Origin of the sequence: Lampropedia aestuarii (assembly GCF_004803635.1) — a bacterium.
GTDB classification, from domain to species: Bacteria; Pseudomonadota; Gammaproteobacteria; order Burkholderiales; family Burkholderiaceae_C; genus Lampropedia; species Lampropedia aestuarii.
In genome coordinates, this window is sequence record NZ_SSWX01000011.1 from 1 (window position 1) to 57,671 (window position 57,671).

Annotated in this window: 45 protein-coding genes and 1 pseudogene (1 of these 46 running past the window's edge); 11 read left to right on the plus strand and 35 right to left on the minus strand. The window is 56.3% G+C overall.

All coding sequences use genetic code 11. The features are described 5' to 3' along the window. A pseudogene (locus tag E8K88_RS09560) lies at window positions 1–829 on the plus strand (DDE-type integrase/transposase/recombinase); the annotation flags it as partial. A gap of 52 nt (window positions 830–881) precedes the next feature. Here E8K88_RS09560 and E8K88_RS09565 read toward each other — a convergent pair. The 4 genes from E8K88_RS09565 to E8K88_RS09580 form a co-directional block, all read right to left on the minus strand. Then, window positions 882–1,280, minus strand: a complete 399-nt coding sequence (locus E8K88_RS09565; RefSeq protein WP_136406447.1) for a PRC-barrel domain-containing protein — start codon at window positions 1,278–1,280, stop codon at window positions 882–884. A 49-nt stretch (window positions 1,281–1,329) separates the two neighbouring features. Next, window positions 1,330–1,512, minus strand: a complete 183-nt coding sequence (locus tag E8K88_RS09570; protein ID WP_136406448.1) for a CsbD family protein — start codon at window positions 1,510–1,512, stop codon at window positions 1,330–1,332. Window positions 1,513–1,964: 452 nt separating this feature from the next. Next, the gene (locus E8K88_RS09575; RefSeq protein ID WP_136406449.1) at window positions 1,965–2,366 is read right to left on the minus strand and encodes a PRC-barrel domain-containing protein; all 402 of its coding nucleotides are present in this window, start codon (window positions 2,364–2,366) and stop codon (window positions 1,965–1,967) included. A gap of 38 nt (window positions 2,367–2,404) precedes the next feature. Continuing rightward, window positions 2,405–2,575, minus strand: coding sequence for a CsbD family protein (locus tag E8K88_RS09580; protein WP_136406450.1), 171 nt, complete (start codon window positions 2,573–2,575; stop codon window positions 2,405–2,407). A 233-nt stretch (window positions 2,576–2,808) separates the two neighbouring features. Here E8K88_RS09580 and E8K88_RS09585 point away from each other — a divergent pair, with 233 nt between their 5' ends. Next, window positions 2,809–3,480 carry a fused MFS/spermidine synthase gene (locus tag E8K88_RS09585; protein WP_136406451.1) on the plus strand — a complete coding sequence of 224 codons (672 nt, stop codon included), beginning with the start codon at window positions 2,809–2,811 and terminating at the stop codon, window positions 3,478–3,480. 148 nt (window positions 3,481–3,628) lie between these two features. Continuing rightward, a complete protein-coding gene (locus tag E8K88_RS09590; protein WP_205880055.1) occupies window positions 3,629–4,453 on the plus strand; it encodes a spermidine synthase in 825 nt (274 codons plus the stop codon). A 176-nt stretch (window positions 4,454–4,629) separates the two neighbouring features. Here the strand turns inward: E8K88_RS09590 and E8K88_RS09595 are convergent, their stop codons facing one another. Next, window positions 4,630–5,889: an anhydro-N-acetylmuramic acid kinase gene (locus tag E8K88_RS09595; protein WP_136406453.1), complete on the minus strand. Its 1,260-nt coding sequence runs from the start codon at window positions 5,887–5,889 to the stop codon at window positions 4,630–4,632. 213 nt (window positions 5,890–6,102) lie between these two features. On the opposite strand from E8K88_RS09595, the gene E8K88_RS09600 reads away from it, so the two are divergent. Next, the gene (locus E8K88_RS09600; protein ID WP_136406454.1) at window positions 6,103–8,103 is read left to right on the plus strand and encodes an ABC-F family ATP-binding cassette domain-containing protein; all 2,001 of its coding nucleotides are present in this window, start codon (window positions 6,103–6,105) and stop codon (window positions 8,101–8,103) included. 535 nt (window positions 8,104–8,638) lie between these two features. On the opposite strand, the gene E8K88_RS09605 is transcribed toward E8K88_RS09600, so the two are convergent. Beyond that, window positions 8,639–10,888 carry a RelA/SpoT family protein gene (locus E8K88_RS09605; RefSeq protein WP_136406455.1) on the minus strand — a complete coding sequence of 750 codons (2,250 nt, stop codon included), beginning with the start codon at window positions 10,886–10,888 and terminating at the stop codon, window positions 8,639–8,641. A 477-nt stretch (window positions 10,889–11,365) separates the two neighbouring features. Then, window positions 11,366–12,331, minus strand: a complete 966-nt coding sequence (locus tag E8K88_RS09610; protein WP_136406456.1) for an alpha/beta fold hydrolase — start codon at window positions 12,329–12,331, stop codon at window positions 11,366–11,368. A 387-nt stretch (window positions 12,332–12,718) separates the two neighbouring features. Between E8K88_RS09610 and E8K88_RS09615 the strand changes: the two genes are divergently transcribed. Continuing rightward, window positions 12,719–13,504, plus strand: coding sequence for a 3-hydroxybutyrate dehydrogenase (locus E8K88_RS09615; protein WP_136406457.1), 786 nt, complete (start codon window positions 12,719–12,721; stop codon window positions 13,502–13,504). A 566-nt stretch (window positions 13,505–14,070) separates the two neighbouring features. Beyond that, window positions 14,071–15,243 carry a tRNA guanosine(34) transglycosylase Tgt gene (tgt, locus tag E8K88_RS09620; protein WP_136406458.1) on the plus strand — a complete coding sequence of 391 codons (1,173 nt, stop codon included), beginning with the start codon at window positions 14,071–14,073 and terminating at the stop codon, window positions 15,241–15,243. An 83-nt stretch (window positions 15,244–15,326) separates the two neighbouring features. Here tgt and E8K88_RS09625 read toward each other — a convergent pair whose 3' ends face one another. After that, window positions 15,327–16,313, minus strand: a complete 987-nt coding sequence (locus E8K88_RS09625) for a LysR family transcriptional regulator (RefSeq protein ID WP_240754436.1) — start codon at window positions 16,311–16,313, stop codon at window positions 15,327–15,329. 197 nt (window positions 16,314–16,510) lie between these two features. On the opposite strand from E8K88_RS09625, the gene E8K88_RS09630 reads away from it, so the two are divergent. After that, on the plus strand, window positions 16,511–17,494 hold the full coding sequence (locus tag E8K88_RS09630) for a Bug family tripartite tricarboxylate transporter substrate binding protein (RefSeq protein WP_136406459.1): 984 nt from the start codon (window positions 16,511–16,513) through the stop codon (window positions 17,492–17,494). After that, window positions 17,491–18,507: an alpha/beta fold hydrolase gene (locus tag E8K88_RS09635; RefSeq protein ID WP_136406460.1), complete on the plus strand. Its 1,017-nt coding sequence runs from the start codon at window positions 17,491–17,493 to the stop codon at window positions 18,505–18,507. Before E8K88_RS09630 ends, E8K88_RS09635 begins: the two co-directional genes overlap by 4 nt. Window positions 18,508–18,524: 17 nt before the next feature. Here E8K88_RS09635 and E8K88_RS09640 read toward each other — a convergent pair whose 3' ends face one another. The 20 genes from E8K88_RS09640 to rimP form a co-directional block, all read right to left on the minus strand. After that, the gene (locus E8K88_RS09640) at window positions 18,525–19,436 is read right to left on the minus strand and encodes an ABC transporter permease subunit (protein WP_136406461.1); all 912 of its coding nucleotides are present in this window, start codon (window positions 19,434–19,436) and stop codon (window positions 18,525–18,527) included. A 41-nt stretch (window positions 19,437–19,477) separates the two neighbouring features. After that, window positions 19,478–20,386 carry a taurine ABC transporter ATP-binding protein gene (locus tag E8K88_RS09645; protein WP_136406462.1) on the minus strand — a complete coding sequence of 303 codons (909 nt, stop codon included), beginning with the start codon at window positions 20,384–20,386 and terminating at the stop codon, window positions 19,478–19,480. 23 nt (window positions 20,387–20,409) lie between these two features. Then, complete coding sequence (tauA, locus tag E8K88_RS09650; protein ID WP_136406463.1) at window positions 20,410–21,438, minus strand: taurine ABC transporter substrate-binding protein; 1,029 nt, start codon at window positions 21,436–21,438, stop codon at window positions 20,410–20,412. 273 nt (window positions 21,439–21,711) lie between these two features. Next, complete coding sequence (recR, locus tag E8K88_RS09655) at window positions 21,712–22,305, minus strand: recombination mediator RecR (protein ID WP_136406464.1); 594 nt, start codon at window positions 22,303–22,305, stop codon at window positions 21,712–21,714. 23 nt (window positions 22,306–22,328) lie between these two features. Next, window positions 22,329–22,679: a YbaB/EbfC family nucleoid-associated protein gene (locus E8K88_RS09660; protein ID WP_136406465.1), complete on the minus strand. Its 351-nt coding sequence runs from the start codon at window positions 22,677–22,679 to the stop codon at window positions 22,329–22,331. A 98-nt stretch (window positions 22,680–22,777) separates the two neighbouring features. Beyond that, complete coding sequence (gene dnaX / locus E8K88_RS09665) at window positions 22,778–24,838, minus strand: DNA polymerase III subunit gamma/tau (protein ID WP_136406466.1); 2,061 nt, start codon at window positions 24,836–24,838, stop codon at window positions 22,778–22,780. A 168-nt stretch (window positions 24,839–25,006) separates the two neighbouring features. Continuing rightward, the gene (gene tolA, locus E8K88_RS09670) at window positions 25,007–26,254 is read right to left on the minus strand and encodes a cell envelope integrity protein TolA (RefSeq protein WP_136406467.1); all 1,248 of its coding nucleotides are present in this window, start codon (window positions 26,252–26,254) and stop codon (window positions 25,007–25,009) included. 70 nt (window positions 26,255–26,324) lie between these two features. Then, window positions 26,325–26,765 (minus strand): biopolymer transporter ExbD, encoded by a 441-nt coding sequence (locus E8K88_RS09675; RefSeq protein ID WP_136406468.1) that lies wholly within the window; start codon window positions 26,763–26,765, stop codon window positions 26,325–26,327. A gap of 39 nt (window positions 26,766–26,804) precedes the next feature. Beyond that, window positions 26,805–27,503 (minus strand): protein TolQ, encoded by a 699-nt coding sequence (gene tolQ / locus E8K88_RS09680; protein ID WP_136406469.1) that lies wholly within the window; start codon window positions 27,501–27,503, stop codon window positions 26,805–26,807. After that, entirely contained in the window at window positions 27,500–27,928 is a 429-nt protein-coding gene (gene ybgC / locus E8K88_RS09685; RefSeq protein ID WP_240754437.1) for a tol-pal system-associated acyl-CoA thioesterase, read from the minus strand. Before ybgC ends, tolQ begins: the two co-directional genes overlap by 4 nt. Before the next feature lie 243 nt (window positions 27,929–28,171). Then, on the minus strand, window positions 28,172–28,570 hold the full coding sequence (gene cyoD / locus E8K88_RS09690; RefSeq protein ID WP_136406470.1) for a cytochrome o ubiquinol oxidase subunit IV: 399 nt from the start codon (window positions 28,568–28,570) through the stop codon (window positions 28,172–28,174). Continuing rightward, on the minus strand, window positions 28,567–29,217 hold the full coding sequence (gene cyoC, locus E8K88_RS09695) for a cytochrome o ubiquinol oxidase subunit III (RefSeq protein WP_136406471.1): 651 nt from the start codon (window positions 29,215–29,217) through the stop codon (window positions 28,567–28,569). The genes cyoD and cyoC overlap by 4 nt, the downstream gene beginning before the upstream one ends. A gap of 21 nt (window positions 29,218–29,238) precedes the next feature. Next, complete coding sequence (gene cyoB, locus E8K88_RS09700) at window positions 29,239–31,266, minus strand: cytochrome o ubiquinol oxidase subunit I (protein WP_136406472.1); 2,028 nt, start codon at window positions 31,264–31,266, stop codon at window positions 29,239–29,241. Window positions 31,267–31,283: 17 nt separating this feature from the next. Continuing rightward, window positions 31,284–32,534 carry a ubiquinol oxidase subunit II gene (locus tag E8K88_RS09705; RefSeq protein WP_168797297.1) on the minus strand — a complete coding sequence of 417 codons (1,251 nt, stop codon included), beginning with the start codon at window positions 32,532–32,534 and terminating at the stop codon, window positions 31,284–31,286. Between the two features lie 432 nt (window positions 32,535–32,966). Further along, window positions 32,967–34,799, minus strand: a complete 1,833-nt coding sequence (typA, locus tag E8K88_RS09710) for a translational GTPase TypA (protein ID WP_136406474.1) — start codon at window positions 34,797–34,799, stop codon at window positions 32,967–32,969. 35 nt (window positions 34,800–34,834) lie between these two features. Continuing rightward, window positions 34,835–35,803, minus strand: a complete 969-nt coding sequence (truB, locus tag E8K88_RS09715; protein ID WP_136406475.1) for a tRNA pseudouridine(55) synthase TruB — start codon at window positions 35,801–35,803, stop codon at window positions 34,835–34,837. Window positions 35,804–35,807: 4 nt separating this feature from the next. Further along, on the minus strand, window positions 35,808–36,188 hold the full coding sequence (gene rbfA / locus E8K88_RS09720; RefSeq protein ID WP_136406476.1) for a 30S ribosome-binding factor RbfA: 381 nt from the start codon (window positions 36,186–36,188) through the stop codon (window positions 35,808–35,810). Between the two features lie 20 nt (window positions 36,189–36,208). Further along, entirely contained in the window at window positions 36,209–39,067 is a 2,859-nt protein-coding gene (gene infB, locus E8K88_RS09725; protein ID WP_136406477.1) for a translation initiation factor IF-2, read from the minus strand. 26 nt (window positions 39,068–39,093) lie between these two features. Further along, window positions 39,094–40,596: a transcription termination factor NusA gene (gene nusA, locus E8K88_RS09730; protein WP_136406478.1), complete on the minus strand. Its 1,503-nt coding sequence runs from the start codon at window positions 40,594–40,596 to the stop codon at window positions 39,094–39,096. 105 nt (window positions 40,597–40,701) lie between these two features. Then, window positions 40,702–41,316, minus strand: a complete 615-nt coding sequence (gene rimP / locus E8K88_RS09735; RefSeq protein WP_136406554.1) for a ribosome maturation factor RimP — start codon at window positions 41,314–41,316, stop codon at window positions 40,702–40,704. A gap of 640 nt (window positions 41,317–41,956) precedes the next feature. On the opposite strand from rimP, the gene E8K88_RS09740 reads away from it, so the two are divergent. Beyond that, window positions 41,957–42,532 carry a DUF2889 domain-containing protein gene (locus E8K88_RS09740; RefSeq protein ID WP_136406479.1) on the plus strand — a complete coding sequence of 192 codons (576 nt, stop codon included), beginning with the start codon at window positions 41,957–41,959 and terminating at the stop codon, window positions 42,530–42,532. A gap of 150 nt (window positions 42,533–42,682) precedes the next feature. On the opposite strand, the gene cphA is transcribed toward E8K88_RS09740, so the two are convergent. The 3 genes from cphA to E8K88_RS09755 all read right to left on the minus strand — a co-directional run bounded on the left by cphA (window position 42,683) and on the right by E8K88_RS09755 (window position 49,920). Then, the gene (gene cphA / locus E8K88_RS09745) at window positions 42,683–45,265 is read right to left on the minus strand and encodes a cyanophycin synthetase (RefSeq protein WP_136406480.1); all 2,583 of its coding nucleotides are present in this window, start codon (window positions 45,263–45,265) and stop codon (window positions 42,683–42,685) included. Window positions 45,266–45,390: 125 nt separating this feature from the next. After that, entirely contained in the window at window positions 45,391–47,703 is a 2,313-nt protein-coding gene (locus tag E8K88_RS09750; RefSeq protein WP_136406555.1) for a cyanophycin synthetase, read from the minus strand. Between the two features lie 1,215 nt (window positions 47,704–48,918). Next, the gene (locus E8K88_RS09755; protein WP_136406481.1) at window positions 48,919–49,920 is read right to left on the minus strand and encodes a porin; all 1,002 of its coding nucleotides are present in this window, start codon (window positions 49,918–49,920) and stop codon (window positions 48,919–48,921) included. A 546-nt stretch (window positions 49,921–50,466) separates the two neighbouring features. Here E8K88_RS09755 and E8K88_RS09760 point away from each other — a divergent pair. Continuing rightward, window positions 50,467–52,191: a hypothetical protein gene (locus E8K88_RS09760; protein WP_136406482.1), complete on the plus strand. Its 1,725-nt coding sequence runs from the start codon at window positions 50,467–50,469 to the stop codon at window positions 52,189–52,191. A gap of 344 nt (window positions 52,192–52,535) precedes the next feature. On the opposite strand, the gene ssuD is transcribed toward E8K88_RS09760, so the two are convergent. The 4 genes from ssuD to msuE form a co-directional block, all read right to left on the minus strand. Continuing rightward, entirely contained in the window at window positions 52,536–53,735 is a 1,200-nt protein-coding gene (gene ssuD, locus E8K88_RS09765; protein ID WP_136406483.1) for an FMNH2-dependent alkanesulfonate monooxygenase, read from the minus strand. 83 nt (window positions 53,736–53,818) lie between these two features. Beyond that, window positions 53,819–55,075, minus strand: coding sequence for a sigma 54-interacting transcriptional regulator (locus E8K88_RS09770; RefSeq protein WP_136406484.1), 1,257 nt, complete (start codon window positions 55,073–55,075; stop codon window positions 53,819–53,821). Between the two features lie 35 nt (window positions 55,076–55,110). Continuing rightward, window positions 55,111–56,400, minus strand: coding sequence for an acyl-CoA dehydrogenase family protein (locus E8K88_RS09775; RefSeq protein ID WP_136406485.1), 1,290 nt, complete (start codon window positions 56,398–56,400; stop codon window positions 55,111–55,113). Continuing rightward, on the minus strand, window positions 56,397–56,999 hold the full coding sequence (gene msuE, locus E8K88_RS09780) for an FMN reductase (RefSeq protein WP_136406486.1): 603 nt from the start codon (window positions 56,997–56,999) through the stop codon (window positions 56,397–56,399). The genes E8K88_RS09775 and msuE overlap by 4 nt, the downstream gene beginning before the upstream one ends. 654 nt (window positions 57,000–57,653) lie before the next feature. Here msuE and E8K88_RS09785 point away from each other — a divergent pair. Next, window positions 57,654–57,671, plus strand: partial view of a UDP-N-acetylglucosamine acyltransferase gene (locus E8K88_RS09785; protein ID WP_136406487.1) — the start only. The gene runs 534 nt beyond the window's last position; 18 of the gene's 552 nt are visible here — the first part of the coding sequence; the start codon lies at window positions 57,654–57,656; the stop codon falls past the right edge of the window.

The following is a 57,671-nucleotide window of genomic DNA, read 5'->3' on the forward strand; positions in this document are numbered from 1 at the left end:
GACCTGTGCAGAAAAGGCTGGGTCAATACAGATTGCAAACCCAGCTGAGCCCGGCCCAAGAAGTGGTGGTGGTGCATTTACGGCGCACTTTGCTGCTGCCTTTGGATGATTTGCTGGCCGTAACTCGTGAATTTATCTGCGACAAGGTCTCGCTTTCAGGGCTGGATCGGTTTTTACGCCGCCATGGCGTAGGCAACTTGAACGCGCTCAAACCCAAAGAGCCACAGCTAACACACAAAGCCTTTAAAGCCTATGAGCCTGGCTATGTGCATATGGATGTGAAGTATCTGCCTCAGATGCAAGACCAAGATCAGCGCAGCTACTTGTTTGTGGCCATTGACCGGGCTACGCGTTGGGTGTTCGTACAGATCAAAGTCAACAAGAGTGCAGCCAGCGCCAAAGCTTTTTTGAAGGCGCTGTACAAGGCATGCCCAATGCAAATTAGCAAGCTGCTGACCGACAATGGCAAAGAATTCACAGACCGGCTGTTTGCTACGCGTGAACGCCAAGCCACAGGCAATCATGAGTTTGACATGCTATGCAAAGATTTAGGTATTGAGCATCGGCTGACAAAGCCTCGTACGCCAAAGACCAACGGCATAGTTGAGCGCTTTAATGGCAGGATTGCAGACATTCTCAAAACACACCGCTTTAACAGCGCCGAGGATATGAACCAAACCTTGCTGCGCTACGTAACGCTGTAGAACCACCAATTGCTCCAGTCAGCCCTGCAGAGCAAAACTCCTATTCAGGCTGCTAAACAGTGGTTCGATACCATCCCCATTTATTCAGAAAGCGGCCTTATGATCGTCCGGGATGCGACAAATAGCAAAGCCCGCAGGTGCGAACCATGCGGGCTTAGTGGTATAGCAGTGCAGTGCTTATTTCTTCGCGTATTCAAACTTTGGCAGGTCTTTCAGCGCGTCTTTGGTTGCGCCTGGCAAGGTGATGTTGCCGTCAGTGACGCGGAAGTTTTTCACAGGGATGGCCACATCATGCGAGCCCATGCCCAGGAAACCACCCACGCTCAGAATGGCAAAAGAGACGGTGCCATCGGGTGCAAGAATCACATCTTCGACCTTACCCACCGACTCGTCGGCATCGTTTTTCACAGTTTTGCCCAATACCGAATCCTTCAGGCTCCAACCGGAGGCAATCGCTTGCACTTCAGTGGCCGTGCCACCCAGGACCGCTGTGCCTGCGACCGGCTGCGCGATAGCAGCGCCGCCCATCAAGCCCAATGTAATTGCGCTGGCAATAATGATTTTTTGTGTATTCATATCAACTCCTTTAATAAAACTATGGCTGCTTGATTCAATTTTTAAAAAATTACTTTTTGGTCGAATCCTCGAAAGCCTGCTTCACATCGCCTGCAGCTTTTTCAGCCTTGCCTTCTGCTTGCTTGGCGGCACCTTTAATTTGTTGCTCGGGGCTATTAATGGCTTCACCGACTTTTTGCTGGACTTTCCCGACCACTTCTTTCACAGATCCCTTGACTTGCTCTTTATTCATAAGACCTCCTTGTGATGAGTTGCTTAGCAACGATGAATAGACAACTCAATATTAAAGCCAGACAATCGATCTGGCTGTAGGATGCGGTAGCTTTGTGCTGTAGTCATATTCCTACAATACCAGGACACAAGCATCAATTCGTTCAAACAAAATCACCATCAATTATTTAGCTTGAATATATAAACGTTCATTTTCCATAATGACTGCGCAGCCCATGTGTTGCAGCATTGCATTTGCATGGCACAACATGCTGCGCCTTTGGTGCCAGGCAGCCATCAGGAGGTAAGTCGCCCACCCTACCGAGGCCTGCGGAATGGTATGTGTCGGCGATCGCGGGTTAGTGGTTGCCAACAAAGCCCATGGCGTGTGCCTCGGCACAGGAGTTGTTCCAATACCTACAACAAAAAAACCCGCAGGCGCTTGGCATGCGGGTTTTTTTGAAGGTTTGAGGCTTATTTCTTAGCATACTCAAACTTTGGCAGCTCTTTGAGCGCGTCTTTGGTCGCTCCAGGCAGAGTGATTTTGCCATCGCCAGCGGCGCGGAGGTTTTTCAATGGGATGGCCACATCATGTGAACCCATGCCCAGGAAGCCGCCAACACTCAGAATGGCGAAAGACACGGTGCCATCGGGTGCAATGATCACGTCTTCAATTTTGCCTACCGACTCATCGGCCTCGTTATGCACCGTTTTGCCCAGAATGGCGTCTTTCAGACTCCAGCCAGTGGCAATCGCTTGCACTTCCGTGGCAGAGGCGCCCAAAGTGGTAGTACCTGCGACAGGCTGCGCGTATGCAGCGCCACCCAACAGGCCAAAAGAAATAGCGCTGGCAATAATAAATTTTTGTGTATTCATAATACTCTCCTTGAATTAATAATCAACAACCAACAAGCTTATTTTTTAAGGGTTTCTTTGACGTCACCGGCTGCTTTTTCAGCCTTACCTTCCACTTGCTTGGCGACGCCTTTGATCTGCTGCTCTGGGCTATTAATCACTTCACCGATTTTTTGCTGCACTTTACCGGCGGCCTCTTTCACAGATCCTTTAACTTGTTCTTTATTCATAAGATCTCCTTGTGTAAGTTGCTGAGCAACGATTAGTAGACGGCTCAATATTAATGGTCGACATCATATTTGGCTGTAGGAACAGGTAGCTTTGTGTTGTAGGTCTTGTCCTACATTCAATACATTAATAACAAATACGGCATTCTCTTCACTACGCAGTGCAGCGCTGCAGCTCTGAACGACGGCTGGCGTGGGCAGCGAAGCTGCGCCACCCTACGGCACAATAGCGCTCCATGAGTGTGTTATCCCCTTTCCCCAAAACACTTGGCGCTTTGCCCGCCAGTGCGGCCCAACGCCGGTATTTGTTTTTAGCGGCGTCCTGGGCGTCGTTTGCGATGATGGCGGTGGAGATGCTGTTTGCGCGCATCGTAGCGTCGTTTTTTGGCAGCGGCATTGCGGTGTGGGGCAGCATCATCACGGTGTTGCTGGTGGCGATGGCGGCCGGTTATTTATGGGGTGGGCGGTTAACACAGCATCAACAGGCTTCAAGCACGCGGTTTTACCAATTGCTGCTGTGGTTTGCACTGGCGATGCTGCCTTTGGTGCTGATGGCTGATTTGGTGCTGGCTGAAATCAGTTACTGGATTGCTGATTCACGCTACGGCAGCTTGATTGCCAGTGCGTTGCTGCTGAGTGCGCCGGGCTTTTTGTCGGGCTGCTTGAATCCTTATGCCTTGCATCTGCTGGTGCAGCGCGTTGAAGAAGCAGGCACGCGGGCTGGCCAGTTGAGCGCATTGACTACGCTGGGAGCAGCGGCTGGCACGATTTTGCCCTCTTATTACTTGGTGCTGTGGTGGGAGCTCAATCACATTTTGCTAGGCCTGGTGCTGGTTACCGCAGCACTTGCGGCATTGGCTTTGCTGTTGTGGCCTGCTGCAGGCAAGAAAGTGCAGCATGTCCAGTAAGGATAAGCCGTTCTGTCTGCGTCACACCTGCTTGCGCCTGCTATGCACCAGCGTGTTGCTAGGAGCCGTACCAGGCTCCAGCTTTGCCGATGGTTCCACACCCGCTTCAGCCCTTGCCAATCACTGCCTCGCAAACGATGCCAGTGCCGTGCACAGCCTCGAAAACTGCCTGATGCACGATGACTTCAAGCTGGTCAAAACCGTGCGTGGTCAGCATGTCGATGTGATGGTGATGGAAGGGCAGGACTTTCGCTGCATGAGCTTCGACCGCCGCAATCTGTTCCAAAGTTGCATGCGCAAAGACGCCCCCAATGCCCTGGCACTGGAATATACCCGTGGGCTGTTGGCAGGCCTGCGATTGCTGGAGCGCCCGCCTGAAAACATCTTGCTGATCGGCATGGGCGGCGGCTCAATCCCCAAAGCGGTGATGCAGCATTGGCCGGATGTACAGCTCGATGTGGTCGAGCTCGACCAAGCCGTCGTGCAAGTGGCCAAAGACTGGTTTGCGTTCGCGCCGAGTGCGCAGATCACAATCACAGTGCAGGATGCGCGCGCGTTTGTACGCCAGCGCATCCGCCAGGGCCAGCACTACGACTTCATCATGCTGGACGCGTTTGACCAAGACTACATCCCCGAGCATTTGCTCACGGTGGAATTTTTGCAGCAGATTCGCCAGTTGTTGGCTCCCGGCGGGGTGGTTGCAGCCAATACGTTTGCACAAGGGCGACTGCAAGCCCACGAAGAAGCGACTTGGCAGGCCGTTTTTCCGTCGCTGTGGCGCAGCAAGCGTTTGATGAATGACATTATTTATGCAGCGACGCAGCCGCTGCAAACGCCCCAGCCCGATGCCCAGCAGGAATCCATCACGGGCGTCTGGACCGATTATCCAAGCCAAGCGGTGTCCGCCAGCCAAGCCCGCGTGCTGACCGACCAATGGTCTCCTAGCAATGTATTGCGCCATGCCAATGAATAGCAATGCCCTGCATTGCCTGCATTGCGGCCCCTGGAGCACGCCCATCCACACCACAGGTGGATAAAGGTGTGGATAAGTGGCTGACTCCCTAGGGATTGCCCTATAGGGAGCCATACAACGCTTAAAATTTAAGCAACTGCCGCCCAGCGCTGCTTAAAACCTGTTCAAAGCCCGCATCACGCGTGGTAAATGGCCCCCAAGACGCGAGGCCCTTTGGCCTGCGTGGCGGCCGGCACATTGCCTGGCATTCCCAACAGGCATTGGCGCGCCAACCAGGCAAATGCAGCCGCTTCTACCTGCTCGGGTGGCAGGCCCCATGCTGCGGTGCTGACCACCTCTACGGTCTCGCCAACAGCCAGTTGCAAGTGGTGCTCGATGCGCTGCATCAACAATGCGTTGTGGGCGCCACCACCGCATACCCCGACGCTGCGCTGGCCTTGCTGGTAGCGTGCAAAAGCCTGGGCGACCGAGATCGCGGTCAATTCCAGCAAACTAGCCTGTACGTCAGCGGCACTCCAAGGCGCGGCATCTGGCGCTTGCTGAGATGCACATTGCTGCAACTGGTTGTGCAGCCAGGTCAGGCTAAACACATCAACGCCCGTGCTTTTGGGTGCAGGCAGGCTGAAATAGCCCTCACGCAGCAAATGCATGAGCAAGCCACCATGCACTTTGCCGCTTGCTGCCCACTGCCCGCCTTTGTCATACGGCGCGCCAGTATGCAATTGGCACCAGCCATCCAGCAGGGTATTGGCTGGACCGCTGTCAAAGCCCAGCGTGCGGCCTTCGGCATCGATCAGGCTCCAATTGGCAATACCGCCCAAATTCAACACCGCCACACCTTGGCCGGGCTGGCCAAACATGGCGCGGTGGAACGCCGGCACCAAAGGTGCGCCCTGCCCACCAGCAGCTACATCACGGCGGCGAAAATCAGCCACCACGCGAATGCCGGTGTGCTCAGCCAAAAGCGAAGGGTTGTTCAGTTGGATTGTGTAGCGCCCCAGGCCGTCACTGGGCTGGCCCAGCCCAGCCAGCACCGCATCAGGCGCCTGGCGTGGCGCTGGTTGGTGGCGCACAGTCTGGCCATGCGCACCAATGGCCAGGATGCTGGAAGCAGGTATGCCAGTCTGCTCGCACAATTGCTTGACCGCATTGGCATAGCAATGGGCCAAGGCGTTTTCAGCCAGGGCGGCCAGATGCAGCTCATCGTGGCCAGGAAAATTCAATTGCCGCAGCAACGCCACCAAGGGCTCGCCCAGCGGTATATGCACATGGCCGGCGACGGCTATGCACTCCAGTCCAGCGTGACCACCCAAACTGGGCGAGAAACGCGCCAGCACGGCATCCACACCATCCAGCGACGTGCCTGACATAAGACCGATGAACCAACCTTTGCCAGGATTGGGGGAATGCGAGGCCTGATTGCTGACAGCATGCATCTGCAGCTCCTTTATGAGAACTTGTGTGCGATTTTTTTAAATACACGGCAAAGCCATCGGCGTGCCAATTGACGCGCTGGTGGTATGTGCTGCAAAGGGACTTTGAACAGGCTCTCAGAGCCTACTTCTGGGTGTTGTGCAGAGTTTCCCTACGCATTGTGGCAGAACACAAGCTTGTTTCAGGCCATGGCAACAGGCCTGATAATGCCAGCCATGATTAATTTAAAGGATTTGGTGCTGCGCCGAGGCACCAAAGTGCTGTTAGACGGCGTAAACATCACCATCCAACCGGGCGAAAAAGCCGCTTTGGTTGGCCGCAACGGGGCTGGCAAGTCCACTTTGTTTGCCTTACTCAACGGCAGCTTGCATGAAGATGGCGGAAGCTTCTTCAAGCCCGCTGGCTGGCGCATGGCCCAGGTCGCACAGAACATGCCGGAGACCAGCGACAGTGCAACCGAGTTCGTTCTGGGCGGCGATAGCCGCCTGGCCGAGCTCAATGAGCGCCTGAAAGAGGCTGAAGCCAATGACGATGGCTTGGCGATGGCGCAAATTTATGCCGAGCTGGCCGATGCCGGTGCCTATGACGCACCGGCACGTGCACAAGCACTGATTCTGGGTCTGGGCTTTCAGCCCGCCGAATTGGAGCGCCCAGTCAACAGTTTCTCGGGTGGCTGGCGCATGCGCTTGCAATTGGCACGCGCGCTGATGAGCCCCAGCGATTTGCTGCTGCTCGATGAGCCGACCAACCACTTGGACTTGGATGCGCTGATCTGGCTGGAAGGCTGGCTGGCTCGCTACCCAGGCACGATGATCGTGATCAGCCATGACCGTGAGTTCCTGGATGCCACGACGCAAGTGACCTTGCACCTGGATCAGCAGAACATCACCCGCTACGGCGGCAATTACAGCTTTTTTGAAGAGCAGCGCGCACTCAAGCTGGAGCAGCAGCAGGCGGCGTTTGCCCGCCAGCAAGACAAGATTGCCCACTTGCAAAAGTTCATTGACCGCTTCAAGGCCAAGGCCACCAAAGCGCGTCAGGCGCAAAGCCGTGTCAAGGCGCTCGAGCGCATGGAGCGTGTTGCACCGGTATTGGCCGAGGCCGAATTCAGCTTTGAATTCAAAGAGCCTTTGGCACTGCCCAATCCGATGCTGGTGGTGAAAAATGCCGAAATGGGTTACTTCACCAAAGAAGGCAGTGAACACAAAACCATTTTGCGCAATGTCAGCCTGTCGGTGCAGTCGGGCCAACGCATTGGTATCTTGGGTGCCAACGGCCAGGGTAAATCAACGCTGATCAAGTCGATTGTCGGTGATGCGCCGCTGATCTCCGGTGAGGTCACGCAGGGCAAAGGCCTGGCGATTGGCTACTTTGCGCAGCAAGAGCTGGATGTCTTGCATGAAAACGACAATCCGCTTGAGCATTTCACGCGCTTGGCACGCAGCTACGGCGCCACACCGCCGAATCCGGCGCGAGAGCAAGATTTGCGCAATTTTCTGGGCAGCTTCAATTTCGACGGCGATATGGTCAAGCAAGCCATCGGCACGATGAGCGGTGGCGAGAAAGCCCGCTTGGTGCTGGCGATGCTGGTCTGGCAACGCCCTGGCCTGTTGCTGCTCGACGAGCCAACCAACCATTTGGACCTGGCCACACGCGAAGCGCTGGGCATGGCACTCAATAGCTTTGAGGGCACGTTGATGCTGGTCAGCCATGATCGCGCTTTGCTGCGCACCGTCAGCGACCAGTTCTGGCTGGTCGGCCAAGGCAAGGTGCAGGACTTTGAGGGCGATTTGGAAGACTACCAGCGCTATGTGCTGCAGCAGCAAAAAGAGCTGCGCGCGCAGCTCGAAGCCAAAAAAGAAGCAGGCAAGGAACCAGCTGCCAGTGTGTCGGCAAGCAGCGCCAAAGCACAACAAGCAGAGGCGCCAGCAGTCAACCAACGCGAACAGCGCCGCCAGGAATCACTGAACCGGCAAAAAATGGCTGAAAAAACCCAGCCTTTGAAAAAGAAGATCGCTGCCTTGGAAAAAAAGATGGCCGACAGCCAGGCTGAAAAAGAAAGCCTGGAAGCCAGCCTCGGAGCCGATAGCACCCCCCAGGAATGGGCGGAATCAGGCAAAAAAATCAAGGACTTGCAAGAAGCAATCGACACCGCTGAAGAAGAATGGTTCACGCTGTCGGAAGAGCTACAGGCCTTGCTGCAGGCCAATGGCTGAGATTTTTGAAAAAAATTTCGTTTTTTTTGTATTTCGGTGTCAACGCATTGACCAGGGCCACGTTTAAGGTTCATCAGTCATCTTTTAGGATTAAACATGAATACGATGAACACCGAAATCTGGCCTGACGACGAACGCGATCGCAAGCGTTAATGCATAGGGCATGTGCCAGTCACACACCATCCTAGTGTCTGACTGGCAAGCCCTACGCCCTCTTCCAATACGCTGCCAAGCTTGGCATTGGCAGCAGCCCATCAGCTGATGGCTCTCGCCCTCGCGACATACTCTTATTCTTGGTGGATAGGCTGTATTAACAACTCGAACAACAGATATTGATTTTTGTAACCCCGCCTCGGCGGGGTTTATTTATGGCTCAAGTGCTGCCAGCCCCCAGGACAGCACAGGCCAGCTCAGCTGACGCCACCAGAGATCGCCATTCATTGGACCTTGCTTGGACATTCACCAGTTGGACACACAAAGCCAAAGGCACACGCAATCCGTGAGCCTTTGGCTTTTTTACTATTCGACAGGCGGCTTACTTACGCCGTGCCGAGCGCACGCCCAAAACCTGCGCCACCGCCGACAACACATTGTGCAAACGCGTCGCGTTTTGAATCTCAACGGTAAAGGTCATCGTAGCGCTGTTTTTGTGGCTGCGTGTTTGCACCCCAATCACATTGGTGCGCTCGCGAGTGAACACATCAGAAATATCGCGCAGCAAACCCTGGCGGTCCTGGGCTTCGATATAAATATCCACTGGATAGACCGAGGCCGACGCAGCATTGCCAGAGCCCGCATGCTCCCCCCACTGCACATCAATGATGCGCTCGGGCGTGGTTTCCAGCATTTTTTGGAAGTTTGGGCAGTCACAGCGGTGAATGCCCACCCCTTTGCCTCGCGTGATAAAGCCCCCGATTTCATCGGGTGGTGCAGGCATGCAGCATTTGGCCAAATGGGTCATCAGCGAATCCATGCCCACCACCAGCACTTTTCCGCTGCCAGTGCTACGGGGCTTGCGCACCACGACATCGTCGCCGGCCTGGCCGTCTTCTTGCGTGTCAGGATGGAGCAAGACCTCCAACGTACGCAGCGAGAATTCGTCCTTGCCCACGACCTCGAAAAACGACTCGGTCGTCTTAAAGCCCAATTGCAGCGCAATGTCTTCGAGTTTCAGAGCCGTTTTGCCTTCGCGCTGCAGCACTTTCTCAACGATTTCACGCCCTTTGGCAATGGTCTCTTGCAAGGATTGGGCATTGAACCAGGCCCGCACTTTCGAGCGCGCGCGTTGGCTGCGTAAATAGCCCAACTCTTTATTGAGCCAGTCACGCGAAGGCCCGCCTTCTTTGACCGCCGTGATCTCCACCGTTTGGCCATTTTGCAAAGGCGTATTCAGTGCGACCATTTGGCCATCGATCTTGGCGCCCCGGCAACGATGCCCTAAATTGGTGTGCACGGTATAGGCAAAGTCCACCGGAGTTGCCCCTTTGGGCAGCTCGATGATCGAGGCGTTTGGCGTCATCACGTAGATGCGGTCATCAAACAGGCCCAGCGCCCGCACCTCGTCACTGTCAGCAAATTCGCGCTCCCAAGCCAGCAGCTGGCGCAGCACAGCAATTTTGGAGTCGTATTCGCCCGCAGCAGACACCCCTGCATACCCTTTGGTGCCCGCTTCCTTGTAGGCCCAGTGCGCAGCCACGCCATTTTCGGCATGGTCGTGCATGGCCTGGGTGCGAATTTGGATCTCAACTGCCCGTCCATCGTGGTCGCGCACCACCGTATGCAAAGACTGGTAGCCGTTGGGTTTGGGTTTGGCGATGTAGTCGTCAAACTCGGCCTCGACGGGCACAAAACGCGTGTGCACCCAGCTGAGTGTTTCATAACACTCCTCAATGGTCGGCACAATGATGCGCATCGCACGGATGTCAAACAGCTGGTCAAACTCCAAGGACTTGCCGCGCATCTTTTTGACGATGCTGTAGATGTGCTTGGGGCGGCCTTGGACAGTTGCCTGGATATGGCGCCCCTGCAACTCAGTGCGGACCGTATCGCACAGCGCCTGCATATAGTGCTCGCGCTCACGGCGCTTCTCATCGAGTTGCTTGGCCACATCGCGGTAGGTATCGGGCTCCAAAAATCGGAACGCCAAATCCTCCAGCTCCCACTTGAGCTGCCAAATGCCCAACCGATTGGCCAGCGGCGCAAACACGTACAAACTCTCTTCTGCCAGCAAACGGTCAATCGGCACTTTAGAGGTCGCGTGGTAGCGCAAGGTTTGCAAGCGTGAGGCAAGTCGGATCAACACCACCCGCAAATCGCGCGAAAATGCCAGCAGCATCTTGCGCACGGTTTCCGTGTGCTCAATTCTGGCTTCACCGCGCTTGCGCGAGCCTGAACCGCTTCTGGCCTGGCCCTGCACCTGCATCAGCTTGGAGGTCTCCAGCGCCAATGAAGCATAGGTATCACCAAAACGGCGAGCAATCGCCTCGTAAGGGTTGTTCAGGTGAAACGATGCATAGATCAAATAAGTGGCTGCCTGCATGGCTTCAGAGCCGCCGATTTCATCCAGAATCTGGGCAACAGCGTTCGCATGGTCGAGCACGCTCTCGCCATTGCGCAGCAGCTCATCGGCCAGCAGTGGCTCAGCAAAATTCTTGGCCCTGACCAGCATATTGGCCTGTTTGGGCATCATGGCACCTGCCGCGCTCAACAGCAAAGGCTCGCGAGCCCGCACTTCTGGCTTGTCGGCAACAGGCGTTTGCGGGGTTTCAGCGATAGGTAAATTCATAAATTATTTCAATCAACAGCAAGACTATACGCCCAACTTGCGTCAAAGCCATGTCGATTCTCTGGCCATTGGCGCTCGAATAGCCGTTAAACATGCATCTTTTTGTCACGCTGGACCTGCCTGGCTCAGGCCGCACCTCGGTGCGTGCAGCTTCAATGGCTGTCTGCGCTCAGCAGCTTAGAACGTGTTTACGATTTTTTCACAGTCGCGCAAGGCACAAAAAAGTGGCAGTGCAAGGCGCTTGTTGCCGCTCATACGTCTGTATGAGCAAAACGGGCAACGCAGTAATGCGCTTTTTTGTGCCTTGCCCTTCGGGTTGGAGCCCAAAAGGCGCACTGCTTTGTTAAAAATCCTCGCCGGGCAGATAGCCCGACTGCGGTTTTTGTCGCGCATTGCATCCTTTTGGGCTTCAACGCGGTCTGCGAAAAGATCGTAAACACGTTCTTAGAGCCGCGCGCTATTGGCAGTCTGTTTACGTCAATCCAGCAAGAAACGCGCCACCGCTTCCACCTGGGCTTCGGGCACTAAGGTGGGGGCATGGCCGACACCTTCAATCTCCAGCACCGTTGCATGAGGCCCGCGTGCGGCCATCGCCGCAGCGGTTGCGGGACTGAGCAGATCCGAGTTTTTGCCACGCAACAGCAAGGTTTTGGCCTTGAGCTGGTCATACAAGGACCACAGCACAGCCTCGCCGGCCTGGGCATCTTGCGCCGTCATGGCTTTGAAGGGGTGTGCAATCGCTGGGTCGTAATGCAGCGTGAGTTGGCCATTGTCCAGCGGCCGGAACATGGCTTGCGACAGCGCCAGCCACTGGGCTTCGGTATGCGGGCCAAAACCGCCACTGATTTGACGCAGATAGTCAGCCCCCTCTTGCAGGTTCGCGTATTGCGTGAATTGGCCCAGGTACTGGCCAATGCGCAAAATGGATGGCCACTCCAGCACCGGCCCGACATCATTGAGCACCAGTTTGTCTACTGGTATCGGCAGACCGGGCAGGGTCACAAAACCCAGACCAATCAAGCCGCCCATGCTGGTGCCAATCCAGTCGAGTCGGGTAATCGGCTGGCCATTGTTTTCCGCCTCCTGGACCAGTTGCCCGAGCAGCGACAGCATATCGCCCACATACGCTGGCACTTGGTAGCCAGTCGGATCTGCCAGCCAGTCGCTGCGCCCTCGCCCGACCACATCAGGGCAAACCACCCGAGCATGGGCGCTCAGGCGCCGCGCCAATACATCAAAATCGCGGCCCGTGCGCGTCAGGCCATGCACGGCAATGATCAAATGCCCACTATCGGCGCCTTGCTGTGCTGGCCAATCCCAATAGGCCATGCGGTGTGACAAGGCATTGGCTTGGCCATTGGGGCTGCTTTTGCAGGCCCCTAGGCACGACACAAAACGCAGGTTTGGCTTTGCAGCCCCCGTTGGGGGAATGGATGCTGTCATGTCTGAGTCTCCTGGTTGTTCTTGCATGCGAAAGCTCACGCCAGGCCAGCCACACACCAGGCTCACTAGCCTTAACCTAGCTGCGCTTGCAAGGATTTTCTATTGTTCACCTAGAGTTTGCGAAACTGCGCGAAAATGCCAGTAATGGCGTGCAGCCATGGGAAGCTCTGCAAACCCCTCGCGCTCTGTAATGCGTGTGGTGTCAGGATGGGCCGCAAGATGCCTTTTGATGGCCATCGCAACGGCGATAGCCATCAAAAGACAACTCGGCGAATCGCCTGAAGCCATACTCAGACCACAACAGGGCGTTTTGCGGAAATTCCCGATGCACGCCATCCACATGGATGAATCAATGCATCCACATAGTAATGGATATGGAGGTATTCGATGACGTTAAAGGGAAAAACCGCATTGGTGACTGGCTCCACCAGTGGCATTGGACTGGGAATTGCCAAAGTGCTGGCAGCACAAGGCGCCAATATCCTGGTCAACGGTTTTGGTGACCACGAAGCGCCGCGTAAAGAGATCGAGCAAGCCGGCAGCGCGCACGGCATTCGCACCGACTACCATGGTGCCGACTTGAGCAAGCCCGCCGAGATTGAAGACCTGTTTGCCCACGGCAACAAAGTGTTTGGCTGCATCGACATCGTTGTCAACAATGCCGGCATCCAGCACACCTCGCAGATTGAGTCATTTCCGGTCGACCGCTGGGATGCGATCATCGCCATCAACCTCAGCAGCGTGTTTCACACCAGCCGCCTGGTCTTGCCGTCGATGCGCAAGAACAACTGGGGCCGCATCATCAATATTGCCTCAGTACACGGCCTGGTCGGCTCGGCAGAAAAATCAGCGTATGTTGCAGCCAAGCATGGGGTTGTAGGCTTTACCAAAGTCGCCGCACTGGAGACAGCGACCACCGGTGTGACCGTCAATGCCATTTGCCCAGGCTGGGTGCTGACGCCTTTGGTGCAAAAGCAAATCGATGCCATTGCACAAAAAGAAGGCATTAGCAACGAAGAGGCCACCAAAAACCTGCTGCAAGCCAAAGAGCCGTCCTTGCGCTTTACCACGCCAGAAGAGCTGGGCGCACTGGCAGCCTTCCTGTGCTCGCCGGCTGGCGACAATATCCGCGGTGTCGCGTGGAACATGGACGGCGGCTGGGTCGCCCAATAACGCAGAGTAAACACTGCGCACCCTGGTGCGCATCGTGCACAATGCGAGGCGCTTCATGCGCCTTTTTTGATGCCGTGTCGCTGCGCTTATACGCTTGTATAGATAGCGCCAGCAGCAGCCAAACCGCCCACCAACAAGGCTTGGCCCCAGCACCGCATCGGGCCTCTACAACACAATTGCAGCTGACTGCGCCTGCATAGCGGATAATTTCACGATTGGGCCTCAGAGCCTGTTCAAAGTCTCGACGCAGTCGCGCAAGGCACAAAAAAGAGGCAGTACAAGACGCCTGTTGCAGCTCATACGTCTGTATGAGCAAAACGGGCAACGCAGTAATGCGCTTTTTTGTGCCTTGCCCTTCGGGTTGGAGCCCAAAAGGCACGCTGCTTTGTTAAACATCCTCGCCGGGCAGATAGCCCGACTGCGGTTTTTGCCGCGCATCGTATCCTTTTGGGCTCCAACGCGGTCTGCGTGGAGACTTTGAATAGGCTCTCTGGCATCACAATGCCAGTGCAGCCGCTAACCACGCCTGCTGCACCTGCCCCGCTTTTCATTTTTGACCACTGTCCATGCTGCAATTTGACCTTCTCGCCACCGACTCCTCCAGCCACGCCCGGCGCGGCCAGCTCACGCTGAACCACGGCGTCGTGCAAACCCCTATTTTCATGCCCGTGGGCACCTACGGCACGGTCAAAGGCGTGATGCCACGCAGCCTGGAGGAAATGGGCGCGCAAATCATTTTAGGCAATACCTTCCATCTGTGGATGCGCCCCGGCCAGGATGTGATGTCCTCGTTTGGCGGCCTGCATGCGTTTGAGCAGTGGCACAAACCGATTCTGACCGACAGCGGCGGCTTTCAGGTCTGGAGCCTGGGCGATATGCGCAAGATCACCGAAGAAGGCGTGCACTTTGCCTCGCCGGTCAACGGCGACAAGCTGTTCATGTCGCCCGAAGTCAGCATGCAGATTCAGACCACGCTGAATTCGGACATTGCGATGCAGCTCGACGAATGCACGCCCTATGAACTCAAAGGCCATATCACCACCGCCGACGAAGCGCGCCGCTCGATGGAGATGAGTATCCGCTGGGCCAAGCGCAGCCAGAATGAATTCCACCGCCTGAACAACCCCAACGCCTTGTTCGGCATTGTCCAAGGCGGCATGTTTGAGCATTTGCGCCAGGAATCCTTGGAGCAGCTGGTCGAGCTGGACTTCCCCGGCTACGCAGTCGGTGGCGTCAGCGTCGGCGAGCCCAAGGAAGACATGCGCCGCATCATGGCCCACACACCACACCGCCTGCCTGCCAACAAGCCGCGCTACCTGATGGGCGTGGGCACGCCAGAAGACTTGGTGCAAGGCGTGGCCAGCGGTGTTGACATGTTCGACTGCGTGATGCCCACCCGCAATGCGCGCAACGGCACGGTGTTCACCCGCTATGGCGACCTGAAGCTGCGCAATGCCCGTCACAAACAAGACCACCAGCCGCTGGACACCAGCTGCACCTGCCACGCCTGCGCAGGCACCAGCGGCGTCAGCTGGGACCAGGGCGGGCGCGGTGGCTTCTCCCGCGCTTACCTGCATCACCTGGACCGCTGCGGCGAGATGCTGGGCCCGATGCTCACCACCATCCACAACCTGCACTATTACCTGAACCTGATGCAGGATGTGCGCAATGCGCTGGACAACAACCGCTTTGCCGAATTCCGCCAGCAGTTTGCAACTGAGCGTGCACGCGGCGTTTAAAGCCAACTTCGCCCCCCCTAAATAGCCAGTGCCCGCTTGATGCTGCACTGGCTTTTTTCATGCCGCCATGCTGCAGCACCTCTTCAAGGCGGCTTGAGCAAACCGCTTTGAATATGGCCTGCGACCAAGGCAGTCACCTCGGCACGCAGCCAGCGGTACAGCGGCGATGCATCCTGCCGCCTGGGCCAGGCCATGCTGAACGTGATGTCCCGCAGCGGCGCAGGCAGGCGTTTTTCCACCAGCGGAAAATGCTTGCGGTACAGGGTGGCGGCAAATGCCGGCATCGTCGTCGCGTAGCCGCTCTCCATCAGCACAAAAGGGCTGAGGCCAAAGCTCGACAGGTAAGCGGCAAACTGCATGCGCTGTCCTGTGCCTTTTAACGCCCGGTCAAAGTTGGTGCGGCGGCCATGCATCAAGGTGTAGGCGAACCAGCGCGAATGTGCCATATCGGCAAAGCTCAGCTGGCGGCGCCGCGCCAGTGGATGACTCGGCCCCATCACCCCCACGCGCTCGTCGTGAAACAAGACCTGCGAGCTAAAACGCGGCGGCACCTCGGCAAACAAGCCAATCGCCAAATCCTGCCGCTCGGCATCGAGCTCTGCCGGATCAAACTCGCCATGCACCGAATGCAGCCTGGGCACCAGGCGCGGCGCTACTCTGGCCAGGCGCTCCAACAACGGGCCAGCCAGCAGCAACTCGATATGCGCTGCCGTGCCAATATTGACCACGCCTTCAGCTTGCGCCGGCTGAAAGTCGTCCGAGCCAGCCACTGCGTGGCCCAGCATCTCCAGAGCCGGCTGCACCGCGCTGTGCAGGCTCAGGGCGCGCTCAGTGGGCACAAAGCGCCCGCGCACCGTGACAAACAAGTCATCGGCCAAGGCATGGCGCAGCTTGGCCAGATCACGGCTCACGCCCGGCTGTGTTTTGTGCAGCAAGCGCGCCGTCTGGGTCGCGCTGCAGGTGGCCATCAAGGCATCGAAAGTCAGCAGCAGGTTCAAATCCAGGCGGCGTAAGACAGAGAGGTTTTCATGCATACCATAAATGGTATACAAAACTTCTCGAATCATCATTGGATTGTTTGGCGCTGGCACTCTACAGTCATGGCAGATTCCCCCATCCAACAAGCATTTAGAGCGGCTAACACGACCCAGCAAACCAAAGGTTTGCGGTTGAGACTAGGCGCAAAACCGCAGGCAGTACGAGTAGTACGACAAGGTTTTGCAACGACGTATCAAGGGTTGTGTTAGCCGCTCTTAGGAGACCTGCCATGACGTTTGCCCGCACCTGTTCCACCCTGCTTGGCGCCTGCCTGGCCGCCATCGCGCTGGCCCTGCCCACTGCCGCCAGCGCCGACACCTTTCCCAATAAGCCTGTGAAGCTGGTCGTGCCATTTCCACCAGGCGGCACACCCGACATCGTCAGCCGCCTGATCAGCGAACACATGTCCAAAACCCTGGGGCAAGCGGTGATTGTCGACAACCGCGCGGGTGCCAGCGGCAATATCGGCGCGCAAGCCGTGGCCAAATCCCCTGCCGATGGCTATACGCTGTTGGTATGCGCGTTCAGCTGCACCGTCTCACCGTCGTTGTACAGCCCTGCGCCGTTTGATTTGAAGCGCGACTTTGCGCCAGTGGCGATGCTGGGCACCGTGCCTAGCGTGCTGGTCATCAACCCCAAGGTGCCAGCGACCAACTTGAGCGAATTTTTGGCGTATGCCAAAGCCAATCCAAACACCCTCAATGCCGCATCGTCAGGCGTGGGCGGCTCAGCCCATTTGGCGCTGGAATTGCTGAAAAACCGCACCGGTGCAGAAATCACCCATGTGCCTTACCGGGGCGCGGGCCAGGTGGCGACCGACTTGCTCGGCGGCCAGGTCGATATGTACTTTGACAACCTGCCTGCCTCGCTGGCCAGCATCCGCGCAGGCAAATTGATTGCCTTGGCCGTTGCCAGCAAAGAACGCGCCTCGGCCGCGCCCGATGTGCCGACCTTCACAGAAGCTGGTTTGAGCGACTTCTTGATCACGCCATGGTTTGGTGTGCTTGCCCCGGCCCAAACACCGCCAGAGACCGTGCAAGCGCTCAATAGTGCGATCAATGCAGCGCTGCAAGACCCGGCGCTGAGCAAACGCCTTGATGAAATCGGCGTGATTCCAGCCCCTGACGCGCCAGAAGCCTTGGCTGCTTTCCTTGAAGCGGAAACGCGCACCTGGGCCGACATCATCGCCAAAAACAATATCAAACCCGAATGAGCGCCAGCGACCGCCAAACACCTGAGAGGCCGGGCTGGAGCGGGCCTTTGCGCTTGCGCGACATGGGCTCCTTCCATATCGGCGGGCAAGCCCAGACGCTGTGCGGCCACCCCACTAGCCAGCATTTGCTGGCCGCAGGTGGCCAGCCGGTAGAGCTGGACCCCAACGGCACCTACGTAACGGGGCAAATGTACGTCCAGTACTACTGGCCTGAAACGCCCGAGCACACCACACCCTTGTTCTTATGGCATGGCGGCGGCCTGACTGGTGCGTGTTGGGAAACCACGCCAGATGGCCGCAGCGGCTGGCAGCAGTACTTTGTGCGCCGCGGCTGGGATACCCATGTCTGCGACGCTGCAGAGCGCGGCCGCTCTGGCTACGCGCCGCAGTTCTGGGGCTTGCCGCTGTCGCAAACCGTAGAAGCCGTGTTTGAGCGCTTTCGCATTGGCCCCAGCTTACAAGGCGCAGCACTGAGCGATGCGGCTCAATATGCATTTGCGGGCAGCCAGTTTCCGGCCGAAGCCTTTGCTGCTTTTGCGCAGCAACTGGTGCCGCGCTGGGCACACACTGATGCAATGATTCTGGCGGCCTATGCCGCCCTGCTCGCAAGGCAAGCACCGGCGGCATTGGTCTGCCATTCACAAGGCGGCATGTTTGGCTTGACGACGGCGCTGAACCACCCGGAGCGTGTGCGTGCCGTCGTGGCGCTGGAGCCCTCTTCCGTGCCTGACTGCGATGCGGACAGCTACCAGGTGCCGACCCTGATTGTGCTGGGCGACTTCATCGACGGCGACGCCCGCTGGCCGCGCATGCGCGAGCGCATTCTGCGCTTTGCCAAGCGCAATCCCTGCGTGCACATCCTGTCCTTGCCCGCGCTGGGCCTGCACGGTAACTCCCACATGCTGATGATGGACCGCAACCACCTGCACATTGCCGATCTGGTGCATGACTGGCTGGCGGCTGAGTTGGCAAAGCCAGCCGCGCACCTGCGCAGAGCCACTGTCGCCGACTGAGTCAAAGGCCTTGGGCTTTAGACCCGGCCTTTCCACGGCACCAATTGCGACTCAGCCCAGCGCATGCACAAGTCAAAGCACCAGGCCAGAAGGCCGATGACCAAGATGCCCATGATGACGATGTCGGTGCGCAAAAAGTTCGAGGCATTCAGCACCATTTGACCGAGGCCAACAGTGGCGGCGACCATCTCAGCGGCCACCAAGGTGGTCCAGCCAAAGCCAATCGCGATGCGCAAGCCCACCAGAATGTCGGGCAAGGCCGCAGGCACGATGACATGGCGAATCAACTGCCAGCGGCTGGCTCCCAAGGACAGCGCGGCATTGATTTGCTCAATGCTGGCACTTTTGACACCGGCTTTGGCCGCCAGTGCAATGGGCGCAAAGCAGGCCAGGTAAATCAGGATGATTTTGGAGGTTTCATCAATGCCGAACCAGATCACGATCAACGGCAAATACGCCAGTGGTGGCAAGGGCCGGTAAAACTCGATCAAAGGATCGAACACGCCGCGTGAGAGGCGACTCACACCCATCGCAATGCCAATTGGCACGGCTGTGACAACAGCCAGAAAAAACGCGCCAAACACCCGCAGTGCGCTCCACTGCAAATGCACAACCAGGCCTTGGCCGCCCTGGATATTGCCGCTCCAGGCTTGGCTGAATGCTGCGCCAATGGCTTGCGGCGATGGCAAAAACAAAGGCGAGATCCAGGCCCTGGCAGTCGCCAGCCACCACAAACCCAGCAAGGCGGCAATGCACAGCACACTGATCCAGTGGCTGTTGCCTGCGCCCGGCAAGCGGTATTGCGCGACTGCCGGGATGCTGCTGAGATCCAATGCGGCAGCTGTGATCGGCTCATGGGCCGTTTGGCTTGGCAAAGGTACTGTTCTGGCCTTGCCAGAGCCGATCGGGCTTACGGAGGTGTGGTACATACAATCTATTCGAGTGGCAATCGCAAACGCTGCGCATGGGCTCAAGCTGCCTTGCCAAATGCGCGTGGAGTTGATGCTGCGGCCTTAACCTGTTCAAGGTGGCTGGTCGATGCAGCCACGGACTGCCCGCTGTCGGGCGCAATCCATTGCAGCACCCGCTCACGCCAGGCGATAAAGTCAGCGCTGGCTTTCACGCTTCGGGCATGGCCGCTGTGCAAATACGCCTGGTTAAAACCAATCGCATGCTGCTGAACGATGCGCCCCGGTCTTGGTGACATGACAATCAGGCGGCTGCCCATAAACAGCGCTTCTTCAACGTCATGGGTGATGAAGAAAATGGTTTTTTTGGTCTCTTGCCACAGGCGCACAATCAGCTCTTGAATGGCTTCGCGGGACAACGCATCGAGTGCGCCCAGCGGCTCATCCATCAGCAATACCTCGGGGTCGCTGGCCAGCGCACGGGCAATGCCCACGCGCTGCTGCATGCCGCCAGACAGTTGCCAAATTGGCGATTTCGCAAAGTCCGCCAAGCCCACTTGCGCGAGTTTTTCTTGTGCAATCGCATGCCGCTGCGCTTTGGACAAACCGCGCAAGCGCAGGCCCAGCGCGACATTGTCTTCGACGTTCAGCCACGGCATCAGCGCGTGTTTTTGGAACACCACGCCACGCTCAGCGCCCGGGCCTTCAATGGGCTGGCCGTTGAGCGCAATGCGCCCGGTCGAGCTGGGTGTGAAACCGGCAATGCAGTTGAGCAGGGTCGTTTTGCCACAACCCGAAGCGCCCAGCGCGACGACAAACTCGCCCGGCTGGATCTGCAAATCCACATGGCTGAGCGCCAAGGTCGTGGCGCTGCCACCTGTGCCTGCATAGCGCACCGACAGGTTTTCGATGTGCAAGCCCGCTTTGCCAGCAGGCGTTGATGAATGCAGCTCAGCCAGGGCTTGCTCCATGGTGTGATTCCTTCAAGTACAGCTTATTGAGGAGTGGCTGATTCGACCCAGCGTGGGTTGATGCCAATTGAATAGTCGTCAAGCACGGTGGCGACCGAGCCCTGGTCTTTGAGGAAGGCGGCGGTCGCTGCCAGCGATTGCGCTACAACCGAGTTCTTGCCGCCGCCCAGCCAGGTCGCACTGGCCTGCTCTTTAGGCGGCACAAACGCGTATAAGGCCAGGCTGTCAGGCACGCTGGTAACCTCAGCCCCGCTCCATTTGGCAACGGCCTTGGCTTGCGGTGAATCGACCGACCAGGCCGCCGTATGATTGGTGTAGTTGGCGTCCGCTGCGGCCAGAACGTTGACGAACTCTGTCAGGAAGGCATCGTTTTTTTGCGCAAAATCCTTGCGCACGGCAAGCGCATCGAACGTGGCCTTGCCGGTGTCCTTGGCGATTTGGCCCGAGGTCAGCAAGACCGTGCCGCTTTGCTTGACCTGCTGCAATACCGGGTTCCAGATGAAGGTGGCGTCAATATCGCCGCGCTGCCAGGCTGCCAGCGCCTCTGGTGGGCGCAGGTTCAAGATTTGCACTTCATTGGCTTTGATGCCGGCCTTCTCCAGCGCGACCAGCAAATGGAAATGCGTGGTCGAGGCAAATGGCAGCGCGATTTTTTTGCCTTTGAGATCGGCCACGCTGTTCACGCCCGAGCCATTGCGGGCCACCAAGGCTTCGGCTTCGTTGATGTTGTCCAGAATCCAGAAAATCTCAATCGGCACGCCTTGCGAGATGGCGGCGGCAAAAGGCGCAGAGCCGGCTTCGCCAATCTGAATTGCGCCAGAGGCCAGTGCCCGCGCGACTTCAGCGCCGCTGCCAATTTGGCGGTAGGTCACCTTGTAGCCGGTTTTCTCTTCGAGTTGCTTGGTCTCTTGCGCATAGCGCCAAGGCACGACCATGTCCTGGTAACCAATCACCACTTCTTTGGTTTGTGCGTGTGCAGCCAATGCCGCTGTGCAGGCCAGCGCGAAGGCACTGAGTGGTTTCAACCAGGTCGACGCGGATGGGAAGAACATAAGCAGTGTCTTTCAAAAAGAACGTGTGGGATGGCGGGCCAAACTTCTGGCCTTGCCTCTGTGCTAGCCCTCCATGCTAGGGGAGAACCACGTTCTATATACAGACAGTCTTCTTATGAATTTATTCTTAATTATTATTTGTATTATTGAATGGCACTTGGTAGTTGCCGTGCGCGCAAAGAAAAAGGCAAGGTGCAACAACACCTTGCCTTGTACCTTGGCTGGGGCTGAGCCCTTGGAAAGCACTGCATCTAGTGCAGCAAACAGCGCAGCTCAGTGCCGATCGGCCAATGCATGGGCAATGGTGCCCAGATCGACAAATTCCAGCTCACCGCCAGCGGGTACACCGCGGGCAATGCGTGTGCTTTTAATGCCACGCTTGCTCAGACCTTGGGCGATCACATGCGCAGTCGCCTGGCCTTCGGCTGTGAAACTGGTGGCAATGATGACTTCTTCAATCACGCCATTGCCAGCGCGCTCCATCAGACGCGTCAAGCCCAGCTCCGCTATGCCAACGCCATCCAAGGGATTCAAACGCCCTTGCAGTACAAAATACAGGCCTTCATAAGCACCTGTGCGCTCTAGCACCGCCTGGTCAGAAGGCGTCTCAACGACACATAAGCGGGTCTGGTCGCGCTGCGGATCAGCGCAGGTCGCACAAATGGTCTGCTCGGTGAAGGTGTAGCACAGCTCACAGTGCTGCACGTGCTGTACCGCAGACTGCAGGGCTTGCGCCAGGTGCACAGCCCCGTCTCTGTCGTGCTGCAGCAAATGGTAGGCCATGCGCTGAGCCGACTTGGCACCCACACCGGGCAGCTTTCTCAAGGCCTGCACCAGGTGCTCAAGGCTTTTAGGCGACTGATCCACGGGTTAACAACCGTATGCAGTGCTCAAAATGGCAGTTTCATACCGCCCAGGCCGCCCATCATTCCGCCCAAGCCCCCCATGCCACCTGTCAGCTTGCCCATTTTCTCTTGCTCGACTTCTGCGGCCTTGCGCACGGCGGCATTGAAAGCTGCAGCAACCAGGTCTTCGAGCATGTCTTTGTCGTCGGCCAGCAGGCTCGGGTCGATGGTGATGCGTTTGACTTCGTGCTTGGCCGTCATCAAGACTTTGACCAAACCGGCACCGGACTCACCTTCAACCTCAATTGTGGCCAGCTCTTCTTGGGCTTTTTTGAGGTTGTCTTGCATGGCCTGGGCTTGCTTTAACAAACCAGCCATTTGTCCTTTATTGAACATGGGGATCCCTTCTTTCTCTTTGCAGAGTTGACAATTAAAAAAAAAGCAGCGTCGCAATCGGTTTGCGGCACGCGCGATTCAGTGGCGGATGACTGCGCTCAATGCCGCAAATCAATCGCTATGGGTTTGATGCTGCCTGTGACCACTTCGGCGCCAAAATGGTTTCTAAGCCATTGCACGCGTTCGTCGTTGTCAACAATGGTCTGCGCAATGGCTTGGGCGCGCTGCTTATCAGCTTCCATTTGCAGCATCAAACTGGCTGTAACTTCACCGTACTCCAGCGTCAAAGTCCCAGCTACCTCTGCCGCTTGCAACACAGCCTGCAGCTTGCCACGCAGGGTTTCGTTCATCAGGCTCTGGTTGTTGATGCGCAAATGCACGCCAGTGGCATCGCGTTTTTGCACCTGGGACTGCTGGGCCAGCTCACGCACCAAAGCCGTCAACTGGCCTTGCTCATTGAGTTGGCGCACCAAGGCTTGCCACCATTGCTGCAGCCCGGCATCGACATTGTCTGGCAGGCGCAAGGCGGGTGCCTGCTCGGGTGCCCGTATGGGCGCAACTGGCGCTAGGACATCGACCGTTGTACCAGTCGCAACAATTTGGCTGACTGCCTGCACCGGCTCGGGCGCGACAGGTTCGGCTTGTAATACAGGCGGAGGGGCCACAGCGGCCTGTGTAGCATGCTCTGCCTGGTCTTCCCAAGGCAATGCCGTGCCTGGCGGCGCAATAGCTGCAGTGGCCAGCACAGTGGCACCTGCATCAGGGGCAGTTTCGTGCTGTGTTGGCTCAATGGCAGACTCCACCACCGCTGCCGGCTCAGACACAGTATGCGGCGGCGGCGGCTCCTGCGATTGCGGCTGCGATTGCGACGCCAAAGCCGCAGCATGCGCAGTAGCAGTAGCAGTAGCAGTAGCAGTAGCAGTAGCAGTAGCCACAGCTTCGATGGCAGCATCAGTGGCTGCGGCTACGGCTGCGGGGGCAGGCTTGTCAGGCGATGTTTCAGGTGCACTGCCACTGGGGGCTGCGCCGCCACCAGAAGTCGGCGAGGTGCCTGCCGGGGCTTTGAATGCCAACAAGCGCAGCAGCACCATCAGCAAGCCGGCGTACTCATCGGGCGCCAAGCCCAGCTCTTCGCGGCCTTTGAGACAGAAGGTGTAGAGCAGCTGCGTTTCATCAGCTGGGAGCTTGCCGGCCAATTCCAGCAAAGCGGGTAAGTCAACCTCTTCTGCCGGGTCCCAGGCCGACTGCGGCACGCTTTGGTACAGGGCCATTTTCTGCAAGGCCAGCGCCATGTCCTCCAGCAAAGAGGCGGCAGGAATGCCCTGCTGGCGCAAGACGTTGACCAGGCTCATCACAGCGGCACCATCGGCACGCGCCAGTGCATCAATGGCATCAAACACGTAGCGTTTATCGACCACGCCCAGCATTTGGCGCACAGTCTCTTCTTGCAATGCGCCATTGCCATAAGCAATCGCCTGGTCGGTCAATGACAGCGCATCGCGCATGGAGCCACGCGCCGCACGCGCCAATAGTTGCAAGCTGGCACGGTCTTGTGGCACGGACTCCTTGGCCAGTACCAGTTGCAAATGCTCGATGATGGTTTGCGGCGCCATCGGGCGCAAATTGAATTGCAAGCAGCGTGAGAGCACCGTGACAGGCACTTTCTGAGGGTCGGTGGTCGCCAATACAAATTTCAGGTATTCGGGCGGCTCTTCCAGCGTTTTGAGCATCGCATTGAAGGCCGTATTGGAGAGCATGTGCACTTCGTCAATCATGAAGACTTTGAAGCGCCCTTGCACCGGCTTGTAGACGGCCTGCTCCATCAGGCTTTGCACTTCTTCAACGCCACGGTTGGAAGCCGCATCCAGCTCGGTGTAATCCACAAAGCGGCCCGCATCGATGTCACGACAGGCCTGGCACACGCCGCATGGGTGCGCTGTAATCGTGCCCAAGCCATCAGGGCCTTGGCAGTTAAGCGATTTGGCCAAAATGCGCGAGACCGTGGTTTTACCCACTCCGCGCGTGCCAGTGAACAAGTATGCATGGTGCAGCCTTTGCTGCGCCAGCGCATTCGACAGCGCCTTGACGACGTGTTCCTGCCCCACCATTTCATCGAAATTATGGGGGCGGTATTTGCGAGCGAGCACCAAATATGACATAGCTTTGCATTCTAACGGTTGCACACCAAACGCATCGCATTTGCTGTGTAAGAGCCTGTTCGAAACCTCCGCGCAGCCGCGCACAGCACAATCTACGGCTCAACGGAGCATGGCAGCTGCGCGCGCGATGCCTGGGCACACGGCACCGCAGTCGTTCGCGCAGGCGCATCAATCGTTGGGGCGGAACACCAAAATCGCCGAAGGGATTGCGCGTCCATTGTCCAGCGGCAGCTTCTGGGTTTTATCAATCGCGCGCAGCACCGCGTCATCCCAGGCTGCGTTACCACTGGATTTGGTGATGCGCCGCCCAATGACCCGGCCTGAACCATCCATGCGGACCTCGACCTCGGCGGCTGGGTTGCCAACGATGGCCGATGGGAAAATGATGTTGGGACGCACTGCCTGGCGCACTTGACCGCCCCAGCCTGCCGAAGGTCCAGAAGAGCGCTCGGCTGTGCCGGTCGCATTGCTTGCCCCAGTCGCGCCAGCCATGCCTTGGATGTTGGCCAGGTTCGCAGCGCGCCTGGCTTCGGCTTCGGCGGCTTCTTTTTTAGCTGCCTCAGCTGCGGCCTTTTTCTTGGCGGCTTCTTCCGCTGCTTTTTTCTTCGCAGCGTCTTCGGCAGCCTTTTTCTTGGCAGCTTCTTCTTCGGCTTTTTTCTTCTCGGCGGCCTCTTCAGCCGCCTTTTTCTTAGCAGCCTCCTCTTCGGCTTTTTTCTTCGCTGCTTCGTCTTCAGCTTTTTTCTTCGCTGCAGCCTCGTCTGCGGCCTTTTTCTTGGCGGCTTCCTCTTCCGCTTTTTTCTTCGCAGCCGCATCTGCAGCGGCCTTTTTCTTGGCAGCTTCTTCTTCGGCTTTTTTCTTCGCGGCAGCCTCTTCAGCGGCCTGTTGCTTGGCAGCGTCTTCTTCCGCTTTCTTCTTCGCGGCCGCTTCTTCTGCGGCTTTTTTCTTCGCTGCTTCTTGCTCTTGTTTCTTTTTCGCCGCCTCCAGTGCGAGCTGGCGCTTGCGCTCAGCCTCTTCGCGCTCTTTGCGTTCTTGCTCCAAGACCAGTTGCGGGTCAGGCTCAGGCGTCACCTCCGGCTCTGGCGGTGGTGGCGGAACTGGTGCAGGTGGTGGTGGCGGCGGTGGCTCTACCGGGGCAGGCGGAGGTGGCGGCGGCTCCACAGGCGCAGGCGCAGGGGTCGGCACCGGCGCTGGTGGTGGGGGCGGCGCAGTTTGCGCAGCAGCAGGCGCTGCTTCTTGCGGCAACTCAGACCACAGCTCCGCTTCCAGCACGGTATCAGTAGGTGGCTTCCAATTGACGCCCACCAATGCCCCAATCAAGCCCACATGGACCAACACAGCCAACGCGACAGCCCGCAACCGCATTGGCGGCTGCGGTGGCAAAATCGGTTCGTTGTCTAAAGGAGGGAGTGCGGGCATGAAAATTTCAGAGAGTAAAAAGCCAATGCCAACGCCATGCGCGGGCGACTAGGAGCACAGATAAAAAGGCTTATTTTTGGTTCAGCAAAAAAGCCACGCGTTTGATTTGTGCTTCCTGCAGTGCCGTCAGGGCATTCATCACATATTCATAACTGGCCTTGGAGTCACCGACGATGACAATCGCAAACTGCTCCTGGGTTTTGCCCTGCTCCAATTGCTGGGCTTGCCAGTCCTGGGCCAGTTGCTGCACTTGCTCAAGCGTCGCGGTCTGCTTGCTCTGCCCAGTCACTTCCCATTCGATTTTGCCCGTCGGGTCAACAAATACCCGCGCAGTTTCAGGCGGCGTTTGATCGGCCTTACCCACTGATGGCGCATTGATAACGCCAGGAGTGATCATGGGCGCGGTCACCATAAAAATGATCAGCAGCACCAGCATCACATCGATGAATGGCACCATATTGATTTCATTGACGGTGCGTCGGCCCCGCCCACGTCGTGTCAGACTCGCCATTGCAAGCTCCTACTGCTAAGTACAGTTCTGTGGCAGTGCTCAGTGGCCCGAGGCAGACTGCGTCGCGCCCAGATTTCGCTGCAAGATATTGGTGAATTCGTCGCCGAAAGTCTCCATGCGGATCGCTGTGCGATCGACTTCGCGGCTAAAGCGGTTGTATGCGATGACTGCCGGAATCGCCGTGAACAAGCCCATTGCAGTCGCAACCAGCGCCTCGGCAATACCTGGGGCAACCGTAGCCAGCGAGATTTGCTCCATGCTGGCAAAGCCAGTAAAGGCATGCATGATGCCCCAGACGGTACCAAACAGGCCGACATACGGGGAAATAGAGCCTACTGTGCCAAGAAAGGACAGGCCATTCTCCAAGGCATCCATTTCACGGTTGAAGCTGGCCATCATCGCGCGGCGCGAACCATCGAGCAAGGTATTGGCGTTGTGGATCTGGCGTTCGCGCAGTTTATGAAACTCACGCATACCGTTGGCAAACATGCGTTCGAGGGGCCCCGATGTGCGCGCATTTTGTACGGCGGCGGTGTAGAGATCATTCAGGCTTGCGCCGGACCAAAAGTCCTCTTCAAACTCGCCATTGAGTTTGCGCGCATCTTTGAGCAGTGAGGACTTCTTAAAGATGGTGGCCCAGCTCGCGATCGAGCCAACGACCAAAATCAGCATCACTACCTGTACCACCCAACTGGCGTTGAGGATCAGGTACGTTATCGACATGTCTTGTGTGTTCATAAGAACAAATTGTGTACGTTTTCAGGAATTCGACCGGCACGAACCGTTTGACTATCTACCCAACCAATGCGCACTTGGGCATCGCACAGTAGTGTGCCACTTTCTGAGCCACTGTCCGTGCGAAAAACTTGCTGATTCATGGTCATTGAGGCCCGGCCGCGGGCTGACACCGAGGCCGTGACCCATAAGCAATCATCCAACTTGGCAGGCAGCACATAGCGCAAAGCAAGATTGGTTACGACAAACATACCGCCCAATTGTTCCCGCGCCTGCTGCTGCCCAAGGCCTTTGCTGCGTAACCATTCGCTACGCGCGCGCTCCATGAACTTGATGTAGTTGGCGTGGTAGACAATGCCGCCGGCATCCGTGTCCTCCCAATACACCCGCACATGCATTCCATACTGCGGCTTCTGCAATTCCTGCATCGCTGTCACCCTCCTTTGACCTGCCAGCTGCCAGCCAGCACCCAAGGCCACAAAGCCCTGATTTTAGTGAGATTTGAACCCATGCATCGCTGCAGCAAGCCGCAATAGCATTGATCATTAACGATTGAGCACAGCACAAGGCTGACATCGCGCTTGCATGGCTGCATGCCGAGCCAAAAAATAGGCAAAAAAATAACCCACCAATGGCGGGTTATTTTCAACTGGCCTGAATCAACAGCCCAATTATTTTGGTGCGTTCAGATCAGAGATGCTCGGCGGCACAAATGCCGGTGCGTTCATGCCATGCGGCATCATGTGCTCTTCCAAGTTGCGCATTACCCAGATCGAGCCGGCCACAGCAATGACCAGAGTGAGAATGGTGAAAAGCAGCGCCATCATCGACCAGCCGCCTTCGGTATTAGGCTTCATGTGCAGGAAGTAAACCACATGCACAATGACCTGCACCACGGCAAAGGCCAGAATCCAGCCTACGGTAGCAGCGCGGCTCTCAAGCACATCGCCCATCACCAGCCAAAAAGGGATGACAGTCAGGATGACGGCCAAAACGAAGCCAATGACGTAATCCTTCAGCGTACCGTGTGGTGCGCCGCCGTCAGAATGATCGTGGTGGTGTTGGCTCATCCTACGACTCCAATCAGATAAACATAAGAAAACACAATGATCCAGATCACGTCCAAGAAGTGCCAGAACATCGACAGGCACATCAGGCGGCGTTGGTTGGCCGCATTCAAGCGGTGTTTACGCAGTTGAAACACCAGCACTACCAGCCAGATGATACCGAATGTGACGTGCAAGCCGTGCGTGCCGACCAAGGTGAAGAAGGCCGACAAGAAGGCACTGCGCTGTGGTGTCGCACCCAAGTGGATCAAGTGCTGAAATTCGTAAATTTCAATGGCCAGGAAGGCCAGACCAAACACCGCCGTGATCAGCAACCAACGAATCGTGCCAGCCACATTGCCCTTGTAGGACTGCAGCATCGCAAAACCGAAGGTGATCGACGAGAACAACAGCATGAAGGTGTTGACCAGAATCAGCTTCAGATCAAACAAGTCGGCGGGCGAAGGACCTGCCGCATAGCTGCGACCGAGCACCGCATACACAGCGAACAAGATTGCAAAGATGAGGCAATCGCTCATCAAATAAATCCAGAAGCCGATGCCTGTGGTGTTGTTGGTGTGTCCGTGGCCATCGTCGTGGCCATGGTGTGCATCTTCTTTGACGAAGAATTCGCGCTGCCCTGCCGGCGCGTGTACTGTAGTTACTGACATGTATTCGTCACTCCGTGCAGATCAAGTTCTAGCGCTGGCAGCAAGCTGCTGTGTGCGCGCATCTTCAATACCTTGCACCTCTTCGGCCGGAATGTAGTAATCACGGTCGTAGTTGAAGGTGTGGTAAATCGAAACACCAATAAGGGCCACGAAAGAGGCGATTGCCAGCCACCAGATGTAGAAGATCATCGCCATGCCCAGCACAATGCTGATCACGCTCAGCGCCACCCCCATGCCCGTGTATTTAGGCATGTGAATTGGCACAAAATCAGTCACAGGACGCACAGCGCGGTGTTTTTTCATATCCCACCAGGCATCAATTTCGTGCACGACAGGTGTGAACGCAAAGTTGTATGCAGGCGGTGGAGAGGAAGTCGCCCACTCCAAAGTGCGGCCATCGCCCCACGAATCACCAGTCAGGTCACGTGTTTTCTCGCGTTGCAAGTAACCGACCACAATCGACAGCACAAAGGCCAAGATACCTGCGCCAACCAGCAAACCACCGATCAGGGCAACCACAAAGTACGGTTGCAAAGACGCATCTTCGAACTGGCTCAAACGGCGTGTCACGCCCATCAGGCCCATGATGTACAACGGTGTAAAGGCCACCCAGAAACCGATAAACCAGCACCAGAAGGACACTTTGCCCCAGAAGTCGTTCATTTTGTAGCCGAATGCTTTGGGGAACCAGAAGGTCAAGCCCGCAAAGATACCGAACACGACGCCACCGATGATGGTGTTGTGGAAGTGAGCCACCAGGAACAAGCTGTTGTGCAGCACGAAGTCTGCAGCAGGAATCGCCAGCATCACACCGGTCATACCACCGATTGCGAAGGTCACCATGAAACCGATGGTCCAGTACATAGGTACTTCAAGACGCACGCGGCCTTTGTACATGGTAAACAACCAGTTGAAGATCTTCGCGCCAGTCGGAATCGAGATGATCATCGTCGCTATACCAAAGAAGGCATTGACGTTGGCCCCCGCCCCCATCGTAAAGAAGTGGTGCAACCAGACCAGGTACGACAAAACGGTGATCGCCAGCGTTGCCACGACCATGGTGGTGTAACCAAACAGGCGCTTCTTGGTAAAGACAGGAACGATTTCAGAGAAGATACCGAAAGCAGGCAAGACCAGAATGTAGACCTCAGGGTGGCCCCAGATCCAGATCAGGTTCACATACAACATGGCACTTCCGCCCAGCTGTGCAGTGAAGAAGTTGGTGCCCAGGTAGCGGTCCAATGTCAGCAGCACCAAGGTGGCTGTCAAGATTGGGAAAGTCGCCACAATCAGCATGTTGGTGCAGAAAGCCGTCCATGTGAAGATAGGCATTTTCATCATGGTCATGCCTGGCGCGCGCATGCGGATGATGGTCACCAACATGTTGATACCAGACAGTGTCGTGCCCACACCGGCAATATTGAGAGACCACAAGTAGTAGTCAACCCCGGTGCCCGGACTGTAGTCAATGCCCGATAAAGGCGGATATGCCAACCAACCAGTTTGTGCGAACTCACCAATAAACAAGGAGATCATCACCAACACCGCACCGGCAGTGGTCATCCAGAAACTGAAGTTATTCAGGAACGGGAAGGCCACGTCGCGCGCACCAATTTGCAATGGCACCAGGTAGTTGAAGAAGGCAGTCACCATGGGCATCGCGACAAAGAAGATCATGATGACCGCATGCACGGTAAACACCTGATCGTAGTGATGGGCATTCAAATAGCCTTCACCACCCCCTGAAGAAATAGCCTGCTGCAAACGCATCATCAAGGCGTCGGCAAAGCCGCGCAGCAACATCACAATACCCAATATGGCGTACATGATGCCGATTTTCTTGTGGTCGATGGTTGTGAACCATTCTTTCCACAAATAGCCCCACAGGCGGTATTTGGTGATCAGTCCAAGCAGCACCAAGCCACCCAGCATCACACCGATAAAAGTCGCCATCACCACCGGCTCTTTGAGCATCGGGAATGTCACGTGATCAAACGTCACGCGCCCAAGCAGTGGGCTTACGGTTTCATTAAAAAAAGCAGCTGACATTGTTCAATATTCCAGTATCAGAGTGCGGTTGAAACAGCACCCGTATTGGCACTGAGCTTTTGTGTAGACAAGGTGGCTGCCTCGTCTTTGTTGTTAGCCGTCTCAAACGGGGAATTCGAGAGGTCAGCCGTCGTCGTATTCGGTGTGCACACAAACATACCTGGAACAATGCCTGAGAACTGCACCAGATCCAATTGTGTTTTCAATGTACGGCGGCTGTCATAGCGCAGACGCTTGTAGTTATCCAGGCTGTCAACACCACCACCACCGGCTGTGTCAATGGCCATCATCTCGTCCATGCACATCGTGCCAGGACGGACACACAAATTCAGGATTGCGTAGTACAGCCCATCTTCGACCGAGGAGTAATGGCGTGTACCGAAGTACTGCACGAAGCCGCGCTCGTCTGGCTGATCAGCCACGTCCAGTGCCAAATACTCTTGGCGGTCCAATGCCTGTGGTGACTGGCGTACTTTTTCAACCCATTGATCAAAGCCTTGCTGGCTCAGACCGCTGAAGTTGAAGTGCATTTGGTTAAAGCCCCAGCCGGTGTAGTTCGCAGAAAAGCCCTTGTAGACGCCTTCCTTGTTCATAACCGCATGCATTTGGGTTTTCATACCTGGCATGGCATAAATCTGACCAGCCAATGCAGGAATGTAGAACGAGTTCATCGAAGAGACAGAAGTCAGCTTGAACTCAATCGGCACGTTGATTGGTGCGGCCAGCTCATTGACAGTCGCAATGCCGTAATCTGGGTAAATGAACAACCATTTCCAGTCCAGTGCAGCGACTTCCACGCGCAGAGGCTTGACCTCAACCACTTCTTCATTTTTACGACCTGGATCAATCACGGCCACCGTCATGCGCTTGACCGGACCGAGTTTTTCTTCGTAACCGGCAATGGCCACATCAGTATCGATGCGAGCCAGTGGGCGATACGGATCGAGCAAGTGCGTCGAACCCCAAGTCACCAACGCCAACACGATGATCATCAAAATCGGCACGCCCCAGATAAACACTTCCAACTTGTTGGAGTGGTAGAAGTCTGGGTCATATTCCGCATTGGCCGACGCACGGTATTTCCACGCGTAGTACAGGGTTGCGAAGATCACCGGAACAATGATCAAGAGCATCAAGTACACGGAGAACATCAGCAAATTACTTTGCTGCTGTGCTACGTAGCCAGAAGGGTTGATCACCGTCCAATTACAGCCAGACAGCAGCGCACTTGCTGCCGCAGCCGTTGCAAGGGGTATCGTTTTTTTCATGCACACCTCAAGAGAAGATATTCCCAACAAAACAAGCCAATGCGATTGCCTTTGCATGCGATGCGCATCCAAAGCCAAAGTGACGAACCATTGGATCAATGCTCTACATACAAGGGCGTGCTGTGCATGCGCACTGCTGCCCATAATCTGCGCGCAAGCGCAGACCATAGCAAAAGCCAAACTGGCCTGATGGAAAGTCAGGCCGAATTCTATCCCGTTTCATTGAACTTTTGATGGCTCAGGCACTCAGCGCCGACCACCATGCAGCGATTGTATATTTCAGTCATTACTGAAATTCATGTTCACTGCGTCCCCAACACCATACACGCTGCGGCGAATCAGCCACACCCATGCACAAACGCCATTCAAATATATTTTCAAATGGCGTTGTTTTTGGGTTGTAGCTGAAAGCGCAACCCTGGCAATAACCCATCAAGCTAGTGCGGCATTTTTAGCGCGCTTGCGGTCACTTTCTTTCAGGTGGCGTTTGCGCAGACGGATCGATGTGGGCGTGATTTCAACCAGCTCATCGTCATCAATGAATTCCACTGCATATTCCAGCGACAAATCGATTGGTGGCGTGATTTTGATCGCATCTTCCTTGCCACTGACGCGGAAGTTGGTCAGCTGTTTGGTACGCGTGGCGTTCACGACCAGGTCGTTGTCACGGCTATGGATACCAACGATCATGCCTTCATAGACTGGGTCACCGGCTTTGACGAACATGCGACCACGGTCATCGAGTTTGCCCAGCGCGTACGTGAAAATCTCGCCGTCGTCCATCGAGATCAGCACGCCGTTTTTACGACCACCGATTTCACCGGCATAGGCCTCGTAGCCATCGAAAATATTGGAAATCAAACCGGAGCCACGGGTCAGGTTCAAGAACTCGTTGGTGAAACCAATCAGGCCACGTGCAGGGATACGGTACTCCAGACGGACACGGCCGCGGCCGTCAGCCTCCATGTTCACCAATTCGCCTTTGCGCTCGCCAAGGGCCTGCATCACGCCGCCCTGGTGGCCTTCTTCGATGTCAGCAGTCACCATCTCGAATGGCTCATGGGTTTCACCATTGACCTCACGGAACACCACGCGTGGCTTGGAGACGGCCAGTTCGTAGCCTTCGCGGCGCATTTCTTCCAGCAAAATGGTCAAATGCAATTCACCACGGCCTGAGACTTCAAAGATACCGTCTTCGTCGGTTTCCTTGACACGCAGCGCCACGTTGGAGCGCAACTCTTTTTGCAGGCGATCCCAGATTTGACGGCTGGTCACAAACTTGCCTTCACGACCTGCCAATGGGCTGGTGTTCACGCAGAAGTTCATCGTCAGCGTTGGCTCGTCGATCTTGAGCATGGGCATCGGTTGTGGATTGGCGATGTCGGTGACAGTCTCACCAATACCGATATTTTCGATGCCGTTGATCAGCACGATATCGCTCGGGCCCGCTTCAGTCGCTTGCACACGGTCCAACCCCTGAAAGGTCAAGACCTGGTTCACACGGCCTTTGTAAGTGCCACCGTCCACGCCTTTGGCAATCAGCACGTCCATGCCGGGCTTGAGTGTGCCCTGAGTGATACGGCCCACACCGATACGGCCAACAAAGGTCGAGTAGTCCAGCGCCGAGACTTGCAATTGCAATGGTGCAGTGGCGTCGCCTTTCACGGAAGGCACATGGCGCAAAATAGTGTCAAACAGCGGCGCCATGTCGGTGCCCCACTTTTCACCAGGCGTGCCTTCTTCCAGCGCTGACCAGCCATTGATACCGGAGGCATACACCACTGGGAAGTCCAGCTGCTCGTCAGTTGCGCCCAGCTTGTCGAACAAGTCAAACGCGGCGTTGACCACTTTGTCTGGATTCGCGCCTGGCTTGTCAACCTTGTTGACCACGACGATTGGCTTCAAGCCCAGAGCCAAAGCTTTTTTCGTCACGAAGCGCGTTTGTGGCATTGGGCCTTCTTGTGCGTCGATCAGCAACACGACACCGTCAACCATCGACAGCGCACGCTCTACTTCACCACCAAAGTCCGCGTGACCAGGTGTGTCCAGGATGTTGATGTGCGTCCCCTTCCAGTTGGCCGCGCAGTTTTTGGCCAAAATGGTAATACCACGTTCACGCTCAATGGCGTTGTTGTCCATCACCGTGTCGACCACTTTTTCGTGCTCTTCAAACGTGCCGCTTTGGCGCAGCAATTGGTCAACCATGGTGGTCTTTCCATGGTCAACGTGGGCAATGATGGCAATGTTGCGAATTTCTTTAGTCATGGTCGTCTTTGGAAAAATCTAAAAATTGAAACTGTTCAGTGGTTCAGCAGCTTGTATTCCTGTGCCAGTGTTTGCTCGATCTCAATTGGGCTGAGCAAACGGTCTGGGATGAGTTCACCGGCGTGGACATGGCCAACACCAAGCAAGGCGCGAGGGGCAGTGCCAAATACGGCGGCAGCGGGAATGTCTGGCCACACACCGCGCCTGCGCACCCCACTGAGAAAGCGGCCTGCCTCGATGGCATCCAACTCAATCGGCTCATGATGCGACAGCAGTGTTTCGGTAGCGTTAAGCGCAGCAATGCGCTGCCGCTCATCCATCGCCTCCAGTGCCTCCAGTGTGATGGCTTGCTCCACATGCAAATGGCCGGTTTGCACTCGGCGCAGCATCCGCAAGTGGCCGCCACAGCCCAGCGCCTGGCCAATATCTTCCCCTAAGGTGCGGATGTATGTGCCTTTCGAGCACTGCACACGCAAGTGCAGGTAAGGCGCATCGCCTTGCAGTTGCATGTCCAGCAGCTCCAACTCATGAATGACCACGTTGCGCGCCTCGCGCTCCACAGTCACGCCTTCGCGAGCATACTCATACAAGGCTTTGCCATCTTTCTTCAGTGCGCTGTGCATTGGCGGAACCTGTGTAATTGGCCCCATGAATGCATCGAGCACTTCAACCACCTGCCCCACAGAACAAGTGACGGCGCGCTCTTGCAGTACATCGCCCTCGGCATCTGCCGTGGTCGTTGTGACACCCAAGCGCACTATCGTTTCATAGGTCTTATCAGCTTCTAGCTGTAATTGACTGAATTTGGTGGCTGCTCCAAAGCACAGCGGCAAAATGCCGCTGGCCAATGGATCCAATGTACCGGTATGGCCGGCTTTCTCTGCGCGCAGTAACCACTTGGCTTTTTGCAAAGCCTGGTTACTGGAAAGCCCCAGAGGTTTATCAAGCAGCAACACCCCATGCACAGGGCGCCGCTGCACCCTGACACGGGTTGACGCTGTCATTGGTTTACTCCGCTTCTTCGTTGCCGCGCGATTCGACCGCTTTGGCAATCAAGGCATTCATATCCGCAGCCCGCTCAGGCGTGCGGTCAAAAATAAAGTGCAAGGTCGGCACCGTGTGGATGTGCAGACGCTTGAACAAGCCATTACGCAAAAAACCTGCCGCTTGGTTCAAGGCATCGACCGTCTCTTGCGCATCTCCCACCAAGATGCTGATGAACACTTTGGCATGGGCGTAATCAGGCGTGACCTCCACGCTCTGGATGGTCACCATGCCAACACGTGGATCCTTTAATTCACGCGCGATCAATTCACTGAGATCGCGCTGAATCTGGTCGGCCACACGGTAGCCTCGGTTAATGGTGGGGTTCTTACGATGCGTTGCCATAAATCACCTTGCCAGCACGCTTACAGCGTACGAGCAATTTCCTTGATTTCGAAGAATTCGAGTTGATCGCCTTCTTTGATATCGTTGTAGTTGCGCAGCTTGATACCGCACTCGAAACCTTCGCGCACTTCTTTGACATCGTCTTTGAGGCGACGCAGCGATTCGACCTCGCCGGTATACACCACAACGTTGTCACGCAGCAAGCGGAAGTGTGAGTTGCGAGTAACAAAACCAGAGGTGATGTAGGAACCCGCCACAGTACCGATTTTAGAAGCCACAAACACCGTGCGAATCTCGGCAGAGCCGATGACTTCTTCGCGACGCTCAGGTGCCAACATGCCGGACATGGCTGTTTTCAACTCGTCCACGGCGTCATAGATGATGCCGTAGTAACGGATATCCACATCATTGGAATCGGCCAGCTTGCGCGCCCCCGCATCCGCACGGACGTTGAAGCCAATGACGATACCGCCAGAGGCGATGGCCAAGTTGACGTCGGACTCGCTGATCCCCCCCACGCCCGAGTACACCACCTGCACCTTGACCTCGTCGGTCGAGAGTTTGAGCAATGACTGCGACAACGCCTCTTGCGAACCTTGCACGTCGGCCTTGATCAGGATTGGCAAAGTCTTGACTTCGCCAGCCGTCAGATCGGCAAACATATTCTCCAGCTTGGCAGCTTGCTGTTTGGCCAGTTTGGTATTGCGGAAGCGTCCTGCGCGGTAAGTAGCGATCTCACGGGCACGGCGCTCATCGCTCATCACCATGAAGTCATCGCCAGCTTGCGGCACTTCGGTCAAACCTTGGATTTCAACCGGGATCGATGGGCCGGCCGACTCAACGCGTGCACCATTCTCATCGAGCATCGCACGTACGCGGCCATAAGTTTGACCAGCCAGCACGATGTCACCAACTTTGAGCGTACCCGACTGCACCAGCACGGTTGCCACAGGGCCACGGCCTTTGTCCAACTGGGCTTCGATCACCAAGCCTTTGGCCATTGCATCGACCGGTGCCTTGAGTTCCAACACTTCGGCTTGCAGCAAGACTTGCTCCAGCAGCTCATCGATGCCCATGCCGGTTTTGGAGGACACCGCAATGAATGGCGAATCACCACCATATTCCTCTGGCACGACGGACTCATTGACCAGCTCACCCTTGACTTTTTCAGGGTTCGCATCGGGCTTGTCGGCCTTGGTAATTGCCACCACGATCGGTACATTGGCTGCCTTGGCGTGTTTGATCGCCTCTTTGGTCTGTGGCATAACGCCATCGTCAGAAGCAACGACCAGAATCACAATATCGGTTGCCTGAGCACCACGGGCACGCATGGCCGTGAAGGCCTCGTGGCCTGGGGTATCCAGGAAGGAGACGATGCCGCGCGGTGTCTGTACATGGTAGGCACCAATGTGCTGCGTAATACCACCGGCTTCGCCTGAGGCGATTTTGGTGCGGCGGATATAGTCCAGCAAAGAGGTTTTACCGTGATCGACGTGGCCCATCACGGTCACCACAGGCGCACGAGTGACTTGTTCGGCCTGGTACTGGGTCGATTCGACTTCAGTAAATGCCTCAGGGTCGTCCAAGGTTGCAGGAATGGCTTTGTGGCCCATTTCCTCGACCACAATCATCGCGGTATCTTGGTCCAACGGCTGGTTGATCGTGACCATCTGGCCCATTTTCATCAAGGACTTGATGACTTCCGAGGCCTTGATCGCCATTTTGTGGGCCAGCTCGGCCACGGTAATGGTCTCTGGCACGTGCACATCCAGGACGCGCGCCTCAACCACTTGCTGCGGTTCGTGGCGACGCTGGTCACCACGGCGGTCACCACCGCGCTTGCCACCGCCTTTGCCACCGGCTTTCCAGTTGCTATTGCCCGTGCTGCGTCCCACGCCAGCCGTGGTATCGCCGCGGGTTTTCATTTCTTTGCGGCGGCCGTCATCCGAAGTCCAGCTCGAGGACAGATCCGAGGACTTGACCTCTTTGACTTTGGCGCCAGCTGCATTAGTTGCTGAGGCATCAGACTTTTTCTTGTCTTTGGCATCGGGCTTGGACAGCGTGCCTTTTTTGGCATCTGCAGCAGGCTCTTCTGGTTTTTTGGCCACCAGCACTTTGCGCGGCGCAGACATCATCGAGCGAATCGCAGCCGCTTCGGCTTCGGCCTTACGGCGACGGGCCTCTAAGTCGGTCGCACGTTTGGCCTCTTCTGCCGCACGGGCCTTGGACTCTTCTTCCGCTTTGCGCCGTGCCTCTTCCTGCTCTTTCAGACGCTGGGCTGCACCATCCTTTTGCTCCTGGATGATTTGCTTTTTCTCTGCAACTTCACGGGCTTTTTTCTGTGCTTCTTGACGGGCGTACTCAGCCGCCCGCTCTTCTGCTTCACGCTCTTTGCGTTCGCGCTCTTCGCGCTCTGTTCGATCTATACGCTCTTTGGCCAAGGCATCTTCCTGCTGACGTAACTGCTCTGCACTGCGCAGCGCTTCTTCTTCACGGCGCACCAACTCGGGATCGGCCTGCTCTGGCGCCTCGATCTCTGCGTTGTCTGCATCCGGTTCTACAGCGCCTGCCTCAAGGGCCTCATCACGTTTGATGAATGTGCGCTTTTTTCTTGTGACCACATTGATCGTGCGGGCCTTACCTGTGGCATCAGACTGTTTGATGGCACTGGTGGAGCGTTTGGTCAACGTGATTTTGCGGCGGTCATCAGCATGACCTGCCACTGTTTGAAGGTGTGCCAAAAAGCGCTGTTTATCAGCATCGCTGAGCAAATCATTCACTGAGCTTTTTTCAACACCTGCTTCTTTAAGCTGCTGCAACACCAACTCGGGTGCTTGCTTGATCTCTGCGGCGAGTTCTGTAACGGTATTAGTCGACATAAATCTGCTATTGCCCTCCCTGATACTCAAGCCTGCGAGGCCTGGTCATCGCCATCAAACCAATGCGCGCGCGCTTTCATAATCAGCGCGGTTGCAGCCTGCTCATCCATACCACCGATTTGCACCAACTCGTCGGCAGCCAAATCAGCCAAGTCATCGCGTGTGAGCACTTCGTTCTCAGCCAGTTTGGCCAACAACTCTGCATCAATGCCTTCCAGGTCACGCAAATCCTGCGCTACGAGAGACACGCTCTGCTCACGGGCAATGTCTTGCGTCAGCAGTGCATTTTTCGCACGTGCACGCAATTCATTGACGGTATCTTCATCAAAATCTTCAATTTCCAGCATTTCTTGCAAAGGCACATACGCCACTTCTTCCAAAGTGGTATAGCCCTCGGCAATCAAGGTGTCCGCAATCTCTTGGTCCACATCGAGCTTGTCCATGAACAGGCCACGAATGAGGCCATCTTCACTGGCCTGCTTCTCGGCAGATTCATTGGGATCCATGATGTTGATTTTCCAGCCGGTCAAGTCGGAGGCCAAACGTACGTTCTGACCACCCCGGCCAATCGCATTGGCCAGATTTTCCTCGTCGACCACCACATCCATCGAGTGCGTCTCTTCATCCACATAAATGGACTGCACCTGGGCGGGAGACAAAGCACCAATCACGAACTCGGCCGGATCTTCAGACCACAGCACAACATCGACCTTCTCGCCTGCGAGCTCATTGGTCACACCATTCACTCGCGTGGCTCGCATACCAACACTGGTACCAATCGGATCAACCCGCGGATCATGCGAAAACACCGCAATCTTGGCACGCGAGCCAGCATCACGGGCGCAGGACTTGATCTCAACCACGCCTTGTGCAATTTCTGGCACTTCGTTATTGAACAACTCCACCATGAACTCTGGCGCTGTGCGCGACAACTGGATGGCAGGGCCACGCAATTCGGAGTTCACCTCCATGATCATCGCCCGCACACGGTCACCGCTGCGCAAGTTTTCTTTAGGAATCATCTGCGAGCGACGCAGACGTGCCTCAATCCGACCACTCTCGACAATCGCATCACCGCCTTTGTCAATACGCTTGATCGTACCAGAGAAGATTTTTTGACCACTGGAGAGAAAGTCATTGATCAGCATCTCGCGCTCCGCTTCGCGGATTTTCTGCAAGATCACCTGCTTGGCAGCCATCGCTCCAATTCGGCCAATGGGAATAGACTCCACCGACTCTTCAATATAGTCACCCACTTGCAAGGCCGCATCGCGGTCCTGCGCATCCATCAGCAACTCTTCGGCGTCAGGATTTTGCAAACCCGCATCATCAGGCACGACCAGCCAGCGACGCGCTGTTTCATAGTTGCCGCTATCACGGTCAATATGCACGCGAATGTCTACATCTTCTTTGTAGAGCTTCTTGGTCGCCTGTGCCAGCGCTTGCTCAATAGCACCAAACACCACATCGCGCTCGACATTCTTCTCCAGTGAAATGGCATCCACCAGCATCAACAATTCGCGATTCATGAACAACTCCTGCCGCCCGAAGGCTCCAATTTCATCTATTTCTATCAACCAAGATGGCCAACCAATCCCCTAGACCGCAAACCATCCCCGTCACTACTTGTGTGTTTACTTAGCCGACTGCCCCTTGAAATTAACAATAGGGGCCAAGCGCACTTCCTTAACCTCATCCAGCGTAAAGCCGAGTGCCTGCGCTGGTGGTGGCACGTATTTCTTACTCACTTTTTGACCCGGCTTGCGCTGCGGCTCATCGACCCAAACGACTTGCCAACCGCCTGTCTCTTCAGCGGGCATCAACTCACCGCGAAATTTTTTGCGACTAGCACTTACCTGTCCTTGCGCCGCCGCACCAATGGCCACCTTCAGAGTGACATCCACAATCTCACCCGTAAAGCGCTGCAAATCCTTGTCATCACGCAGCAAGCGGTCAATCCCTGGGGAGGACACCTCGAGCCTCGCATAATCAGCCCCATCCACCTCCAAGGCAAATTGCAACTGGCGCGTCACCACCTCACAGTCTTCCACTGTCACAGGGCGATACGCTGATGCCACCGCAGGAGCGACAACAGATTCCGCAGCGGAGATTTCACCCACCCGCTCCTGCTCTGCTTGCCATGGATGGTCAATCGTGACACGCAACAAGCCGCCGGCAGAGCGCTCCACCTCCACCAGATCAAAACCCAGACCCAAAACAGTCTGCTCAATCACTTGCTGCAATGCCAACTCAAACCCCACTTTCGATCGCCTTGCAGCATCCGCGCTGCAATCAAGCCATCAATGAAGACAATAAAAAAACAAAAACCCGCAGGCGGCAAAACCTCGGGTCAGTTGGTGCTGATACCACACCTCTCTGCTACGCATGCCTTCGCAGTGCATAGACAGATCCAATCCCGTTCGCTCGCCCCAAATATGCCTGTAACGCCACTAGCGCCACTCTGTGTCTCATTCAGGAACAAAAAAGGCGGCCCATACTGTCCGCCTACTCCCCGCAACCACTACCCAAGACCCGCCAGAATCCCTTTGACGGGCATCCTTGGGGCTCTTGCTGCCTCTATTTGAAACCTACTTATAGTTGCAGCGGCACTCTACGTGTTGCGATAAAACACATACACAACGCATCTGGTTAAATGCAAAACACTTCGCATTCTAGCTGAAAACTACTCTGGACGCAAAGCAGGACGCCGCCAGTGTTTCGTGCAGGCGACAGTATCAGCTGCGCTGCAATGGCATCATGGCTGCTTGCCTACTCGCATTTACTGCTCACCTGCAGCCTACGCTATGGCAACTGGCGCAAACAGCGCCAGCTGTTCAGCAGGCCAAGAGCAGATAATGCATTGATTCCATACCAACAAACAATTCCACGATGACTCTTCCACCTCCAGCTGAACGTGTATTGGCACACACACGAACCACGCGCTTTCATGGTTATGAACGCAGCGATGGCTTGTGGGATATTGAGGCTGAAATGATCGACAACAAGCCCTTTGCTTTCGATCTCAGCAAAGATCGGCAACTGCAAGCGGACGAACCCGTACATCACATGTGCATTCGCGTCACGATTGACAACCAACTCGTGATTCGTGATATAGCCACGTCAATGCAAGCCTACCCACACGCCCCTTGCATTTCCGCCGACCAGCATATGCGCAAAATGATTGGCTGCGTGATGGGCCAAGGCTGGCGCAAAAGCATAGACACCCATTTAGGCGGCATTGCTGGCTGCACCCATATGCGTGAGTTGCTCTACAACATGGCAACCGTCGCTTTCCAGACTCTGGCTCCCAAAGCCCTGGCCTACTACCGCGATGCCCCTGCGAACCCCAAGCGGCCACCGCCTCCCCATTTGGGCGGCTGCATGACCTGGGACTTCAAAGGCCCGACCGTGCAGGCGCTCTACCCGGTGTATTTCGACTGGCCCAATCAATCTCAAACAGACTAAGAATCTGTTCACTCTCTTTGCGCCGGCCGCCAACAAACGCTCAAGCAGCCTAGCAATCTACCTGCATCCACTCACAACGACCAAGCAAACAAAGAAAAAGGCATCCGCAGATGCCCGTTTCGCCTCACAACCAGTGATTACAGCCAAGCATCAAGGAGTGGCCACGGCTTTGGCGCGCAGATGCGCCAAGGCCTCTTCCACCCGGTCAATCAAGACCAGGCAAAAGTCACCTGGCTGTAAACGTTCAATCGCCGCATCAATGGCCAGCATTTCACCGCGCACTTCCTGCATGTGCTTGATGCGATAGCCTGGTTGGCTGCTGACGCGCTCAAAGCCCTCGCGCAACAAAGCCATCACCTCACCATCCTCTCGACCACGCTGGGCCGCATCCTGGTACAGGATGGCATCATCAAACGCAGGCGCCAAAATACTGGTTTGCACGCGAATGTCCTCATCACGCCGGTCACCTGCCGCACTGATCACCAACACCCGTTTGTTGGCCGGTGTGGCTTCGACTACTTGCACCAAGGCCTTCATCGCATCCGGGTTATGACCGTAATCGGCCACCACGGTTGCGCCATTGATCTTGAAGGTGTTAAAGCGCCCTGGCGCATTATCGGTGTCACTGGCAAAGCTGGAGAGGCCTCGGCGGATCGTCTCCGAAGGAATCCCCAAGGCCCAGGCTGCGGCCACCGCCGCCATGACGTTTTGGACCTGAAAACCAATGCGACCGTTGCCGGTAATCGGCACATCAGACAGTGGAATACTGTCGCGCCAAGCGCCCTCGGTCGCAATAATGGCCTCACCTTCTACAAACACACTGCGCTTGCCTTGAGAGCGGTGCGTGGCCAGCACTGGGTGGTGCTTGTCCATCGAGAAGAAAATGGTTTGCGCCGCCGTGGTGCTGGACATCGCCGCAACCAGCGGATCTTGCGCATTGAGCACCGCATAGCCCTTGGGGGAAATATTGCGTACCGTCACCCCTTTGACCTGCGCCAATTCCTCCACGGTTTCGATGTAGTTCATCCCCAGATGGTCGCCCTCGCCAATATTGGTGACGACCGCCACCTGGCTTTGGTCAAAACCCAGCCCTTCACGCAAAATGCCACCGCGCGCCACCTCCAGCACCGCAGCATCGACCTCGGGGTGGAATAAGACATTGCGCGCGCTACGCGGGCCGCTGCAGTCACCACTTTCAATTTGGCGGCCATTGATGTAGATGCCATCGGTGTTGGTCATGCCGGTGGTCAAACCATGGGCCATCAGCAAATGCGCCAACAAACGCGAAGTGGTGGTCTTGCCGTTGGTGCCGGTGACCGTAACAACCGGAATGCGCCCGTTGTTGCCTTTCTCAAACAGCATGTCAACCACGTATTTTCCAATTGGACGCGGCTGGCCATACGAAGGCGCCAAATGCATACGCAGACCAGGTGCGGCATTGACTTCAACCACGCCACCGGCTTGCTCTTCGAGCGGGCGCTCGACCGTCTCGCAGACTACGTCGACACCACAAATGTCCAGCCCCACCATCTGCGCTGCCGCAATTGCGCTGGCTGCAACCGACGGATGGACCGAATCAGTGACATCGGTGGCCGAGCCACCGGTACTCAAATTGGCATTGTGGCGCAGCACGACTTTTTGGCCAATTGCAGGCACGGAGTCAGGCGTGAGCTGCTGCAACTCCAACTGCCCCAAAGCAATATCGTCCAAGCGAATTCGCGTCAACGAGGTTGCATGGCCATCGCTGCGACGCGGATCCAAGTTGACGATGTCAACCAACTGGCGCACCGTGTGCTCGCCATCACCCACCACTTGTGGTGGCTCACGCCTGGCAGCTGCGGCCAAACGGTTGCCTACCACCAACAAACGGTAGTCATGGCCGGGCAAAAATTTCTCCACCATCACCACACCGTAGCTGGCTGCAGCGCGGTAGGCCGCATCGAGTTCAGCCCGGGTGTTGATGTTGACAGTCACTCCTTTGCCTTGGTTGCCATCCTGCGGCTTGGCAACCACGGGCAAGCCAACCTCCAATGCGACCTGCCAAGCATCGTCTGGCGACTCCACAGGACGACCAAATGGCACAGGCACGCCAGCGGCCATCAAGAGCTTCTTGGTCAACTCCTTGTCTTGCGCAATCGACTCGGCCACAGTGCTGGTGGCATCAACTTCTGCGGCCTGAATGCGGCGCTGCTTAGACCCCCAGCCAAATTGCACCAGCGAGCCGCGCGTGAGGCGGCGCAAAGGGATGCCGCGCGCCAGCGCCGCATTGGCGATGGAGCCGGTGCTGGGGCCTAGGCGTTCATGTTCATCCTTCTCGCGCAGCTGGCCAATCACCTCGGCCGTGGCAAAAGTTTGTCCAGCCAAGGCCGCACGCACCAAGGCCTCGGCCTGCTCCATCGCCATGCGACCAACGGCTTCTTCTTTGTACTCGACTATGACCTGAAACACACCGGCCTCAGGCGTAGCCACGGTACGGGCAAAACCAATCTCCACGCCGGCCTCTTGCTGCAGCACTGTGGCGGCAAACTGCAATACGTGTGCCAGCGAAACCGGGCCGTTGTCCGTCGCAGTTGGCGTTCCCACCGCAGGAAACAAGGTGCGCAACTGCGCGGCAAAGCCATTGATCAAGTTGATATCCAGCTCATGACTGGCACATTGAACCGTAGCCAGCATCGCAGTTTTCGGGGTCCACAAATTGGGGCCACGCAATGCACGAGTGCGCAAAATTTCCATGACAGACAACCTTTGTTATGTCTTAAGCAATCGAAACAACGATATTCACTGAGGGCGTGGGCCGGCAGCAATCGAAACACTGCGCCGCACCAGCACAGGCAAGCCAGAGTGCGCCATCAGCACACTTAACCCCATGATTTGGTTTGACTGGCCACACCAGGCAAACGTGGATCGAAGGTGCGAATACCAGCACCAATCAACTCAGGTGCAGTATCCATCGCCCACGCAATCGCCACACTGGCCAGCACTTGGGTTGGCTGCAGGCCCAAAGTGGCCGCATGCTGGCTCAGCGCCTGCCAGCCTTCGATATGGGCCACTTCCGAGTCACTCCACAATTCAATCGCATCGCCCTTGGGCAGCACCCAGCGCGCGTTCAGATCTTGCGCATCGCCCTTGCCTTGCTCGGTCTTCGCATGGGCCTGCTGGGCTTGGCAGCGCGCCAGGGCCTCTGCGTCGGTGGCGTAAAACACCACACTGCCGTCGCTCAAATGTGCCAAATCGGCTACCTGCGCATCATCGGCGTTGAGCACGGCCATACCACTAGCGAGCACCACGTCGACCTGGGTGCGCAGCACACGCGTCATTTGGTCCTTGTTCTGGATATCAAAATCAGCCAACTCTTCGTGCCCAGCCATATCAGCGACCACACCAATATGGCAACGGTCGTAGGACAAGCCTTCCTTCAAAATACTCAGCGGGCTGTTTTCAATCACCGCCACTTCGATTTGCTGATTCATCAGCAAACGGTTACCTGCCTCCCAATGGTCACTTTGGCGTCGATCGACGCAGCGCTTGTCCAAAAAGATGCCTTGGCGGCAGGCCACCCCGGTGCGTTTGCCAGACAGGTGCAGCAGCCACGCAACCAAACGTGCAATGCCCGTCGTGCCATGGCGGCCGGCAATGCCAATAATCGGAATACGGCCGCTGGCATCCACGCCCTCTTGCACAGCCGGACTTGGAAACAGGTACTCAACAATCGCTTGGCCCACGGGCTGCGGTGAGCCGACAGCGGGCTTGAGGTGCATCAACAAACCTGGCCCCGCATTGACCTCAATAATGGCACCGCCTTGCTGGGCCAATGGCTGCGTTATATCCTGGGCCATCACATCCACACCCGCAATGTCCAAGCCCACCACTTTGGCAGCCAAGGCTGCCGCTTCGGCTGTTTCAGGGTGCACATCGTCGGTGCAATCGACCACCAACGTGCTGCTGCGCTGAATCAAGACCAGCTTGCCACTGGCAGGCACACTCTCAGGACTTAAATCCTGAACTTTGAGTTCATGCAAGATATCGGCCTGCTGCACATTGACCTGCTGCAAACGGAAGGTGGTGCTGAGATCATCGGCGACGGGCTGACTCGCAGGCTGGCTGCCATCAGCGCTGACCAAGGCTTTTCTGCGTGGGTCGCTATTGAGTTGTTTGTCGACCAGTTGCGCGATGCTGGATTGGCCATCGCCAGTCACCTTCAGCGACTCGCTGCGCGCTGCGGCCACGACCTGGCCTCCAACGACCAGCAAGCGGTGCTCGTTGCCTGGGACCATGCGCTCCACCATCACTTCATAGCCATGGGGCTCGGCTGCGCTCCAGGCGGCCTCCACTTCGGCCTGGGTGGAGAGGTTCACAAACACACCACGATTGCGCGAGGCATCCGAGGGCTTGACGACCACCGGCAAACCAATGTCCTGCGCCGCCTCCCAAGCTTCAGCAGGACTCTCAGCCACTTGCCATTCCGGCACAGGCACGCCACAAATTTGAATCAGGGATTTGGTGATGTCTTTGTCATTGGCAATGCCTTCAGCGATCGCGCTGGTATTGGCCGTCTCCGTAGTCCAAATGCGTTTTTGGGCAGAGCCATACCCCAGTTGCACCAAGTTGCCATCATTGAGGCGAATGGCCGGAATACGGCGCTCAAATGCCGCATCAACAATCGCGGCCGTGCTGGGGCCCAAATAGCGCTCCTCAATGACTTCACGCACCGCAGCAACCGCTTTGGCCACCTCAAATGGCCGGTCATTGATCGCTGCCATGATGAGCCGATGGCCCTCGCGCAAAGCAGCACGTGCGACCTGCTCATCTTTGGCACGGAATACCATCCGGTAGATGCCAGTTTGTGAAGTGCTGCGAGTCTGGCCAAACGCGGTCGGCATGCCCGCCAGATTCAAGAGTTCAATGATGATGTGCTCCAGAATATGTCCGGACCAAGTGCCTTCATCGAGGCGCATGACGAAACCACCGCGCTCGCCGACACCACAATGGTGTTCCACCAAACCCGGCAGCCAGGCCTTCAGGCGCTGGGCAAAGCCAGCAATCTTGTTGGATGGATACGCTTCCAACTCGCCCAGATCCAGCCAGACCTCTAGCACTTCACGGTAAGTCCAAATACTGGGGCCACGCAGGTAGTTCACACGCAAAAGCGCTATATCCTTGAATGCGGTCATAGGAGAGATGGAGACTTTCTTGGAAGAAAAATTCAACGAATGGGCCTGAAATGGGCAATTATTGAGGAGTTCAAGCCAGTCTGAGATGAACTTAATGGGACTTGCGCCATTTTGGGACAAGAATTTGCACCAAAAACTGTAAGATTATTGACACTTTATAGGCTGCAGCGCAGATCCGGCAAATGCCAACACCAGGCTCAGATTTGCGCAGCATGGCCGCTAACACACATGACAGGCTTGTTTTATACATGACTGGCAATTGGCTTTCGGCGCAGATAGCTAGACAATGTGGTAGGTCAAACCCAAACCAAGCCAGTCAATCATGCCACTCGCTGCCGTTGAGCCCCATTGCCAGCGCAAGACCCGATCCCGGATGTAACGTCCTGTGTGGGCAAATCGTTGACTTGAAGCTGCAATTGCGCTGCGATCATGCCAAACAGGTGCTGTGCAATCATGCACTTTTAATGAGCCCAAAGACAGTGCAAGCCAGAGAGAGGCTCCAAAATTGCTAGAAGACGGTCACTCCCACCCCACAGACCAGCCTATCCAGGAACTGACAACCTGAATGCATGCACCACGCTCACTCGCGCTTCTATAGCCTCAGAGCCAGATCATCGTTTCCACGCGGTCGCGCAAGGCACGAACAAGCAGTGCAAGGCGCCTGCTGCAGCGCTAGCGCCCGTATGGCCACAACTGGCAGCCACTATGCGCTTTTGCAACTGGCCCTTTTGGTTAGAGCCCAGCAAGATCAGGCTGCTTTATTAAAAACTCTCGTCTGTCAGTTAGACCGACAGCCTTTTTGCTGCGCAACGTATTCTTGTGTGCTGCAGCGCAGTCTGCATGAGATGGTGAATCGTCGCTTTTACGGAGGCAGCGATGGGTTTCCTCGCATTCGGTGTCCCGCAACAGGACGTCCACAAGTAGCATTGGGTCAATCGGCTCTGCGGATGGGCCTGGTGGACATCGCATCGACATGCCTATTGCAGCACGCACCTTGTGCCCATTGGCGTGCAATATTGGCGTGCAATACCAGCCGTTGTGCCAACCATCGATTGACGGACAAAAAAGAGCCGCCCACCACGGCGGCTCAAATATCCTTGGAGTATCCGCTTCAATGCGGCTGTAATGTTTATTGAATACAGTCCCTGCTTGGCAATGAATCAAGCAAGGACAGTGCCAGCTCTACTGGCATGGAGTCGACTACAAAAGCCGTGCTTAGAACTTGTGCACGATGCCGATACCAAATGTGTTGTCTTTGGCAGTAGGCATGCGCACACCATCAACAGTCGTGCCGTTGAGCAACTGGGCTTTGTTGTTCAAGTTACCGTAAGCAGCGTACAAGCGCGTGCGTTTGGAGAATTGGTAGTTACCAAACACCTCATAAGAAGTGGCTTTTTTGTAGCTGGCGTTGGCGCTGTTGGTCAAACGAGCAGCTTGCACACCGACTGTGAATTGATCAAATGGGACGGCAACGCCCAAACCAAAGCCTTTACCACCGACTTTGGTCTCGCGCTGTGTGTACAAACCACTGACAACGGCGACTTTGAAATCGTACTTGGCACCCAGCGCATAGCCGGTGCGGTGGCCTTCTGCACTGCTGAGCTTGGACTGAATTGCAGCACCCAGAGTCAAACCGCCACCGGTGTAGCGACCAGCAACCTGGATGAAGTTTTTGTTCGGTGTGCCACCACGGTCGTCTTTGAAGACGTAAGCCACGCGGGCTTCGAAACCACCGAATTTAGGTGTGGCGTACTGGAACTGGCTATTTTGGCGTGAACCAGCGAAGCTGCCATTGGCGGCCAGGCCAACGTATTTCAAGGCAGAAGAGCCATCAGCGGTGTCGTTGAGGTCGAACGTGCCCATGATGCGGTTTTGAGGCGTTGTGGTGCGGCCCATCATCAGGCTACCAAAACCACCACTCAAACCCACCCATGCCTGGCGATTGAAGCCGCCATTGCCGCCGACCGCGCCGGAGCCCAGATCAATCGTGCCGGATTCAAAGTTGAAGTTGGCCTTCAAACCATTGCCCAGATCTTCGCTGCCACGCAGGCCCCAGCGCGATGTGCCTGCGTAGTTCGAAATGAAACCAGTTTTGTTCATGGTGTAACGCTGGCCAACGCCCGCATCCAGTTCACCATACAAGACGACATTGGACTGTGCAGATGCACCACCAACCAAAGCGCTGAGAGCTGCAGCAGCTACCAATAATTTCTTCATAGTCGAGACTCCAAACAGATTTTGACTGCGCCCCCGCCTTCAAACCGGGGGCTGCGTGGGTTGAGAAAAGCAAAAGGAACTCTCAAGGAGTCCCCACTGCCAAGCTGCGTCTGATCGCGCCAGCCCTATGCGGCCAGGGCACTACCAACTCGTGCAGTGATGCGCATTGGAGCGTTTACAAATGACAATTTGAAGACAATCTAAAGCCGCGTTGTTCAACAACAACGTCAAAAAACTATAAAAATCGTTTTATTTGAAATATTTTTTAGCAATAAGCCATCGCTGCGATGGGTCTTTTGGGCTTTAACCCGAAAGGTGAGGCTCAAAAATGCATTGCAGCGTTGCCGGCTGTACCGATACAGACGCAGGTACGGCAACAAGCGCCTTGCACAGCATCTTTTTTTGTGCCTTGCGTGACTGCGTGGAGCCGTTGAACGGCTCTTACATGAGAGGTTGACGTGACAGCATGCATTCAGATGCACTCTTGTCATTAATTGACGTTAATTTTCTTTCCATTCGCTTGTTATTGCGTCATTATGGAGGTCTATGAACTGTCATTTTCTGCACCATCTGCGGCAGGCAGCACAATGGCCTGTCCGTGTCGGTTTGAGCCTGCTCCTTGGGTGCGCACTCGGCTTTGCTGGGTTGGCGCAAGCCCAGGAGAGTGCTTTGCCAACGCCACAAAGCGGTATTTGGGTAGTCAAAAACCCCGCCAAAGCCCCCAATAGTCCTGGCAGAAGCCTGGCCATTGATGTCCAAGACAGCGTGTTGCTGGCCCAAATTGGCGACTACGATGCCACAGGCAAACCGATGTTTTCCGTGATTGCTGGCGCGCTCCAAGCCGATGCGACCGAGCCACAGACCGTCAGCGCCGTGCAAGCAACACTGCAGCAATACCATGGTGGTCGCAGCCTTGGCGGCCCTGCCCAGTCCGCCCATTTGGCAGGCAGCACTGGTGAAATCTCTCTGCGCTTTACCAGCTCATTCACCGGCACGGCACAATTTCCTGGCGAGCCGGCCTTGCCAATAGAGCGCCTTCAACTCGATACGCGCCGCGCCGCCAATCCCGATGTGCAGACGGTCGACGCCTTCACGGGCCAGCTCCACGCAGTTGATGGGCCGCAGAACCTGCTGCCAGACGCATCGTTTCTGCTGAATGTGACGCGCCAAGCACAAAGTGGCGAATTCGTACTCAAGCTCAATGTCTCACGCGAAGACATGCCTGAGCGCTTTGTCTGCGATGAGCCGCCCAGCACTGCAGCTGCGCCAGAGCAAGAACAGGAGCAAGAACCGCAGCCAGGCACCATTGAGCAATCACTGCGTTTGCAATGTGCAGGCGAATGGCTTGAAAAAGGCGTCGAAGCCAGCTTGTCGCTGGAAATTGTTGGCAACGAGGTCGTTGGCCAGCTGCAATACAGCCGCACCGATGCCCAAGGCCTGACCCAGCAAGCCCGCGCTCAACTGCGGGGGGTGCGCCATTTTTATGAGACCAATAATCTGCGCACAGGCGAGAGTCTGTACTACGCTTACTCCGCTACCGATGTGCAATATGTGGTGCCGCAAAGCGGTATCTGGGTCATTCCGGAAGAGCTCAATGGCGAGCCGGGCCGCGGCTTTGCCATTGATGTCGATGGCGATACGCTGGCTCTGCAAGTGTTCGGCTACGAACCATCAGGCGATGCCACCTTCCACATCGGCTCCAGCCCCTTCGTGCCAGGTCATATTAGCCAGATTGAATTGCGTCAGCCACTGGCCAGCACGCAGCAAAATCCGGGCAAAGCCAGTCTGTCGTTTGACTCCATGACAACAGGCACGATCGCGCTGCCCGGAGAACCAGCGCGGAAAATCGTGCGCTTTGCACTCAGCGGCCCGCCTGATGCCCGCGCACTCGCTGGTCTCTGGCGCTTTAACGTTCCTGGCAAAGCAGCCTTGAGCACGACATTATCAAATGTGCAAGGCAGCACCATCCGCTCTGATGATGGCTTATTCAACTGCTCTTTTGTCTCACTGGCCAGTACTCTGGGCCAAGGCAATACCCTGTGCAGCTACACCCCCCCAACAGAAGATGCTGACACCAGCAGCTACCAGTTCATATTCAAATGGGAGCGGGGCCTGTCCGATTTTTACGGCCAACTCCTCAATAACGAGACGGGTGTTACTGCCGGCACCGGCATCAGCCGCATTGCCTACCTTGGTCGCGATGCAGCCGCTGGCACCCTGTTCTCCGTTGGCAGCCAGTTGTATTTGCCATTGCGTTCAGCGCCCAAGTGAGGGCCATGCCTGCGATGGCGCAACGCACACCACGGCCACGCGAGCTGGCAGGGCGGTTAAGCAAGCCCTGTAAAAACCTGCATTGGGATGGATGCGTGCATTCGCGAGATGCGCGGCCCGGCGTATGCTGAAAGCCATTGCCATCGCGATAGAGACAAAAGACTTGCAAAGCAGATCGTTGAAGACCGCGCTCAGGCCACGATAGGGCATTGTGCAAATGCGTACTTATAGCTGGGCGTCGCACCCCGAAAATCATGCCAAAAGGCAGGTCTGCAGTGCCTATCAATCACGCACCGTTGGCTATCGCTGGCCATGCGCGTGCCTCTTGCACTACAGCGTCTTTGTTAGGGTGAAGGCAGAGCAACGCTTGCAGCGGATGCGCTGCCAGACTGCTGCTGCACGCCGCGCCCATCAAAAGCGCCACCAGTCTGTGCCCGGTCATTGACCGTCACCGCTTGTTTGCCGAGCAAGGGAAACACCAATTCGGCAAAGCGAATCGACTCTTCCAGATGCGGATAACCCGAAAGCACAAACGTATCTGCGCCAATGTCGACATACTCCTGCAAACGCTGAGCCACGGTTTGGGCATCTCCTACCAAGGCAGTGCCCGCGCCACCACGCACCAAGCCGACCCCAGCCCACAAATTGGGGGCGACTTCCAGCTTATTACGGTCACCACCGTGCAAGGCGGCCATGCGCGCCTGGCCGACCGAGTCCATCTTCGCGTAGTTCTGCATCGCCTTGGCAATGTCCTCGTCACTGAGCTTGCTGATCAACCGGTCCGCGTCGGCCCAGGCCTCTTCATTGGTTTCGCGCACAATCACATGCAGACGCACGCCCAGCTTGATCGTGCGGTCGTATTCGGCGGCCCGGCGGCGAATATCGGCGAATTTTTCTGCGACCGCCTCGGGTGGCTCGCCCCATGTCAAATACGCATCGACATGCTTGGCCGCCAAATCATGCGCAGCCGGCGACGACCCACCAAAATACAATGGCGGATACGGTGATTGCACAGGTGGAAAGAAGTTCTTGCCGCCTTTGACGGTGAAGTGCTCGCCGTCAAAATCCACGGTCTGGCCTTGTAGCACCTCGCGCCAAATGCGCAGGTATTCATCGGCGTATTTGTAGCGTGTGTCGTGGTCTAGAAAAATGCCTTCCGCGGCCAGCTCCGTGGCATCACCGCCTGGCACGACATTGAGCAGCAAACGCCCATTGAGCGCCTGATCCAAGGAGGCCGCCTGGCGCGCGCTGGCGACCGGCGAGCCCAGCGACGTGCGCAGCGCCACCAGCAGCTTGATACGGCTGGTCACCGGCACCAAACTCGACGCCACCACCCAAGGGTCCAAGCACGAACTACCAGTCGGAATCAGCAGGCCGTCGTAGCCCAAGCTCTCGCTGGTGGTCGCAATACTGCGCAAGTAAGCATTCGTTGGGGCGCGGCCAAAATCGGACCTGCCCAAATAGCGCGTGTCGCCAGAGGTCGGTAAAAACCAAAAAATCTCAGGATGTGTTTTATTCTCAATGGTGTGGGTGTTTTCAGTCATCGCACGGGTCTTTCTTTGTAAATTCACTCTGTAGCAGCCGATGCGGCCATGCGGATGAACCGCATACCAGGCATGTCTGTGGCTCAGCCAAGCGCTGTGCCTGCAGCACTGCTGCGCTCTGTGCTACCGGGCCGCATGATCAGCGGCGGATCTTCTTTGTCAGCCACCCCTTGCGTGCCGGACGATGGCAAGATTTCTCCTAAGCGCAGCAAACGTGCCCGCACCACACTGCGGCTTATGCCCAGTTGTTTGGCGGTGTGAACTTGGTTGTAGCGATTGCGCTGCCAGACCTTGAGCAGCAAGGCGTTGAGCACATGCTGCTCAAGGCCTGTGTCATGGATGTCGCACAAACTCTCTAGCGTTTCATCCAGGTCCACATCGGCCAAGGCCTTGGCCTGCTGGTGCTCTGCCGGCCAAGCCTCAGCCAACGGCGCCAGCTGGGCTGGGGCCTCGGTCAGGCTCAAGTCTTGCGCACCAATATGCAGGCCACGGCTGAGCAGCAAGCTGCGCTGGATCACGTTCTCCAGCTCCCTGCTATTGCCAGGCCAGTCATGGCCCAACAGCTTTTCTTTGGCTTGGACATTCAACTGCACTGGCGCGTAATGCATGCGCTGGCAACAGGTGTGAATAAAGTGTTCAGCCAAAGCAATGATGTCGGCTGGCCGCTGGCGCAATGGCAACACGGGCAGCCGCACCACCCCCAATAAATAGTACAGGTCTTCACGAAATTTGCGCGAAGCCACCGCTTGCTCCAGCGACTTGCTGGACGCGGCCACGACCCGCACATCCACCGCAATGCGCTGCTGGCTGCCCATGCGCGAGAGCGTGCGCTCTTGCAACACACGCACCAATTTGCTTTGCATGTGCAGTGGCAAATCTTCGACTTCATCGAGGAACAGCGTGCCCAAATGGGCCTCCTCTAAACGCCCCGGCAAATTGTCAAAAGCGCCAGAAAAAGCCCCTTGCACATGGCCAAACAATTCGGCCTGGATCATGCCTTCGGCCAAAGCACCGCAGTTGACTGAGACAAAAGGGCCATTGCGCCTGCCGCTCATACCATGCAAATAACGGGCGGCCATTTCTTTATCCGCTCCGGCATCGCCCAAAAACAGCACGCCAGCATCGCTGGATGCGACTTGCTCAAGCATTTGGCGCAATTGTTCTGAAGCGGGATCTTGCAGCACCCAAGCCGCATCGTTGCCCGGTGCTGGGCCTGCAGCCTGCGATGCAGGCCTAAACTCAGGAACATTGAATGTGTGGGCCTGCTCGCGTGCTGCTTCAGCATCACGCCCTTGGCTGCGCAATGAAGAATGCAGTGGCCAGGATGGAATAGAAGACATGGCGCGCCTGGATGGGGTTGCAAATGGCGGCCGGGTCACGAGTAAAAGCTCGGCTGCGGAAAATCGCCATTGAGCGCCCAATCGCCCAACTCTTGCAACTTGTAGTGCAAGGGGTCGTGCAGTGTTTGGGTGCGCAGATTGCGCCAGAACCGGTCAAAGCGCAGTGCCGCATGCGTGGCGCGTGCACCCGTGGCCTCAAACAAGCGGCTGGTCAAATCTAGGCCACTGCGGCTGGCTGCGACTTTGGCAGCAAACACGGCAACGGCCACCTCACCGCGCTGCGCAGGGGTGACTGCATCGCCCAGTTGCCAAGCGGCCTCAAAGCGCTCTGCAGCCTGCAAGCTCAGCAAACGCGTCGCTTCTAAGGCCGACCAAAACTCGCCAAACATGGCCAGCACATGCACGTCTTTGCTGGCGACTTCTGCGTCAGATTTGAACCAGGGTTTGGCCTCTTCGACCGTATACGCCTTGGCCTGCTCGAATGCACCCTGGGCCACGCCTAAAAACACATGGACGAAAATCAGCTGCGCCAGCAAAGGCCGCAGTGTTGAGCGTGGCGTAGACAAAGGGCCAGGATTGAGCAACAACTCGCCCAGCTCGACACGCACGCGCTCAAACAAGGCCGAGCCGCTATCGGTCTGGCGCTGGCCCATATTATTCCAGTCATGCAACAAGCGGATGCCGCTGCGCTCAGTCGGCACCACACCAATGAGCAGTTGGCCGTTATTGGCGTCAATCGCTGAGGCCACCAACATGTGTGAATCCAAAGCACCCGAGGTAAAACTTTTTTTACCAGAAAACTCCCAATAACCATCGTGCTGTGTTGCCAGCGTGCGCTTGTCCAAAGGATTGAGCGTATTGCCCCAAAACCAGCGGTGGCGGGCGGTTTTCTCCAGCCAGGGCTGCCATTGCGCAGGCGAGCCAAACAATTGCACAGTGGCCAAATGCAGGTGTTGAAAGCCAAACACATGTGCCAGCGAACTGTCAGCCGTGGCAATTTGGCGAACCACGTCCAAGGTTTGCACCCAGTTTGCGCCTAAGCCGCCATATTGTTGGGGAATCGACAGTGCCAACAAACCACTTTGGCGCAACGCCTGGCGCTCTGCCAAAGGCGTGCCGCCTGCCAGATCGCGAGCGGCTGCGCTTGTTGCAAACTGCTGACTCAAGCTGCGCGCCACCTCGGCAAAATCGCCTTCAGGAATGTGATAAGGCTCGGTATCTGCGGCATGCTTTGGCCCTAGGGTAGCGAGAGAAAGGGCTTGCTGCGCTTGGGCAGCGCTGCTGCCTGGCTGGTCAGGGCTTGCACTGGCAACCGGCTCGGTCATGCTGCTTTGACCTCTAACTGCACCACCTCTGCAGTATGGGCCGCAGACTCAGTTTTTTTGCGCAATGTCTGCAGCACGGGGACGGCCAATTGCACAGCCAGGTCGATACGTTGGCGCAAAGCCTCGCTGACCACTTGCCCATCTTGGATTTCTTCGGGAGTGCCATAAACACCAATGGGCAATGTCAGCGTCTGAAAGAAAGCAAACAAAGGACGCAACTGGTGGTCAATCACCAGTGAGTGGCGGGCACTGCCGCCAGTGGCGGCCAGCATAACGGGCTTGCCATCGAGTGCTTGTAGCTCAACCAAGTCGAATAAATGCTTGAACAATCCAGGCACGCTGCCGCGAAACACTGGTGCACCAACAACCAGGAACTCAGCCGATTCAATCGTCTCCAGCGCCAGCACAGATTTTGCTGACAAGTTGTTGCGGTAAAGCGTCGGGCCAATGTCCTCAATCAAGTCGACCAAATCAATGACCTCGACATCCAAAGCCAGCTCCTCAGCGAGTCGGTCCTGCAAAGCATCCAACAACGCGCGCGTGCGCGACGGCTTGCTGAGGCTGCCATTCACAATGGCGGTTTTAATAGTGCGGCTCATCGGCTAATCCTTTCATCTGAATGGCCACCAAATGCAGACCTGGCGCTTGGGAACTTCAAGCGCCATCACGTCAAAAGCAGGCAATCCGCTGTGAACCAGGGCATTTGGCAATGTCCGCATTACAAAGCCGAAGCCCGTACAGGTAAACAATATTTACGTCATGTGCTTATACGCAAAAGCCATTTCTACAAGCCATTGATTTACATAAACTTTTTCAAAAACTTCAGAATATGCAAATAGTTTTTATATAGAAAGCAGCGCATTTCTGCGACGAACACAACAGACCACTCAGCAAGGCATCAGCCAACTGGCCCAAACAATGGTCGAATGCTTTCGCGCCCCGGTGTTTCGGGCCGGGCATGATGGCCAGGCCGATAACATCTGCAACGCACAGATCCTCAGAGCCAGTTCATAAGCAAGCATAGATTGGCCACGATGCTGGCGTTTGTCTCTATATACTGGCAGCCAACACCTGATTACTGCCGATGGCAGTTTGAACAGGCTCCCAGAGCGCAGGACTTTTTGTCACGAGCAAGCACTTTGGTCTTCAAATACGCCTTGCTCGCCCATTTGACTCGCCCATTTGATTCTGCGCGCAGAGCCCCCTCTCCTATTTCCATTGACTGGTTCACCACTAGAAAGCAGGATGCAATAATGAAATTATGGAAGTTA

Excerpts from the sequence above, each read along its gene's own strand:
- E8K88_RS09740 (WP_136406479.1), top strand. The coding sequence starts at position 41,957 with ATGACTCTTCCACCTCCAGCTGAACGTGTATTGGCACACACACGAACC.
- E8K88_RS09615 (WP_136406457.1), top strand. The coding sequence starts at position 12,719 with ATGACGTTAAAGGGAAAAACCGCATTGGTGACTGGCTCCACCAGTGGC.
- tauA (WP_136406463.1), bottom strand. The coding sequence starts at position 21,438 with ATGTTCTTCCCATCCGCGTCGACCTGGTTGAAACCACTCAGTGCCTTC.
- E8K88_RS09610 (WP_136406456.1), bottom strand. The coding sequence starts at position 12,331 with ATGACAGCATCCATTCCCCCAACGGGGGCTGCAAAGCCAAACCTGCGT.
- cyoC (WP_136406471.1), bottom strand. The coding sequence starts at position 29,217 with ATGTCAGTAACTACAGTACACGCGCCGGCAGGGCAGCGCGAATTCTTC.
- E8K88_RS09660 (WP_136406465.1), bottom strand. The coding sequence starts at position 22,679 with ATGTTCAATAAAGGACAAATGGCTGGTTTGTTAAAGCAAGCCCAGGCC.
- E8K88_RS09570 (WP_136406448.1), bottom strand. The coding sequence starts at position 1,512 with ATGAATAAAGAGCAAGTCAAGGGATCTGTGAAAGAAGTGGTCGGGAAA.
- msuE (WP_136406486.1), bottom strand. The coding sequence starts at position 56,999 with ATGAGCCGCACTATTAAAACCGCCATTGTGAATGGCAGCCTCAGCAAG.
- E8K88_RS09750 (WP_136406555.1), bottom strand. The coding sequence starts at position 47,703 with ATGACCGCATTCAAGGATATAGCGCTTTTGCGTGTGAACTACCTGCGT.
- ybgC (WP_240754437.1), bottom strand. The coding sequence starts at position 27,928 with ATGCAGGAATTGCAGAAGCCGCAGTATGGAATGCATGTGCGGGTGTAT.
- E8K88_RS09770 (WP_136406484.1), bottom strand. The coding sequence starts at position 55,075 with ATGTCTTCTATTCCATCCTGGCCACTGCATTCTTCATTGCGCAGCCAA.
- cyoD (WP_136406470.1), bottom strand. The coding sequence starts at position 28,570 with ATGAGCCAACACCACCACGATCATTCTGACGGCGGCGCACCACACGGT.
- E8K88_RS09585 (WP_136406451.1), top strand. The coding sequence starts at position 2,809 with ATGAGTGTGTTATCCCCTTTCCCCAAAACACTTGGCGCTTTGCCCGCC.
- rbfA (WP_136406476.1), bottom strand. The coding sequence starts at position 36,188 with ATGGCAACGCATCGTAAGAACCCCACCATTAACCGAGGCTACCGTGTG.
- E8K88_RS09705 (WP_168797297.1), bottom strand. The coding sequence starts at position 32,534 with ATGAAAAAAACGATACCCCTTGCAACGGCTGCGGCAGCAAGTGCGCTG.
- infB (WP_136406477.1), bottom strand. The coding sequence starts at position 39,067 with ATGTCGACTAATACCGTTACAGAACTCGCCGCAGAGATCAAGCAAGCA.
- E8K88_RS09600 (WP_136406454.1), top strand. The coding sequence starts at position 6,103 with ATGATTAATTTAAAGGATTTGGTGCTGCGCCGAGGCACCAAAGTGCTG.
- cphA (WP_136406480.1), bottom strand. The coding sequence starts at position 45,265 with ATGGAAATTTTGCGCACTCGTGCATTGCGTGGCCCCAATTTGTGGACC.
- ssuD (WP_136406483.1), bottom strand. The coding sequence starts at position 53,735 with ATGACTGAAAACACCCACACCATTGAGAATAAAACACATCCTGAGATT.
- tgt (WP_136406458.1), top strand. The coding sequence starts at position 14,071 with ATGCTGCAATTTGACCTTCTCGCCACCGACTCCTCCAGCCACGCCCGG.
- E8K88_RS09630 (WP_136406459.1), top strand. The coding sequence starts at position 16,511 with ATGACGTTTGCCCGCACCTGTTCCACCCTGCTTGGCGCCTGCCTGGCC.
- E8K88_RS09645 (WP_136406462.1), bottom strand. The coding sequence starts at position 20,386 with ATGGAGCAAGCCCTGGCTGAGCTGCATTCATCAACGCCTGCTGGCAAA.
- E8K88_RS09755 (WP_136406481.1), bottom strand. The coding sequence starts at position 49,920 with ATGAAGAAATTATTGGTAGCTGCTGCAGCTCTCAGCGCTTTGGTTGGT.
- E8K88_RS09580 (WP_136406450.1), bottom strand. The coding sequence starts at position 2,575 with ATGAATAAAGAACAAGTTAAAGGATCTGTGAAAGAGGCCGCCGGTAAA.
- E8K88_RS09675 (WP_136406468.1), bottom strand. The coding sequence starts at position 26,765 with ATGGCGAGTCTGACACGACGTGGGCGGGGCCGACGCACCGTCAATGAA.
- typA (WP_136406474.1), bottom strand. The coding sequence starts at position 34,799 with ATGACTAAAGAAATTCGCAACATTGCCATCATTGCCCACGTTGACCAT.
- E8K88_RS09565 (WP_136406447.1), bottom strand. The coding sequence starts at position 1,280 with ATGAATACACAAAAAATCATTATTGCCAGCGCAATTACATTGGGCTTG.
- tolA (WP_136406467.1), bottom strand. The coding sequence starts at position 26,254 with ATGCCCGCACTCCCTCCTTTAGACAACGAACCGATTTTGCCACCGCAG.
- dnaX (WP_136406466.1), bottom strand. The coding sequence starts at position 24,838 with ATGTCATATTTGGTGCTCGCTCGCAAATACCGCCCCCATAATTTCGAT.
- E8K88_RS09775 (WP_136406485.1), bottom strand. The coding sequence starts at position 56,400 with ATGACCGAGCCGGTTGCCAGTGCAAGCCCTGACCAGCCAGGCAGCAGC.
- nusA (WP_136406478.1), bottom strand. The coding sequence starts at position 40,596 with ATGAATCGCGAATTGTTGATGCTGGTGGATGCCATTTCACTGGAGAAG.
- E8K88_RS09640 (WP_136406461.1), bottom strand. The coding sequence starts at position 19,436 with ATGTACCACACCTCCGTAAGCCCGATCGGCTCTGGCAAGGCCAGAACA.
- tolQ (WP_136406469.1), bottom strand. The coding sequence starts at position 27,503 with ATGAACACACAAGACATGTCGATAACGTACCTGATCCTCAACGCCAGT.
- truB (WP_136406475.1), bottom strand. The coding sequence starts at position 35,803 with ATGACAGCGTCAACCCGTGTCAGGGTGCAGCGGCGCCCTGTGCATGGG.
- E8K88_RS09760 (WP_136406482.1), top strand. The coding sequence starts at position 50,467 with ATGAACTGTCATTTTCTGCACCATCTGCGGCAGGCAGCACAATGGCCT.
- E8K88_RS09625 (WP_240754436.1), bottom strand. The coding sequence starts at position 16,313 with ATGATGATTCGAGAAGTTTTGTATACCATTTATGGTATGCATGAAAAC.
- E8K88_RS09635 (WP_136406460.1), top strand. The coding sequence starts at position 17,491 with ATGAGCGCCAGCGACCGCCAAACACCTGAGAGGCCGGGCTGGAGCGGG.
- E8K88_RS09605 (WP_136406455.1), bottom strand. The coding sequence starts at position 10,888 with ATGAATTTACCTATCGCTGAAACCCCGCAAACGCCTGTTGCCGACAAG.
- E8K88_RS09595 (WP_136406453.1), bottom strand. The coding sequence starts at position 5,889 with ATGCATGCTGTCAGCAATCAGGCCTCGCATTCCCCCAATCCTGGCAAA.
- cyoB (WP_136406472.1), bottom strand. The coding sequence starts at position 31,266 with ATGTCAGCTGCTTTTTTTAATGAAACCGTAAGCCCACTGCTTGGGCGC.
- E8K88_RS09575 (WP_136406449.1), bottom strand. The coding sequence starts at position 2,366 with ATGAATACACAAAAATTTATTATTGCCAGCGCTATTTCTTTTGGCCTG.